The following is a 53,195-nucleotide window of genomic DNA, read 5'->3' on the forward strand; positions in this document are numbered from 1 at the left end:
AGCTCAACCGTATTTCGCGCCAGATGCTGCAAGAGATGGGCCGCGAGCCGACGCCGGAAGAGCTGGCCGAGCGCATGCTGATGCCGGAAGACAAGATCCGCAAAGTGCTGAAGATCGCCAAAGAGCCAATCTCGATGGAAACGCCGATCGGCGACGACGAAGATTCGCATCTGGGCGACTTCATCGAGGATACCACCCTCGAGCTGCCGCTGGATTCCGCGACTTCGGAAAGCCTGCGTTCCGCCACCCACGACGTGCTGGCCGGCCTGACCGCGCGCGAAGCGAAAGTGCTGCGCATGCGTTTCGGCATCGACATGAACACCGACCACACGCTGGAAGAGGTTGGCAAGCAGTTTGACGTTACCCGTGAGCGTATTCGTCAGATCGAAGCCAAGGCGCTGCGCAAGCTGCGTCACCCAAGCCGCTCCGAAGTGCTGCGCAGCTTCCTGGACGACTAAGTCCGGCGGTTGCACTCAAAACAAAAACCCCGGCCTGCCGGGGTTTTTTTATGCCTCAGAACATGCCGTTGCCGCTGGCGGTCTTCTCCGGCACCGGCTGCGTCACGTCCCAGTGCTCGACGATTTTTCCGGCGCTGTCCAGACGGAAGATATCGACGATCGCCGCCGTCTTGCCGGCCTCGCGCCCGCTGACTTCCACATGCAAAATCACATAGTCACCGTCGACGAACGCCTGTTTAATCTCGCTGTGCGAGTTGGGGTAACGCGTTTTCAGCAGCTCGACAAATTGACGAAAACCCGCCACGCCGTCTTGGGCATTGGGGTTATGCTGTTTGTACTGTTCGCCTAAAAACGGTCGCGCCGCCGCAAAATCCTTGTTGTTCAGCCCCTGCCGATAAAACTCCAGCACGTTCTGCTTGTTGCGCGCCTCCTGTGGCGAATGCCCCGCCTGCGCAGCGCCGGTCACCAACAGCAGCGCCATCACACAGCCTTTCATCATCGATGTCATCGCATACTCCCTTATGTCATTGCAGCGCCAGGAACAGCTCGTGATAGCTGGCGGTAAGCTGCTCCAGCGTGGCGCGGTTCAATCCGCTGGGGTTGGGCAATACCCACACCTCGGTTTGCCCCAGCATCATCGCCTGCTTGCCCCAGGGCGCGTTTTTCACCCCGAAGGCGGTGGTGAATGCCTGTTTGCCTAAAATCGCCAGCGCGCGCGGCTGGTAGCGCAGGATCTTCTCTTGCAGCGCCTCACCGCCGCTGCGCAACTCGTCGCGCGACAGCTCGCTGGCCGCCACCGTCGGGCGCGCCACCAGCGCGGTAATGCCGCAGCCGTTGTCCTTCAACTGCTGCCACTGCTCCGGCGCCAGCTGGCGCTCGGTAAAGCCGGCCTGATGGATCACCTTCCAGAAGCGATTGCTGCCGTTGGCGAAAGGGTAGCCCTGATGGGCGGAAGAAAGGCCGGGGTTGATGCCGCAAAACACCACCCGCAGATTGGGCGCCAGAAGTTCCATGAGTGTCGTGAGTCCATTGCAGGGATTTACTGCGGTTATCGCAAAATCCGCCAGCAATTACAACAGGCTAGAACTGCGCAGAAAAGCAACATACGGGCGGGTAACAGTAGACCGATGCTTAAGGATTCCCTATAATCTCGCGGCTTGGCCCCTTAGCTCAGTGGTTAGAGCAGGCGACTCATAATCGCTTGGTCGTTGGTTCAAACCCAACAGGGGCCACCAAATTTTAGCTTTAAAATCATATAGTTAAGCCACCTCTTGAGGTGGCTTTTTTATTATCACAAATCACAGTGGCGATGAAATGGCGATGGGTTTTTGCCGCCACTTTGCTTTAGACATAAAAAAGCCCGCACTAAGCGGGCTATTTTTCTATGGGCTGATTACATCCACATAACCTGTTGCTGTCCTGCCACACTGGCACCGACCGGATGCGGCGGCACTGCATCTACCTGCCCCGGCGTCATGATCGCGCTATCATAGGTTTCCATCGTTTTAAACGTGTGACCGCAGTTAATATTTTGGCACTGATGATAACGCTCTTTCGTGTGTTGGCTCAGGTAACGACTAGTGCGGGCATGTGCCGCTGTTCTGCATAACGGGCAATGAAACATGATTAATTCCTCGTCACTAACACTGTTGCCGCCGATAATACCTCTCAGAACTCGAAACAGAATAAACTTTAAGTGAATTTACAATTCACTTTATGTGACTTCATAATTCACATCCGACAGCAAAACCTCAAACTCCAGCGCCGTCGTAAAACCGCCGTTACTCAAATTGTGCGTAACTTTGCTCACTATCCAGTCTTGCGCATCGATCGCCGCTTTAAACCCGCTGACGCGTACCGGCGTCTCTGGGGTGATGTTAGCCCGCCCCATGGCGAGCGACAGAGAGAACTCAGCCACACCGCGCTGAAGCTTTTCCCACTTGGCCTGTGCGGCGCGCATCGCGGCGGCCTTGGTGGCGTAAATTTTGGTGATCGCAAACACGTTATCGTCAGCCCCCACCAGATAGTCGCCTTTCGCCTCCTCCGCCGGTTTCCCCGGTTTTTTACTGCTGCCCGGCTTCGCCTTCGGGTGTTGCAGCGCACGCAAATGCTGCTCTTTTGGCTTGCGCTGCAGCTTCACTTTCTTCGGCTTCGGCTGTTTTGTGTTAAGCCAGCTCGCCGTCACGCCGGTGTAGGCATCCCGATCGGCAATGCTGAAACTGTGCTGATCGCCATCCTGCCGGGTGATGGTATACACCGGCAACGCCTTCCCGCCTACCGTGGCGCCGTTCCCCGGTCGCAACAACAGCAGAGCGCCATTTTTCACCGCCGCCACCGCGCCGTTGAGCGTTGCGAGTCGGGTAATAAATGCCGCGTCCGTCTCCTGCGTCTGGTCGATATGGCTGATTTTGATGGTGCCCAGACCGGCGGCCAGCGAAGCTTTCAGCTTATTGCGCGCAGCCACCTTCTGCACAATGTCGCCCAGGGTGGTGTCGTGGTAGGACTCATCGCGCCGGGTGTTCAGCGAGCCGCGAAAATCCGCACTACGCGCGCGAATAGTCAACGTGTCCGGCGCGCCCCGGTGTTCGACCTCATCAACCGTAAACTGGCCTTTTGGCGTCAATGGCGAGCCTTGCCAGCCGAGCGCCAGCGACAGCACCGCATTGCGCTGAGGCATCGCCATCAGTCCGTCGCTGTCGTCCAGCTCGATGTCGAGCTGGTCGGCTTCAAAGCCCCGGTTATCCGTCAGCGATAGAGAAATCAGCCGCTTGCGGATGTTCTGCGTGATGTCGTTATCCTGTAGCAACAGCGAGAAATCCGGGGCAACTCGCGCCCCGGCTGGCAGGCTTACACCGGTGATCATGATAACAACCCTCCCATAGCACCGGCGGCCTTCCCGGCCATCTCTCCGACTTTATCGTACAACTCCCCGGCCTGCTGGCGCAGATCGCCAAACATCGCCGACAGGGATTCATCGACCCGCTTCAGGTTGAGCGTGAACTCTGTGCGGCGCGGGCTGCCGTCGGCGAAAAACTCAGAATGCGTTTCAGAAATCGACTCAATCACAAACATGCCGTAAATCGTGCCGGTGCCTTCAATCAGCGGCCACGCCCGGCCCTGCTCGGCCATCAGTTGCAGCGTCAGCAGTGACCAGCGGCCGCCGGTGATTTCCGGCAGCAGCACCCCGGACAGCGTGATTTTTTCCTCATCCATCCCCAGAAATTGCGCCGCCGGGCGCAGGCCAACGCGGCCGTTGCTCGGCCAGCGATATTCCGCGTTGCGGCTCATGGACTGGTAGGGCAGCGTCTGCAGCATAAAAACAAACAGGCCCAGCGTTAACATCATGGTTTTACCCTTCGTAGTTCATGCGGCTGCGCGCGGCCGCCGCGTGTTTGCGTCGTTCGGCCTCAAGCTGGCGCGAAACTTCGCGCGCAATAGATGCCGCGTCTTGGCCGGGGGCGCCGTACACCTGAATCGTGATCGGGGCTGGCGCCGTAGCGGGTGCGGCAGCCGGGGCCGACGCCATCACCGGTGTTGACAGCGATAACATCGCCGCCGACAGCGCCGCCGTTTTCCGGCGCCCGGTGACGTTGGCCGGGCCGTTGACGATCTCCGGGCCACGCTCGCCGACGATGCCGAACTGGCCGCTCGGGATGATGCCGCCCTTGTCGAATGCCCCTGCATAACCCGGCCCCGGCATCAGCTCAGGCGCCGGGCGATTGTATGAAATCGACGGGTTAACCTCCGCCTCATCGTCGCCAAACTTCATCCAGTCAGGCAGCATATCCGTGAGGCCTGCAAACTTGTCTTTCAGCGCCTGCCAGCGCTCGCTAATGCCGTCAATGACCCCGTTAATCATGTTCATCCCGGCTTCTTTGAACTGCCCCGGCAGCGCTTTAGCCCCGTTTACCAGCCCCTCCCATTTGCCATTAAGCCAGCCGGTCAGCCGATCCCATGCCTGAACCGTGGCGGCGCTCAGCGCCAGCCATGCCGCGTTAACACGCTCGCCGATGGTGTCCCAGACGGCGGCGGCACGCTCCGCAATGCCGCTCGCAACGCCCCAGATGCCGGTCAGCAGGCCGGGCAATCCGCCCAACAGCTGCAGCGGCAGGCTCAATCCGGCCGCGATCCATTCACCGAACATGCGCCCATAGCGCGCGGCCGTCTGGAGTTCGGCCTGTGAAGATTTCACCGGCTCGATCAGCTTGCCGAACCACTGCCAGACGTTGCGCACCATGTTCAGCAACGGCGTAAATGCGCCTGCCAGCGGGACAAGCGCGGCGCGCATCGGCGCGAAAGCGGCGCTGAAGCCTTCGCCGATACCCGTTAAAAAGGCGCTGATAGGCTCCCAATATTTACGGATAGTCAACGCCACACCGGCAATCACCGCCGCCGCCGCAACCACCGGCAGGGTGATCACACTGAATACGGCCGCAATCCCGGCGCCAACGGTGGTAAAGACCGTTCCCAGCAGCCCGGCCCCGGCGATCAACATATTGACCCCGGCCATTACCGGCCATGCAATAAGGCCCAGCGCGGCGAGGCCGCCGATCAGGGCCGTAACGCCCGCCGTGACTTTCACCAGTGTGCCGACCAGCTCAGGATTGGCCTTCACCCATGCCCCGGCCTTGGTCAGCCATTCAGTGGCGGAAACCGTGAGCGCGCGCAGCGCTGAGTTCTGACCGTCGAACACCTCAATGCGAACATCTTCCCACGCCGAAAACAGGTTTTTCAGGTCGCCGTCGAGGTTGTCCACCTTCACTCGGGCAATCTGGGCCGTAGCCCCTTTTGACTGGGTGACGGTGTTGTGTTTTTCGCTCAGCTTGCCATTACCGGCGGCGTCAATCAGCTTGATAGCGCCTTTCATCGCCTCTTCGCCAAAAATGACTTTCAGGTATTCGGCCTGCTGCGCGGTGCCGAGCTTGTTGGCTTTAAACGAGCCGTTAATTTTCTTGAGGATGTTCGCGATCGGCAGCATGTTCCCTTTGCCGTCCTTGGTTTTTACGCCCAATTCTGACAACGCATCAGCCGCCTGCCCGACCGGCGCCTGTAACCGCGTAAACATCGCACTGGCCGCCGTACCAGCCATAGACCCTTTGATACCGTTATCGGCCAACACGCCCAGCAAGGCGGTGGTGTCCTCGATACTGGCCCCGGCCGCCTCGGCGATCGGCGCGACGTACTTCATCGCCTCGCCAAAATCCATAAGGTTGCTGTTCGAGCTGGTGAAGCCTTTGGTCATCACATCCGCGACGCGCTGGATCTCGTCTATCGGCATGTTAAACGCTGATTGCATGTTGGTGATGATGTCGGCCGCGTCGGCGATGTCAAGATCGGAGGCCAGCGCCAGATTGACCGTTGATTCGGTCGATTTCAGAATGGCATCGCCGTTAAAGCCGGATTTTGCCAATACGGATTGCGTGCGGGCGACGTCCGTCGGCGAAAACGCAGTGGTGGCGCCAATATCCCGCGCCTGCTGGCGAATGGCGGCCAGTTGCTGGTCATCCTTCGCCAGCCCTAACGTGGCTTGCGTGTCTGACATCTGCCTGTCGAACTGCACCCCCGGCGCAATAAACGCCCCTTCAGCGACCAGCCCGGCGGTAGCGATACCCAGCCCGGCCGCGCTGGTATTACGGACAGCCGCGGTTGCCGATTGCCCGGCACGGTAACGCGCACTGACGCGGTTAACCTGCTCTTGCTTCTTGCTCAGGCGATCCAGCTCGCCGCGCTGGCGGCCCAGCGCTGTCGTGGCTTCGCTGGCGCTGGCCTTCAACCGGCGCTGTTCGGCGCTCAGGTTCCGGGTAGCGATGCCGTCAGCGTTGAGCGCGTCACGCTGGCGCTGCACCGACTGGCGCAGACCGTTGTATTTCGTCTGCAGCTCGGCGGCGGCGCGCTTTGATGCTTCCAGCAAGCGCGCTTGCTGCGCCGTGGGCTTTTCCGTCGCCTTGAACTGGACGGCCAGCGCCGCCGCTTCAGCCTTGGCGTTTTTCAGGGCCCGTCCGGTAACAGCGAGCTGGCCCTGCGCCTTGCGAAACCCGTCAATCCGGGCGCTTTGCGCGTCCAGAGCCTTGAGGGTTTGCTGCGTGGTTTTGATGTCACCGGCAAGCTGTTTGCTTGCCTGTTGGATACTCTTTAGCGGGCGGGTGGCTTGGTCTACGGCCTTCAGCAGCACCTGTAGCTGCAGGCTTTTACTCATCGTGATTAACTCCGCTGCGTTGCAGTGCCAAATGGCGCCAGTTCAACAGCTCCGTGAGCGTCATTCCGGCCATTTCAGACGGCGGCCAGTGGAAGATCACCGCGATGTCCGCCATCAGGTCATCAACGCCCAGCCGGGCGTCGGGGATTACGCCGCCGAGTTCGGCGACAAAAAACCGACCACTTTCCCGGCCAGCGCCACCAAATCCGGCAGCTCAAGGCGCGCGCATTCTTCTTTTGTCAGGTTCGGCACGGTCACACGCGGCAGCACAACCAGCAGCGCGTCAACGTCGGCGTTGGCGATCGCCGCCAGCCCGACGCCGCGCAGCGCGCCCGCGTTAGGTTTAATCACCTGCACCTCGGTGATGGTGGTTTCACCGCGCTGGATCGGGGTTTCGAGGGTAACGGTATTTTCTTTTGCGTCTTTCATGGTGTTCTCTCAAATCAGGGGGAAAAGGGCCAGCCCGGCGGGCTGGCGCAAAAATTACAGGCCGATCGCCTTGCGATGCTCGGCCAGCCGGTCAACGCCGTTGACCTTTTCGACCATGTTCACGGTATCGACTTCGATCAGCTCTTTGCCGTCCACGGTCAGCTTGAAGTAAGTACACTCGGTAGATACCTTGGTTTCGGTATCCTCGCCCTGCTTGTACTCGCCAAAGTCAATTTCCTTGTGGCGGCCGCGCATCACCACTTCCACAGCGGACACCTCGCCGGTGTCGTCACGCTGGAAGGAACCGGCAAAGCGCAGCGGCACAGCATCGACGGCGCCCCACTGCTTCAACACCAGCTCATCAATGCCGCCCATCGACCATTCAACGGCCAGCGCGTCATCGTCCAGCCCCATATCGATGGAGGCCGCACCGTTCATGCCGCCGCCCCGGTATTTCTCCAGCTTGCGGGTGAGCTTCGGCAGCGTCAGCGAGGACACGACGCCCATATAGCTGTAGCCGTCGTTGAACAGGTTCAGGTATTTCAGTTTTTTCGGCAGTGCCATGTTCTAACGTCTCCTTTAGCGGTTCACGGATGCCGCAAACGTCGCAAGATAGCGATCGGTGATGCGCTGGCGCAGGGTTAAATCTTCCAGCGGTGGCACCGGCGTGTAGTCGTAATCGATAAACAGCTTGCCCGCCTTCAGGGTTTCCTTGGTGTTGGCGCTTTCGTCGTACCAACAAGTACCGTCGATAATCAGCCCGGCGGATTTCAGCTCGCGGAATTTCGCGTTGATGCCGTCAATCATGTCGCGCACCAGCGTAGGCGTCACCGGACGGTCAACGGCCCATAGGTGCGCCTCGGCCATTGTGTCGGCCAGCACCTGCGCGGTGCGGGTGTAGTTCTCGAACAGGAACAACGGATCATCGGAGCAGGTGCGGGAACCCCAGAATTTAAAGCCGTCTTTGCGGATCAACGTAGTGACGCACGCTTGGTTTAACAGGTCAGCATCGGTGCCAGGCGCCTGCAAATCCCAGAACACGCTGGCGGTGATGCCGGTCACGCCGTTAACGCCGACGTTTGAAAGCGTCTTATGCCAGCCGGTTTCCGTGTCAATTTTGGCACGCAGGCCCAGCGCGCGGGCGGTGGCGTAGGCGATGTCGCTCTGGTTGGCGGTGGTGTTCCAGCTGACAAAATCCGGCCAGATCAGCATCAGCTCGCGCTGGCTGAAATTGTCGCGGTACTTAATCGCCTCCTGCACGGTTTTGCAGCCGTGGGCGCTGATATAGCCGAACGCGCGCAACTGCTGGCAAATCCCGGCGAGCGCCGTCGCGACCTCCTGATTATCCAGCCCCGGCACGCCGAGGATGCGCGGCTTAACGCCCAGCTCAGCCTGTGCAGATAACAGCGCTTTCATGCCGGTGTAACGGCCTTCAGCGTTCGCGCCGCCGATGATATTGGAGGTGGTTTCCGCCGCGTCTTTGCCGGTGGCAACGCGGACAACTACCGTGACCGGCTTCGCCTGTTCGGCGATCGCCCGCAGCGACGCCGCCAGCGTGCCTTTTTTACCGGCCTTGCCGGAGGCGGCCAGCACGTCAGTGATCAGTACCGGGGTATCAAGCGGGAAAACCGACGTGTCGGCATCCTCCGCCGTGCAGACCATGCCGACGATTGCCGTCGATACGGTGGAAATAACGCGGGTGCCGTCGTTGATTTCGACGACGCGCACGCCGTGATGATAATCGCCCATTAATTTGCTCCGGGTGGTGAGTAGGTGCAGGCATGATGACGCCCGGCGCGCCGGGCCGCACGCGGTGGGTGCTGGAAGGCCGACCAGACAACAGGCCGGGACGGATTGGGGATTTTTGAGGGAATGACGATCGTTTGCGCCGATCAATAACGCCTTATTGATCTATGCAATCAATTGGACGGATTTTAGCCGGGCGGGGTAAGGTCGAAAGGCAAAGACGCGGCAACATCAGGGAAAGCCGCAAACACAAAGCCCGCATCGCTGCGGGCTTTTTTCATGGCGCTAAGGGCATCAGTTCGAAAGTACGGGCTTTCGAATGGCACTTTTCCTAAGATTTCTCACTTCAGCACTTTTTGCTTGTTCCCCCCTCCAAAGTGGTATAGTGTCGCCAATAGACGACACACGCCTCTAGTCGTCACATGCAAATAGTTCATGTAGCTATCATCACGAAATTTCGCCCCGTCGTGGGGCATTTTTTTTAGCATTTATCCTAAATTCGTTCCTTACCGTTCGTAATTACTTGCCATGATTTCAGAACATTCCTAACCTAAAAGCGTTATTCAGGGTTCGCAATCCCTTATAACAACCTTTGTAACGCTTGATACACCAGAGACAAATCTTTGCCCGCTTCGGTGGGCTCTTTCAACCAAACTAAGGATGAGAATGGCTGCTCTAAAGACGACATCAGGATTAACGGCCAAATCCGAAAAATCATTGATTGGAGGGCTTATGAGTATTCATTACCTTACCGATAGTGAAACGCAGAACTTAGAAAAGGTGAGCATTGTTCTGGGCAGATGTGTTATAGATCTTCTTGTCCGCAAAAAAATAGTCAACACCGATAATATTCTTTCTCAAATAGTCGCTGAAATGGAAAAATCATCTGACAGCGATGAATTCCAGTTATATCGCACCACATTAGAGTTTGTAGGTACTCTTTCAAAATAACCGGGGAAACGTAACGATGAAAAATGAAATTGCAACCGCAATTACGATAGGAAGCATACTTCTGTTCGTCATCCTGATTGGCGCTCCCAATGTCGTAACAACCATGGTGCCATGACCATTTTACGTTAACTACAAAGATAAAAGCCCGCATCGCTGCGGGCTTTTATCTTAGGCGGCGGGTGCCACCGGCCAGTCAATTTCCGGGGCCGACGTCATATCAAGACGATTCAGCATTACACGGTATTTTTTCCAGTCCGCCAACATCGTTTTTTCTTCCTCGGTCGCCATGTCCAAGTCAACAGCATCCTGTAATGGCGCGATATGCCGCGCCACTGCCGCAATGCGGGCAACCTGTTCCTTTTTCGCTTGTTCCTGATATTCGTCAGGCGAATAACTGCGTTTGACAATGGCTTTCCCATCAAATACCCAACCGCCTGAAATATCTGCCCGGCGATTGGCGGTTGTGTTTGCCACTTCCGCGACACTTAACCCGACAGGCCACAACGTAGAAATATCGTTGTTGGCGGCAATGCTGCGGATAATCCCTTTTTCATCGTAGGCAACTTTTATCGTATCCTCCGCAAAATCTTTCTGGCAGTAATACCACTCCTGACCATCGTCAGAGAAAAGGAACATGGCATTATGCTGATTGCGTAATTTTAATTGCTCCGGTGTTTTTGGCTCGCCGAGCTGAAAGTTTTTAATATTCTTCATGTTATCGCCCTACTGTGATCCACTGACCATTTTTATAAATTTGGATGTAGCTCCAAAACAGCTCTTCAGCAGAGTAATCGCCGTCTTTGTTATTGAAACCGGTTAGTACGGTATTATCGTGATAGGTATAAATCCCGGTCGCGCCGACATGCATTTCCGCGCTGTATCTGACATTTTGAATAAAGTTCTGATTAACCCAGTCAATTGTCGCTCTGGCGCCAACATGCTGGTTAAAGGAGGGCCAATCAACCCGGCCATTAACCTGCTCAATCACCGCATCCCACAACCATTTATTACCCCAGCGGCTGCCCATGATGTTGCCGTCGCTGGCATGGGTGCTGTTACCGACCTTCAGGGTGCCCGCCACAGTGGCGTTTCGGTCTACCCATAAATCCTCACCCACAGAGATATTCTTGTCGGCGCGAATATATTTATTAACCGTCAGGCTATCGTTAATTCCCACGAAGTGCGCAAACGTGACATTCCCGGTTTTTACATCAACGCTGAAGGGGCGCAGGTTATTCCAGGGGCCGTACTGGTCTTTTGCATTAGTCAGCATCAAATACAACGCGTTGCCGTCATTGCGCCAGAAAGAGCCGTAATCGCCGCCGATCAGCCGGTAGTTATCGGAGCTGGTTGATTGGAACTCCGCATTTGTTTTCACCACGCCGGTAAACGTTCCGCCCCGGCTCATCATCACCGAATCCCAGCCGCTAAACGTCCCGTTAACGTTTACCGCCGCACGCAATCCGGGTTTACCGCCCGCCTCATGTGCAAGTTGCAAGTAATGTTGAAACTTACCGTTACCCGACGCAGTAGACAGATCGCTGGCATTGGTGGTGCACAAAACCGACCCCCACGGCACCGCCGCCCAAGAGCTATTTTCTGCACTCCATACCCCGGCAGATGTCGGCGCATTATTCCCCGTCAATACACGAGAAACCCCCATTCGTGCAGCAAAGTTATTACTGTGATCCGCCGCCTTCACATCGGTAAGCGTTGGTTTAAAGTCGGTGGTGTAAACGCGCGCCCATTTCTTTGCAGTTTCCGGATTATCATCACGCATCGAGCGTAAATAAAAATCTGTATTGCCGGAGCCGATTGCAAACTGCACATTGCGATAACGGTTTAATTTGAAGGTCAGCAGATTGCCGACCGCTCCATTCATCGGATACCCCTTCGATTGGGCCGCCAACTGCTCCAGCGTGAACCCGTTCGGCCGCGTCAGGTCATCGTCGGCGTTTACCGGCGGCGCGGACTCGCTGGGGAATGCCACACGCGGCAGGTTTAGCGTGTTGCTCATCGTGTCGCCGGTGCGCTTCACATAGCGACCATCAGCTTCGGTCTTATTCCATGCGTTGACATCACCGGCCAACAGGTTAACGTCCGTAGAGAGCGGCTTGCCGTTCACCTTGATAGAGCGCAGCGCGTATTTCTGCGCGGCCTGTGCATCCGTCAGGGCGCCCACATCTGCCGCCGTCGGTTTGTAGTCCGTGGTGTATACCTGCGCCCAACGTGTTGAGGCAGGGCTATCTTTTCGCAGGGAGCGCAAATAAAACGCCAGATCGCCGGAGCCAACCGCAAACTGAACGTTGCGGAATTCGTTCACTTTGCCGGTAAATAACACCCCCATGCCGCCCGGCACTGGATAGCCTTTGTTGGTCGTGGCAACCAATGATTCAACGGTAAAACCGTTCTCACGGTTCACATCAGTATCGGCGTTAGCGGTATTTTCGTTCGGGAACACGACACGCGGCAGCGCTAACGGGCCGCTCATTGTGTCGCCGCTCTGTTTTACAAATCGGCCATCGGATTCTTTTTTACTCCATGCGCCAACGTCTGCCGCCGTCGGTTTAAACTTCGTCGTGTAAGCCTGAAACCAAGTCACACCGTTTTCCGCGATATTTGAACGGCCAAAGAATGCGTTTCCGTTGTTTTGTACCGCCATATACGCGCCCGACGGGCCACCGTCGCAGGGCAAACTCAGCACGCCATAAACATCACCGCCCGGTGCATTCTTTGATGAGCCATTAACCCGATAGATTTCCCCCTGATTACAATAAGCATCTTCTCGGTGGCGTGAGCCGCTTCCCAATCCAAACGCACCGACCTCCATCAACTGCCCGCCAGCCACCCCGACGTTTTTCGTCGCGGCCGTACCTAACGCCAGATTGCCACGCGCGGCGGCCTTGTCGGGCAAGTCGGACAGATTGGCGGCCTTTTTCATGCTGGCATCGCTAACCGTTTTAAGCGCCTTCGGCGTGCTGGCTTTCGTTTCGTCGGTGCTGGTCGTCGCGCTGCTCAGTTGCACCAGCCCTTTCGCCGTGGTGCTGGCGTCCGGGTGGTTTCGGGTTTTCTCATGCACGGCGATCGCGTCGGCCACAAAATCCTTGGTCGCCAGTACGGTGTCGCCACCGGCGATCACCTGAATCGCCTCGGTGCTGCTGACAATCAGGATCATGCGCAGCGTCTGCGTGCGGCCGCTGCCCTCTTCAAGCTTCGGCTTGTAACTCTCCGCCATGTTGCTGACGGCAATCAGCGTCCCGGCCTCATCATAGAGGCCCATCTCACGCAGCCAGAAGCCGCCGACGTTTGCCGGAATAATCATCTCGGCCAGAATGTGATTTTTCAGCGCCTTATCGATAGTCAGCCCGTTGAGCGCCGCGCGGCATTTCTCGTTGACGAGTTTTGTTTGCGCCGGATTAGGCGTCGGCAGCGTGCCGTTCCCGTCGCCGACGGCCATAGAGACGATTTTCAACTGCGTGCCGCCCGCGCTGGCGGCGGCAATCTTGGCCGCCCCGGCGGTGGTAATAATCGCTTTGTATTTGCTCATAATTTTCTCTTATCCGGGGTAAACGGTAATAACATCGCCATCAATGGCGGCCGCGCCGGTGTAAATCCGGCCGGGAATGTCCTGCAAAATGTTGAGGCCGATCAGGTGGCGACTCAGGGGCTTGGCGTCGGCGATAAGGCGCTCCATTTCCTGATACATTTCCTCGGTGATGCCGGTTTCCAGCACGCCAATATCCAGCCGGAAGGTGCCGGGAGGATCGGCGCCGTCGGTGTGGAACCACTCAATGACATTAATCAGGTAGCCGAGCGGCTCCACCACGCGGCGCACGGCGCCGATGGTGCCCTTGTGCCGGTGAATGTAGAACGCAGCCGAAACCACGCCCCGCTTGACGTCCTCCGGCCACGCCTCATCCCAGCGATCGACAGAGAACGCCCACGCCAGATAGGGCAGCAGATGCACCGGGCAGGTTTTCGGGTTCCACAAATCACGCAGGGGAACCGGCACGCGCTCCAGCTCGGCACACGCGGCGGCGGCGGCAACTTCCAGCGGTGAGGAGCCGACAGGCAATAGACGGTTAGTCATCGGCGCGCCCTGGGGTAATGTTCACACCGGTGCAGTAACCCGCCTGCGTTTTATCCAGCACGATGTCGGCGGCCGGTTGAGCAACTTCAACACGTTCAACACCTTCCACGGTCAGCGCCGCGATGATGCCGGAACGCCGGATACTGCGGCCTAAGCGGCGCATGGTCAGTACATAATTTTGCAAACGTTGTTTCGCCTCCGTGAGGATCGGCGCAACCTCCGGGCCGGGATAGAGAAACAGCGTGGCATCAATGCCATAGCGGGTTATTTTGGCCGCTTGCACGATGACGCGATCGGCGACCGGGCGCACGTCCTCATCATTCAGCGCATCGCGGACAACCTGCAGCAGTTCGGGGCTGGCGGTGCCGTCGCCGTCCCGTGACAACACAGTGACGGTCACGTTAGCCGGTGATGGGCTGATTGCTGTCACATCGGCCACCCGGCCATCGGCCGAGCGGGCGTGAAAACGATAGGAACCGGCAGATCCCGCCGTGCTCATCCCTTCGAAAGCATCCTGCAGGCGCAGGCGGTAGTCTTCATCCGCTTCCATAACTGCCGGTGTCGGCGGAATGGTGCTCTCATCGGCCGGGGCGATCACCAGTCGCGGCGTGTTGAAGTTGGCGCCGAGCTGGTCGAGGTCTTCGCCGGTGGAATATGCCAGCATCACCGCTTTGGCGGCATCATTGACGCGCTGGCGTAAAATCACCTCGCGGTAGGCATTCTCCTGCAGCAACTTAACGATCGGCTCCGACTCCAGCGCCAGCGTGCGCGCGATGGCCTCCCGCTGTTCCTCCGGATAAAGCGAAATCAGCGTAGCCTTTCGCTCTGCCAAAATGTCTTCATAATCCAGCACCTCAACGACAATCGGCGCGGGCAGCTGTGAAAGGTCAATCGTTGCCATGGTTTCAGCTCACAGGAACAGACAGCGACAGCGCGCCGGGGGCATCGGTGCGGGTGCCGGTGATGTCGATCACCATCTTGCCGTCATAGGTGGTATTAAAAGCGATGCCGGTCAGCTTAACGCGCGGCTCCCATGCCAATATCGCGCTGTAGCAGGCGGCCATAATCTGCAGGCGCAGCGCGTCGTTCTGCGGCTGGTCGAGCAGCTCAGAGAGCAACGAGCCATAAGCCCGGCGCATCGGGCGCGAACCCTGCGGCGTGATCAGGATGTCCGCCACGGACTGGCGAATATGCTCGATGTCCGTCAGCGTGCGGCCGGTGCCTCGGTTCATGCCGATATATTTAGCGCTGTTCATGACAGCAGCAGCCCGATAAACAAGAACCAGCCCCAGCCGGAGACTCCATTAAGTGCCAGCATGACAGCGCCCGATAAGGCAATCGCAGCACCCAATCGAGAAACAAGAGTGGCCAAAATTACTGATAGGGTTTTCATACTGGTGTCCTCATGAGGGTTTATCGGTTCTCCCGCCGCCGGTCTGGACGCCGCCGTGGGTGTGCATATCAACAACAACGCCGTTGGATGAGAACGAGCCGCCGCTGTGCTCAATGTTCCCGTGCATCGCCCCGCCTTTTTTCACTTCCAGCGTGCCGGTGGTGAGTTTGTTGGTGCAGACCACCTCCGGCGCATCGAGCGTGATTTTGTCAGCCGTAACGATCACCACTTTGGTGCTGGCGGTGATGGACTCCGACGCCTGCACGTCGGCGGTTTTAATCCCTGACACGCTCAGCGCGCCGGTTTCCGGTTCGTACTCGATAACCGCGCCATCAGGGAATGCGATATGCAGCGCATCCGCCGACGCAGACGGGGCCGGGAAGTCGTCAGAGAAAATGCCGCACAGCACAAACGCGGTATCGAGTTCGCCACCCAGCGCAAAGATCAGCACCTGCTCACCGACCGAGGGCGCCGACCAGCTGCGAGTACGCCCGGCGCGACAGGTTAGCCAGTTGAGCCAGTCGGTAAGATTGCCGCCGGTTTCGACGCGGCACAGGCCGTTATCAAGGTCAACGGTGCTCACGGTGCCGATGCGGATCAGGTTGCGCAGCAGGCGCAAAATGTCGTGTTGATTGTTCATGCTGGAAGGATGCCGCCCGGCGCGGGCGGCGACAACGCGATGAGGTTGGAAGATCGGAGGCACAACAGGGGGGTTATTCTGCGATGTGTTCTATCACGGCCGTTTCTATGATTTTGACGTCATCCGGGCCAAATCCCAGCAACGGACGGGCCTCATATTTTACCGCCTCGCTGTGCGGCGTCGGCCGATCGCGCAGGCCGTAATGGTGAACGTTTACCATGCGTTTCACACGCCCGACAAACTCAACCACCGCTGCATCGCTGTTGCCCTGGGCTTTCAGATAGCGGGCCGTGCGCAGTTTGGAGAACATCGCCCGATCGCGAAGGCGCTTTTTGTTGCGAAGCCGCGTTTTGCGCGGCGCGTAGGGTGTGCCGTCCGGCGCCTGCTGGCGTTTGATGTGTTGCTGTTGACCGGCGCGCAGGCGCTTTGACACGGCAACAGCCAGCGACTTACGCGACTGCGGCGACAGCTTGGCAATCAGCCCGGCCAGCAGGGTGTCAAAGGGGTTAAGCTCGCTCATTCCATTCACTCACTAATTCGCCGTGAACAAAGAGCTGCATCGGCCGCGTGATGTCCTCCGGTAACGGCGGCTCCGGCAGGTGCTTAACGTGTAGTGCGCCGTTCTGTTCGCTGACCACGACACGCTCGGTCAGCTGCAGCGATACGCTGAAATCGTAAGAGCCGTTGTTGTTGAAGTCGCTCGCGAAGGTGATCCCGGTGCGACGTTTCTCCTCCGTTGCCATGATGTCCGGCTGGTTTTCCCGTAGCCATGCCTGAATCGGCACCATGATTAAATCCAGATCGCCGGTGTAGTCCAAAAACAGCAGGTTCAGCGTATAGCGGTACTCATGGGACAGCGAGACGGCAAGCGTGGCGGCCACATTGCCGCGATCTACCCGAACTTGCAGGTTTTCAGGGTTGCGCTGTAGCCACGGCAGGCAGCGTGTCAGCTCAGCGCGGAGCTGTTGCGGTTTTAACATCGTGGTGTTCCTGACAGTGTTTTATCGTTTCGACCTGCACCGCGCAGGCCGCCAAGGCGTTTTCAAGCTGGCGAATATCGGCGCTCAGATCGCCATTAGTCGCCGGGTGGCTGGCCGGGATTTGGCACGGACTCACTTTCGGACAGCCAACGTAGATAATCCGCGGCGCCGGTGAAGCCGGGGCGCTGGTGCAGCCGGGCAACGTCAGCAGGCAAAGCAGTGTTAAACCAGTCCCGTAATTGCTGATTTTCATTGAGTAACCTCTGTATTTTCTGCTCACGCGTCAGCGCCAGCCGGTGCGCGGCGTTTAGGTCGCCCCTTAACTTTTCCTCTTCCTGCGCCAGCACACCTACCGCCGCCTGCAACGTGTCGATCGCCGCGCGGGTATCGGTCAGCGCCGCCGCAATCCGGCCGTTCTCCTGCCGGGCGCTTTCCAGCCGTTCACCCAACGTGACAACCTGCCATTTCATCCAACCGGCGACGATCAGCGCCAGCACCAGAAACCACCCGATCGCGCGGCTCATGGCGTGGCCCCGATCAGGCAGTGGGCCAGCTCCGCCGCCCGGCGCCGTTCCAGCCCCGGCGATTTGACGCCGTTGACGAACACCCAGCGCGGCAACTGCAGGCAGGCGTTGCGCCAGTCCTGCCGCTTGATGAAACCGGCCAGCGTAGAGCCGCAGGCGGCCGTGACGCCGACGTTAAAGGCAAAGGACACCACCGCGTCATAAACCGGCGGCGGCATCGTGACAGGCATACAGCGCCCTATGCCTCGCTCCACGCGATACACGTCGGCAACGAGGTTAACGGCAGCTTGGCGCTCGCTGATAACCGCGCCGGGCTTTACCCCGGCCGTGTGGCCAATGCCGCTTGTCCAGACGCCCGCCTGACACTGGTACGGCGATAAACGACAGCCCTCGAAATCGGCCAGCAGGCGCAACCCGGCCTCAGAGATCTGCAGCGCGCTGAATTGCGGCAGCAGCACCGCCAGCGCCAGCACGGCGGCCACACTGCAGCGTTTAGCGATTGAGTTCATCGTAAACCCTCCGGCTGACGCCCAATTTGTTCAACAGCTGGTAGCTTTTGCGGCGGTAGTACCAGTTAACGAGGAACGTGCCGACGCCCACGGCGGCGCCGACCATAAAGGCGATGTCCTGCGGACTGTATCGGCCAATCCAAGCGAGAAAGGCCGCTACGGTATAGGCCACCCACGACGTAATTTTCTCCATTGCTAATCCCATAAATTGACGGTTTCACGCTGCGGCGCGGCGGTCACGTCCGGCAGCTCGACCGGGTGGCCGTGGGGCAAAATCGCCCCGGCAGCGGCCAGCCCTTCATTTAGCGAATAGACCTGCTCAACCACGCCCTGCGTGCGCCCGTAGTAGCGCCAACAAATCGCGTCAACGGTGTCGCCCTGCAGGGCGTAGACTCTCATCAGAGCAGCCCGATGATGCAGTGGCTACGCTCGGCCACGTTACTGATCGCGTTGCGGGCGTTGCGCCACAGCTCGCCGATCGAGGCTTCGACCACATCAGCCTTGCGGCCGCCGGTGGCGGTGGTGTCAAAACTGCGGTATTGCTCCGAGAGCGTCGCCATGGTCATCGCGCTAACGGCGTTGCGGTATTCGCTCACCCGCACGCTTTCGCCGTCGAGCTGTTCGCCCGGCACATCCTCAAGCCGCTGATAGCCGTCGGCCATCTGGTCGCGGCGGAAAGTGAACAGCTCGGCGTTGACCTCCGCGATCGCGCTTTTAATTGCCAGCCGCAGGCGCGGGGCGGTGATGGTGCCTTCAATGCGCATCACGTCGCGCACGTCCGCCGGGTCAATGTCCGGCCAGAAAAAGACGTTTTTAACGATCGGCTCATCCTCCGGGCGCGGTGCTGGCGCGTCCGGGCGTGGCCGTTGGATCACAACGGTGCTCATATGACCTCAGAAAGTTAGGGGGCGGTGGACGACGGCGTTGACGAGGTGAAACCTGTCGCGGCCGTCGTGCCGCCCGGCGCGGGGCGCGTTCTGTCAGCGGCTGGCGGCGGTGCGTATTGCCCGCTCCAGCCGTTCAATGTCTTTTTTCACGCCGCAGCCGTTATGCAACTGCAGCGCACGCTTAAGGTGGTTCAATGCCAGTTCAGCCCTGCCCGCCGCGCGCAAGACGTACCCGGTGATTTTGTGCAACTTGGCGCGCACTTGGTCGGGCATGTCTTCTGCGTCGGTGAGTTCCATCGTCTGCGTGAGGTGGTCAATGTTGACCGGCTCCCCGGCCTCAAAGGCGCGGGTGGCAGACTCGGCGACGTCTTCTGCGATGAGGTATGGCGTGGAGCGCGCGAAATTGCCCGGCGGCACCAACTGGTAGCGCAGCGCATAGCGGGCGATGTCCAGCGCGCCGGGAATGTCCCCGGCATCCAGACGCCAGATCATGACCGTCATCAGAATGGCGTCCTGCGCGCCGCGACCTTCGGCCAGCACACCGGCAACCCAGGGGGCATAGTCCGGCAGCAGTTGGCGCTTGAGTTCGGCCTTACGCTCTTGTGAGCGCACCTGTTTGAGCTTTCGCTTATCTTCATTGAGTTTAAGCATCATCCGTTCATAGCCGTTGGCGTGGCGCAGCGGGTCATTCTCCCGCTGCGCGGCCTCGACCGCTGACTGGCGCATAAGGTGACGGCGGGCAGGGCTGGTCATGGTTATTTACCGCCTTTCGCTTTGTCGTCTGCCGGTGCTTCCTCCGGGTCTTTCACTTCGGCGACTGGCTCCGCTGGGGCGGTGGCAACCTTCACCGCTTCAACAATGGCACCGGCCAGCGCCTTAATGTCATCGCCGGAGGTCGGCAGTGCGGCCTTGGTTTTTGGCTCGGTCGGCTTGACGGCCAACAGCTCGATGTTCTCCACCAGACAGCCGCAGGCGTAATCCTCCACCACATAGTCCTCGTTGATGGACTCATAGTTTTCGATTCGGTCACGCTTCGAGTTTTCCACCATATGGCGGCGGTGTGTGTCTTCCTGCCAGTAGATAGACAGATTATCCATACGTGTAATCAGCAGCGCATCCGCCGGGAAGTACGGGACACGCACAGCGGGCAGGTTGCCAATGCGCTTCTGGCTGATAATCAGATCGGCGGCCAGCGCTTCAGTGTTGGGCTGCTCCTGATTGACGAGCGGGAAATACTTGTCCGCCAGCAGCTGGCGCCCGCAGATCACCACCAGTTCAGGGTCTTCCTGATACCACGGCGCAATCAGGGTGTTGGTGGCATCCATCACCAGCGCGTCGAGGTTGGCGTAATCGCCACCGACACCCACGCGGATGTTTTCAGACTCCACATTGCCATCGATACCCACGATTTTATCCAGCACACGGCCCGGCGCGTTCTCGCGGTACTTCTGCAACCAGCCCGGCGCAATGTCCTGCAGCAGCGGGAATTTAACGCGGTTGGAGGTTTTGGCGCGGTGCGTACCGTTAAAGCCGATCATGATGCGGTCGAGCGCCTGACGTTTCACAATCGCATCGCGTAAACGGGTCTGGAAGTCCTGATAACGCGCCCACAGGTCGAGAGTGTTGTAGCGGATGTGGAAATCGTAGTTCACCTGTTGGCAGAAATAGCCGTCGGCGTCCAGCGTGGCGAAGTCGGCCGTTTCGCGCTCATCGCCGCCGGCGGTGTCGGTGGTGCTGGCAATCGTGCCGCTGACATCCAGCCCGATTTTTTCGCCTTTCATCTCCGGCACCGGCACGATATTGATGCGGGTCAGGAACGTGGAGGAATCCTGTACGCGGGTCATAATGGTTTGCGTAACGGACGGCTCAACGCTGAATTTTTTATCCAGATCGCCGGTAGCGACGCCGTTCAGTTCGGCGAGGCGGGACAGAAAAGCATTAAATTTAAAACGAGTTTGCTTGCGCATTTTTCTTCCTGTTTTTGTTCGGTTTTATCGGGTGTGACTGCCTTAGCAGTCGGTCAGCACGTCTTGTGCGCTGTTGCCGCCGGTGGCATCCGGGCGCGCCTGCTGGCTGAAATCTTCCGAGGTGGAAAGCTGGGCTTGCAGCGCGCTGAACGCATCGCTGCCGGTTTTTACCTGTTGCTTGAGGTCGGCAACCTGCTCGCTCAGTGCAGCGAATTTCTCGGTAAAGCGGGTGTCCGCTTCCTGCAACTGCTCGGCCACGGTCATCACGGCGCCTTCCATCTCGCCAAAGCGCGCATCGTCGGTGGCTTGTTTACGGCTAAACATCGCTTTGATGCGGGCAGAGAATGAGGTTTCCGGGTCAGCGTTCGGCCCGAAGTCGAAACAGACTTCGAGCGGCGCGGAAAACTCAACGTTTTCGTGGCGGCGGCTGAACTCCAGCATGTCAGTGCCAAGGCTCGCCGGATCATCGGTGACGGCCAGTCCGACCAGATAAGACTTGCCGGTTTTGGCGAAATCGCGGCGGATCTCCATCGAGGTGAAAACCTTTTGGCCCGCGCCAACCATCGACACCAGATCGTCGGTCGGGGCCAGACTGGCATACAGCGCCCACTTGCCGTGTAACAGCGGTTCGTCCGGCTCGTCGATTTTCTCGGCCTTCAGCTCAACCACGCCGCCGTAACGACGAAAATAGCCGTCCGGCAAAATCCCCTTGATGTGCTCCATATTGATGCGGGCGCCGTACACCTTCGGGCTGTAGGTCGCGGCCATCTGCTGAATATCCGCAGCGCCGATCTCGCGGCCGTCAACGGTGTCGCCTTCAACGCCGATGCGGAAAAACTTAGTAACTTTCTTTGCCATGTAAACGGCTCCGGTTGTGGTGATTGGGTTCGGGGCTAGTTTCGGGGGAATGGCGGCGCGTCTCAACGCGTTGCGGTTGGAAGATCTGAGGCACAACAAGGGCTTAATGCGAGCCGCCCGGCGCTTTCGTAGCCTTGGCGGCATGCATACGACACAAGCAACAACCATCATCAGCGATCCGCGACGCCAAGCTGCCTTGCTCTACTGGCAGGGCTTTTCTGTGCGCCAAATTGCGGAAACGCTGAACCTCAAGGGGCCGACCGTGCAGAGCTGGAAGCTGCGCGATAAATGGGACGACATCGCGCCCATTTCCCGCGTGGAGCAAAGCATGGAAGCACGGTTGATTCAGCTCATCATGAAAGACGTCAAGGAGGGGAAAGACTTCAAAGAAATCGACCTGTTAGGCCGCCAGATTGAACGGCTGGCGCGGGTCAATCGCTATTCGGCGACTGGCAACGAGGCGGACTTAAACCCGAACGTCGCCAACCGCAACAAAGGCGAGCGCAAGCCCGCCGAGCGCAACGTGTTCAGCGAGGCCGCCGTGGAGAAACTGCAATGTATCTTCACGGAAACCACCTTCGAGTATCAAATGGGGTGGTATCGCGCCGGGCTGCAACACCGTATCCGCAACATCCTGAAATCGCGCCAGATCGGCGCCACGTTCTTCTTTGCCCGCGAGGCGTTGCTCGATGCGCTGACCACCGGCCGCAATCAGATTTTCTTGTCGGCCAGTAAGGCGCAGGCGCATGTATTCCGCAATTACATCATTGATTTTGCGCGGCTGGTCGAGGTTGACCTGAAAGGCGATCCGATGGTGCTGCCGAACGGCGCCCGCCTGATGTTCCTCGGCACCAACGTGCGCACCGCGCAGAGCTACACCGGCAATCTGTATCTTGATGAGTATTTCTGGATCCCGAAATTCCAGGAGCTGCGCAAAGTCGCCAGCGGGATGTCGCTGCACAAGCGGTGGCGCACCACCTACTTTTCCACGCCGTCGAGTCTGGCGCACTCCGCTTATCCGTTCTGGTCGGGAGAACTGTTCAACAAAGGCCGCCGCAGTAAAGCCGATCACGTTCAACTCGACCTCAGCCACAGCCACCTGTCAAAAGGCGTGCTGTGCGGTGATGGGCAATGGCGCCAGATTGTCACGGTTGAGGATGCGCTGACCGGCGGCTGTAACCTGTTCGACCTCGATCAGCTTTCGCTCGAATACAGCCCGGCAGAGTATCAGAACCTGCTGATGTGTGAATTTGTGGACGATACCGCGTCGGTATTCCCGTTCGCCGAGCTGCAAGGCTGCATGGTCGATACGCTGGAAGAATGGGAGGACTTCAACCCTTACGCCGTGCGGCCGTTCGGTTATCGCCCGGTGTGGATCGGCTACGACCCATCGGAAGCCAACGGCGGCGACAGCGCCGGGTGTGCGGTGATCGCGCCGCCAATGGTGGCCGGGGGCAAGTTCCGCGTGCTCGAGCGCCACCAGTGGCAGGGCATGAACTTTGCCGATCAGGCCCAGAAGATTAAAGACCTTACCGAAAAATACTGCGTGGAGTACATCGGCATCGATGCGACCACCGTCGGCCAAGGTGTTTTCCAGTTGGTGCGCGAGTTCTTCCCGGCCGCGCGGGAGATCAAATACACCCCGGAAATCAAAACCGCCATGGTGCTGAAGGCAAAAGACACCATCGGGCGCGGCTGTCTGGAATACGACACCAGCCACACCGACATCACCGCCGCCTTTATGGCGATCCGCAAAACCATGACCGCCAGCGGCGCGCGTTCCACCTACACCGCCAGCCGCAGCGAAGAAGCCAGCCACGCCGATGTCGCGTGGGCAATCATGCACGCCCTCTTGAACGAACCGCTGACCGCAGGCAGCGGCCACAGCAGCCCGAACATTTTGGAGTTTTACTGATGAAATACGCATTTACTGCTCAGCAACTTGCTGACCTGAAATCACTACTGAACACCATGGCGACGCCTTACCAGCGCCGCTGGTACGCGGAAGGGCTGGCACATCGCAGCCGCAGCTATACCAAACACCGCCAAGCCGGGGCCGATATGTTCTTTGCACTGGAAGGGCTGATCGACGCTCTGGAAACCGGGCGTAATCAGCACTATTTCGCCCCATTGCTAAAATACTCGCTGGCGTGGTCGCGTAAATACATTTGCCACTTTGCGGCGAAAGTCGGCATTCACATCGCACAAGATGACAGCAAGATTACGCTGACCAATGGCGCCGAAATCGCTTTTCATGGCGGCCTCGGCCTCTCACTGGCCGCATTGCACGGCAACGTCTACTTGAGCGAATACGCATGGGCGAATCACCCTTACGCCATTTTCCAGAGCGCGCTCGCCGTTTCCTGCCATTCACGCTATCGCCTGACGCTGTTCACATCCGTATCACCCAATCCCGAGGCGTTCGCCGTGTGGAAACGCTCGCAGGCCAAGGGATTTTCACAGGTACACACGATCGAGAACACCGCCGCACAGGGCGGACTTTGGGACATGCAGGATGTTGAAAACCTCAAGCGGGAATGCACTGCGGAGGAATTCCGCCAGTTGTATCTTTGTGAGTGGCCACAGGAGGTAGCACTGTGAGCAAGCGCAAAGGCCGTAAGGCACTCACCACCCCGGCGCCAGCCCAGCCAGCAGAGCAGAAGCAGGATTTTGAGGCGTTTACCTTTGGCGAGCCGTCCGCGGTGCTGGATAAGCGGGAAATTCTGGATTACATCGAATGCACGACCAATGGCAAGTGGTACGAGCCGCCGATCTCATTCGACGGGCTGGCGCGCAGCGTGCGCGCCGCCGTGCATCACAGCTCGCCGATGTACGTTAAACGCAACATTTTAGCGTCAACGTTTATCCCGCACCGGCTGTTAAGTCAGCAGGAGTTTAGCCGTTACGCGTTGGATTATCTGGTGTTCGGCAACGCCTATTTAGAAGAGCGCCAAAACCGGCTCGGCGCGCCGCTGCAGCTGAAATCCTCCCCGGCCAAGTACACACGGCGCGGCGTGGATCGCGGCGCTTACTGGTTCGTGCAGGACTGGAAAGAGGCGCACCGCTTCAAGACCGACAGCGTTTTTCACCTGATTGAGCCGGACATCAATCAGGAACTTTACGGCCTGCCGGAGTACCTCAGCGCGCTTAACTCCGCCTGGCTGAATGAGGCGGCGACGCTGTTCCGCCGTAAGTATTACCAGAACGGGGCGCACGCCGGTTACATCCTGTATATGACCGACGCCGCGCAAAGTACAAGCGACGTTGACAGAATGCGCCAAGCCATGCGCGACACGAAAGGCTTAGGGAACTTCCGCAATTTGTTCATGTACGCCCCGAACGGCAAGCCGGACGGCATTAAAATTTTGCCGCTGTCCGAGGTCGCCACCAAGGACGACTTTTTTAACATCAAGAACGCCAGCCGCGACGATCTGCTAAGTGCGCACCGTGTACCACCGCAGATGATGGGGATTATCCCGAACAATACCGGCGGCTTCGGGGACGTGAAAAAGGCCGCTCAGGTGTTTGTGCGCAACGAGCTAACGCCGCTGCAAGAGCGCATGAAGGAGGTGAACGACTGGATCGGTGAAGAGGTGATTAGATTCGCGCCGTATGAGTTGCCGACCGAATAAGCAGAAAGCCGCCAGTGATTGGCGGCTTTTTTGTTGGCGCTGGATCAGGAATGCTTTTCGATAACCAGATCAACACCTTCATTCAGCAGTTCATTAATCGACTGCCCGGTGGCCTGTGCGGCAATGGCTAACGCCTGATGGCGTTCCGGCGACAGGCGGGTGGTTACTTTGCCGCTGTACGACTTGTAAGGCTCGATGCCGTCTTTATGGCACTCATCGAGAAAGACCGCGAGTGAGATCGCGCCTTCTTTCTTCAGCTCGTCCACGCTGTAGGCGTAGAAGTCGGCGCCGCCATTCAGCCCGACAAACTCGCCCCGGAACATTTCAATTTCAGGGTCGAAGTTGATGACGGCCGTATGGCCGTCAATTTTCAGTGTGTTATTCATCATGGTTTTATTCCTAAGCTATCCAACCAGATCCGAATGGAGTTAACCGCCCCCTTGTCAGTGGTAGGTCTGGGGTGTGGCCGGTGAAAGACTCTTTTTTCACCTTTCAACAGCACCGCGATCCTAGAACCTTCCCTTTCGTGAATCTCCGCCCCTAATGCGGTAAAAAGCGCCTCAATATCAGACCACTTTATAGAACCGTTGACAGGCCGGGCAAACACATCTGACAGCGTTTTTTGGTGTCGTTTGTTCATGGGGTTTATAGTATCACTTTATGACACCATTGCAAGAATATTATGGTGTCGTTTTTTGGTGTCACTGATTGGCGATATTATGCAGTGCGCTGTAAGCGCCTGAGAGCGCCATCATGGCGCCACGACATCAAACCCCATTCTCATGCAAGTATTGCGATAAATCGCCGTGACGGGACGCTGGCGGCTCTTTTGGGAGGGGTTCAACACGGCTTGCGCGCAATGCTATCCCCGCCTCGCCTGCGCGCTTTATGTGTCGCTTTTAATGCAGTTGCATGATCCGGCGCGATCCGCGCCAGTGCTGGCGCTGCGGGGGTAAAAATAACACCGGATCATCATGCGATTTCATGCACTCTATGCATGCATGGGCTATCAGCAGAGAAAAAGGTAAGTATTGTGCTGATAACGCCCCTCGTCAATCAGCCTGAAAACGTGGCCGGACTGGTGCTTGATGTAGTAATTCGCCTCTTCAGGCGTTAGGTGTGTGCCGAGCCGGTTTGCGGCGTGAATGAAATCAACGGTCTTTATGCGGCGGCCCTTGCCGTTCTCGTTGAAGTTAAGCGCCTCCATAAACGCCCCGGCTAAGTTTAAATCTCGTCTCATACGTCACCTATGGATTAAGAGATCGCGGCAAGCTGCCTGATCACTTCTGCTTTTTCAGGGGTAATGCTGGTTTTCATCTCCCCCGCCAGTTCTGAAATCCATATCAGTGCAATGTCTTTGTCTTTCGCTTGGCTCTCATAACAAACCCCCAGACGGGCGATGAGTTCAATTCTTTCTAAAACAACCACTTCATCCACTGCTTGCACCCTTTCCCTCCGATGCTTAATTACTGTATGCATATACAGTATATGCCTATCGGATTTAATTGCGCAAGAAATTATTGGAAGCCCGCCGAATCGCTAACCACTGGATAGTGCATTGAAATATCACCAAATTTGACTTTAGCGCCGCGCGCCAGTGCCTCAAGTTCCCAGCGCGTCGGCTCGATGCCATGTAGTGCCAACTCTGAGTAAATTCTGGTTACACGATCGTGCTCGTCGGTGGTCAATCTGGCCGAGGCAGCAGGCTCTATTCGCTTATGTGGGTCAATTCCTCTTTGCTGCCTGTTTATCTGCGGAGCATTTGCCCGTAAACGCGTCATAACAGACCGTGCAACGGTCATGTCATCCCAGTCAATTGGGGTGTCTGGATGGTGTTCCATCACTGCCACGGACTCTACAGGCTCCCCATCCTGCGTATTTTCGGCGCCGCCGCTGCCGACCAACCCACAGTTATTGACAGGACTCCGAGGCGCGCCGGAGGCGCTTTTCAAAGTCAAAGGCTCAACGGCAACAGCTTTCGCGACGATGCGCCATTGCGTGGTGCGGGTTTCATAAACGCGATCGGCGCCGATATGCGGGGCAAAAATCCCCGCGATTTTCTGCACCTCTTCGTCATAAGCGTTGCGCTCGTCGGCAACCCGGCGGGCCACACGCACAGTCTGATCGTCGCGGGCAACGTTGGGGCCACCCTGCGCCAAAATATAATCGGCAAAAAGACCGGCGTCGGCGGCAGCACGCACCGCTTCCACCCTTTCGTCAAACTCCTCGGCCAGACTGACAAAGCGGATCTTGCGACACTCACGCCATGCCCCGCGCGACGGCAGGCCGATAAAGTGAAATTGAGGGATACGCCACGTTGACGCCCACGCGGTGACGGCGGCGGCCGTATCAGTCAACAGCTCGCCGGTTTCATGATCGCGTTCGCCTTCCAGCGCGTAGCCGTCGATGTTTTTTGCAATGTATTTAGCGATATAGCCCGCCGCACCGCCTCTGTTCAGGTGCTTACAGTCAAAACGATTTTTAGCAGCGCCGCGCTCGTCGCCATCTTCAGCCATGGCATAACGGCGCATGATCTCGATCACCTGCTGGCGCTGTTTTTTGGAGGTAAACAGCATCATATGCCAATGCGGCGTCGCATCATGGTGCGGTTCGACAACGCGCACGCCGTAGACCTGCAAGCCCGCATCTTTAAACGCCGTGCGGATCTTGCTAAACAGCTTCACAAGGTAGCGCTGGCCGTCTTTTGGCGTGTACGCCTCTTCATCCCATTTGTGATTAAAATGCACCTTCGGGCTGTTCTTGCCGACGGCGCGCGTCGGGTGATATTTGGATGGGGTGGTGAGGGTGATAAACATCCCTTTATCGCCACGGATAGCGGCGGCCTGCTCAACACCGGCAATCATCGTCATTAACTCCTTGCGACGGATTTCCGGGTTAGAGATGCTTGCCATCACCTTGTCGATAAGGCTGAAGCGTTCGCCGGTTTCGACGTTCTCAAGCTCGCGGCTGTTCAGATAATCAAAATTGGATTGGCGGCGCGCTTTCACATCCCGAATAGCCTGCCTGCTGGCATACGACGACGCCCCGCGGTTCACATTACCCAGGGCGATCAGCAACGCCTCGCGCCATTGCGTGCGCTGGGCCTTAAACAGGCGTTCCCACCACTCGGAATTAACCAACCGTGACAGGCTGGCAATCGCTGACCGGGCATCCAGTTTGCCCTTGCGGTATTTGCGCCAGTGCATCGGGGTGATGTTGAAGGCGCGCGCCATACCGGCAATGCGGCCATAAAATTCTGATTGGGTGGCATCTTCGAAAAGCCCGGCATTATCGCCGCCGTTCTCCGCCACAAACTCATCGCAGTAATCTTCGTAATTCTGCAGAAGTTGACCGGCCACGCGATCGGCAAGGCGGCGTAACTCTTTGTCATCCATGCCGGGCAGTGAAGCGTAATTATCAACTTCAGCAGAAAACCGCATTGACGCGGCGAGGTTCATCGCGTTCTTGGCGCTCACCGTTTGCAGGCGCGGCCAGATGCGGCGATCGAACTGGAATACCAGCCATTTGTTGGCGTCGTGCAGCCCTTTGCTCTTGAGCAAGTTAGTGTAACGCGTCAGGAACATGGCGCTGAGGAAGCGCGGCAGGCGGCGGATATTGGTTAAAACAGCTTGCCCCTGAGCGTGTTCGTCACGGGTAAGCGGTCTCACCGGCCCGGCAACTGCCGGGCGCGGTTCGTTCCATGGGTAAGCGTAGGCGGTAGCCGCTTGGCTCATTGCACTTTCGCGCCGTTGGCGTGGGCGCAGTTGCCGCAGTAACGCTCAAGGCAATTCACGCACAGAGAATCTTGCAGTATTTGGATGCTTAAAACTACATAGTCAGTTTTCCACTCGCTGACATCTGTAATATGAGTGATTTTTGCAATGATGAATTCACCGGTATATCCGTTAGCATCTTCGAGCCACTCACGAAGCTTTAACAAATCCCCCTCTTTGAAGTCTCTATCATTCAAACGAAACTCTGCTTTTTTAACTCCAGCACGAACAAAGTTAAAATAAGAGGGTTTAATTTTTAAATCATGTAGCATTACAAACAACTCCTTAATCGTAATTTTGGCTTTCTGGTCTGCGTGCAAATTCTGAATCACTCAAATCAGCCGCAATAAAATGACCTGCCAGCAACGCCAGCAGGCCGAACAAAATAGAGAACTCCGTCATGCCTTCCCCGCGTAAAGGTGACTTTGCGTCTCGCGGATCTGCTGACAGCTTACGCATGTATCAACGCCGGGAACGGCAGCGCGACGCGCGGCAGGAATCGGAGCGTCACATTCTTCGCAAACGAAAGCAGAAGGCAGCGCGGAGGATTTGCGAGCATTGGTAATCTGCGCCTCCAATACCAGCGCTTGCCGCTCCTGTTCGTAGTCCATCAAGTCGGCCATTAGTGCAGCTCCTGCGCTTGATGCTCGATGGCTTCAGCCTCTTGGCGGAGCAGCTCAACAGCTTCAATAGCCGTTAAACCGTTCTTAGAGATATGTGCAGCCAAACGCACCAGACGAGCAGCGGCGAGATCGGCTTGATTCTTACGCTCATCAAGGCGGGCGTGGTCAAGCAACACAGCCACCTGTGAAATATCGCTACCTTGCTTTGCCGGGTCTAAACCCATAAAAATCACATTCGACATATTTAATCCTTATTTCAGACAAAGCGATGCCCGGCGGGTTAACGCCAGAATTACGCAATGCGGTTAATTAACGTTTAATTCGCAATCATCATCACTGATAAATCGCGGTAAGGTTTTTGATAAATCAATCAGGTCATTCAGCGCCCACACGATTTGTTTACGCTCTGAATAACTCATTTCTGCAAACTTCATTTTTATATGCCGCTCTTTCAGCCCGGCATGAAAACAAACAGTTCTGCGGATATGTTCCGGCGACTTATCAAAAGCCTCTTGCGCCTGATTCCGCTTATGCGGGAACAGCTCACGCTTAATCTGTGAAATGCGCTTAATGCCGATCGCTTTTTGTGTTTCAGTAGCCAACAACATGACAGCCCCAATTAACGGCAAAACAAACGGCGCAGCGGTGAAGCAGGCTTAGCCGTTGACAGGCTACGCAGTAAGTCCGCCTGATCGTGACGTGGGCGCCAGCGCTTGCCGCCCGGCAGTTCAATAAAACCGTGTTCAAAATGCCGCGATGGGCTTTGTTGTTTCAGCAGTGGAGCGATAGAAATAACCACGGTGATCACCTCAGCTTAAACCAGCAACAGCGCTCAGCCCGCTGATCACGTCAACGGTGGAGGCCAGAGCCGGGGTGGATTGGATGCGGTTCTGAACGGTCAAGCCGATCAGCGACAAATGGCGGATCGCCGTGTTGACGCTTTCAAGCAGTGCGCTTTTACGTACCGGCGTTTTGTGGTCGCCCTGAACGGCGGCGGCGGCAACGTTGCCAACTGCGGCCGTAGCCTGCAGTGCATACGTTGGAATATTCCCGGCGCAAGCCTCATTGACAGGCACGGACGGCATGCAGTTGATTTGTGCCAGCAAGGCATCAATCAGGCTGGAATCCTCTGTAGCGTCAGTGATCGCCAGCAGTTCGGCACACGTGAGCTGGTGCGGCTGGCCCGGACTCAATTTGTTGCGCAGCGTCTGGGCGTTCATGCCGAGCTGTTTAGCAAGCGCCGTCACATTGTGGCGAGCGGGAAACTGTCGGCAGGCTTCATCGAAGTGCGGATGTTTAGAAATGGCATAATCAAACATACTTTGCCCCCATGAATTCACTTAAAGTGAATCACGCACCGATGACGAGTTGAAAACGTGAATGGCCTAGCGCTTTACGTAACTGATCTTCTTTCCAGCGGGCGTAGTAGATACGGATCGGGCCACCTGCTTTTGTGCAGCCTTTACGGATAGTGCGGGGTTCGATGGGTAACTGCGGGTTGTCTCCTGTTGTCCAACGATAAACAGTTCGAAGAGAGACACCTTCCAACTCGGCAAATTGCTCGGTAGTTACGATCGGTGCGGGTACTTTGAAGATTGCGATTTCAGAAGCCATATTGCATGATTCCCTATTTGCCAATACTTGCAATTAATGGTCATCCGTTTGCCAACATTTGCCATTAATTACCTTAGGTTTAGCCGCATACTAATGCGCAAAAGCCGCAACAGTCAATACGTGGATACGAATTTTATGGAAATCGATTCAGGAATCAGTAACGAGCATGTCTTAGACAGGATTTGTGATGTCTACGGTTACGCCCAAAAAATACAGCTCGCCCGGCACTTCAACATCGCCGCCAGTTCCCTGCAAAACCGCTACACTCGGGGCAGTATCTCTTATGACTTTATCGTCCATTGCGCCCTCGAAACTGGAGCCGACATTGGATGGTTACTTACCGGGAAAGGAGATAAATTCGCAAATGGCAAAACCGCGGCCGCTTTCAAAACTGAGGATTTATTCATCAAGACATTCACATTAAGTGAAGGAAAACTAGTTGATGAGTCAGAAATGAGAATTTCAAAATCACTCTTTAGTCGTGTTCCCCTTAATCCACAATGCCTCCGTTCAGACAACGTGATTCACTTCCTTGAGCTTGAAGCCTCGCTCTCTGATGGCTCATGGCTTGTAGATATTGAGGGGGCAAAAAGCATCCGTGAGTTAACAGTTCTACCGGGCAAAAAGTTACATGTGGCAGGCGGCAAAGTACCGTTTGAGTGCGGGATTGATGAGATAAAAGCGATTGGTAGGGTAGTAGGAATATACAGCGAGGTTAATTGATGGCTGTCCGTAAAAATCCCGCTGGCGGCTGGGTTTGTGAACTTTATCCAAACGGGGCAAAAGGGCAACGTATAAGAAAGAAATTCGCCACCAAAGGCGAGGCTCTGGCCTTTGAACAGTACACAACGCAAAATCCGTGGCAGGAAGAAAAAGAAGATAGACGTACATTAAAAGATCTAGTTGACGCATGGTATAGCGCTCACGGCATCACCCTAAAAGACGGCTTAAAGCGCCAGCTTGCTATGCATCATGCTTTTGAATGTATGGGCGAACCACTCGCATACGATTTTGATGCGCAAATGTTTTCTCGATACAGAGAGAGAAGATTGAAAGGTGACTATGCCCGCTCAAACAGGGTAAAAGAGGTATCCCCTCGCACCCTTAATCTTGAGCTGGCTTACTTTCGGGCTGTTTTCAATGAGCTGAATCGTCTCGGGGAATGGAAAGGGGAAAACCCGCTAAAAAATATGCGGCCTTTCCGCACGGAAGAGATGGAAATGGCATGGTTAGATCGGGATCAGATTGCGCTCCTGCTCGCAGAATGCAAACGCCATGATCACCAAGATTTAGAGACAGTGGTGAGAATATGCCTCGCAACTGGCGCGCGATGGTCTGAAGCCGAGGGGCTAAAGAAAAGCCAGCTAGCAAAATATAAAATCACCTACACCAATACTAAGGGCAGAAAAAACAGAACTGTTCCCATTAGCCAAGAGCTTTATGACGCACTACCAGTTGATAAAAAAGGTCGGCTCTTTAGTGATTGCTATGGCGCTTTCCGATCAGCTTTGGAAAGAACAGACATTGAGCTACCCGCCGGGCAGCTTACCCATGTTTTGCGCCATACCTTTGCCAGTCACTTTATGATGAATGGTGGTAATATTTTGGTCTTACAGCGCGTACTGGGGCACACCGATATTAAAATGACGATGCGATATGCGCACTTTGCTCCCGATCATTTAGAGGATGCCGTTAAGCTTAACCCACTGGCGACAAGTGGCGATAAAGTGGCGATAGAAATGGCAAATAAAGAGCAATCGCTGGCAAACAGTGGCAATGTATGTCAATGATAAACAACGTAAAGTATTGATTTTCGGTTGTTCTGGTAGGAACTCATAATCGCTTGGTCGTTGGTTCAAACCCAACAGGGGCCACCAAATTATCAAGGGGTTACGTTAACAGCGTAGCCCCTTAGTTTTTTCTGCGGCGCAACCAGGCATTCGCCTCTTTTGCAACAGAACGCAAATTTCATTCGCCCCCCTGCCGCCTCTAGCGTGAATTAACATCCTCACCGGCCTCGCTATTTTGCGCGTCGAATGCGGTTCTCGCCGCATCAATATCGGCAATATGTTCATTCGCCCAGGTTCCCAGCGCGATGACGGGTACGGTCAATGAGCAACCGAGCGGCGTCAATTCATATTCGACGTGCGGCGGCATGACGGCAATAACTGTCCGCTTGACTAACCCATCTCGTTCCATATTGCGCAGGCACAGCGTCAGCATCCGCTGAGATATTCCATTGATTGTACGCTTTATTTCAGTGAATCGGCGTGGCCCGTTCGCCAAGAGCATAATGATCAGGACACTCCACTTCTCACCAACGCGCGCCAATACCTGGCTGATCTTTTGGCAGTCGGCATGTCTTAAATCTCGAGGTTGATCAGTCACATTCATGATACCGGGTTCTCCTAATGTGCCTTATTGTCTGCCATTTTAGGACATGGTTATATTGTTATCCCTGGTTACCATTTTATACCTAAGGATTTCATCATGACACTGCTTCATATCGACTCCAGCATTCTCAACGAACAGTCGGTTAGCCGCCAGCTCACGGCGGCGATCGCCAAACAGCTGTCTGCAGCTAAGCCAGACGCCAGGATCATCCACACCGATCTCGCCGCCGACCCGATTAACCACCTTTCCAGCGCCGAATTTCTGGCTCTGCAAGGCGTGGAGCCGCAAGACGAGCACGTCAAACAGGCCGTTGCCCGCAACGCCAAACTCGTCGACGACTTCCTTGCCGCCGATGTCATTATCGTCGGTGCGCCTATGTATAACTTTACGTTGCCGACTCAGCTGCGCGCCTGGCTTGACCGACTTGCAGTGCCAGGCAGAACTTTCCGCTATACGGAAAACGGCGCTGAAGGCCTCGCCAAGGGGAAACGCGTTATCGTTGCTTCCACCCGCGGTGGCCTGTACGGCGAAGGCACGCCACTGGCCTTCCTGGACCATCAGGAAACCTATCTGCGCAGTTTCTTTGGCTTCCTTGGCATTACGGACATCACCTTCGTTCGAGCAGAGGGACTGGCACTCAGCCCGGAAAACCGCACTGTCGCCATCGATGCGGCGGCGGCTCAGATTGACGGCCTGACCGCTTAATCGAGCCTGTTCGGCACAACGATAACAGGATCGCGGCCAGTCCCTTTTTTGGGCTGGCCACCGGCGATGCAATACCGCTCAATCCTATGGCTGTGCCGCGTACCCCGGAATTCGTTCGCGCCGGATTTGTAAACTGGAGATTCAATCATGAACACCACGTTGACCTCGCCACTCGCGCCCAACCCGCGGCGTATTACACAACGCACCCGAGGCCAAAGCCACGGCCCGATCACCCGGCTGATGAGCCCTTCCGATCTGGGTCAGGTGCTTAAACCCTTCGTATTCCTCGATCTGTTCGATGCGGATCAGCGCACCATGGCAATGCTGGCCAACATGCCGCTGCATCCTCATTCAGGCATAGCCACCGTGACCGTACCGCTCGAAGGCGCTTTTCATTACGAAGATCCCGCCGGCGGCGCTGTCGGTACGCTCGGCTATGGCGCGGTGGAATGGGCGCGGGCGGGCGGCGGCATGTGGCACGGCAAGGAATTGTCCGCCACGGATACGCCGCGCATCCAGGGATTCCAGCTCTGGTTGGCCTTGCCCGCCGAACTGGAAAACGGTGAACAGGAAAGCCGTTATATCGAAGCCCAGAACATGCGCCAAATCGGGCCGGCGCATGTCATCATTGGCAACCATGAAGGCGTGCAAAGCCCGGTGCCCGCGCAGGAAGGCATCAATTACTTGCTCGTCACACTCAAACCGGGCGAACGCTGGACTTATCGGCCGCCAGCGCATCATTCTGTCGGCTGGCTCGCACTGGCCAAAGGCCGTCTCAGCGCCGGCGCTCCTGTCGACGCGGGCGAAATGGTGGTCTTCGAACCGGGGGAAATGCCCATTGCACTTGAAGCATCCGGCAATGAAGATGCCGTATTCGTTCTCGGCTCAGCCGTGCCTCACCCGCACCCGCTGCACCTCGGCGCCTATTCGGTGCATACCTCAGCACCCGCGTTGGAAGCCGGTGAACGCCGCATCGCCGAACTGGGGCGCAGACTTAAAGAGGCCGGCGAGCGACGGACGGCTTCAGGCACGATCCCCGTCTTTCGATGACGTTGACGGTGTGGTCGCCATCTGTGGCGATAAATCCAGGATGCGCCAATCACGCGTGCCGGCATGTCCGGCCGCTCACTGACGATGCAACGTGATATTATTCCCCATCACTTCTCTGCCATCAGATAAGGCCCCTGCATGATCGTCAACTGCGACCACGACAACCTCGACGCCTGGCTGGCGCTGCGCTCGGCGCTGTGGCCCACCTGCCCGTTGGAAGAGCACCGCGCGGAGATGCGCGAAATATTGGCTTCGCCGCACCACACCGCGTTTATGGCGCGGGGGCTGGACGGCGCTTTCGTTGGCTTTGCCGAGGTCGCTCTGCGCCACGATTACGTCAACGGCTGCGAATCGTCGCCGGTGGCGTTTTTGGAAGGGATTTATACCGCCGAACGCGCCCGCCGCCAGGGCTGGGCGGCCCGCCTGATCGCGCAGGTGCAGGAGTGGGCGAAGCAACAGGGGTGCAGCGAGCTGGCGTCGGATACCGATATCGCCAATCTGGACTCCCAACGCCTGCATGCGGCGCTGGGCTTTGCAGAAACGGAACGGGTGGTGTTTTACCGAAAAACGCTGGGCTGATCAGGCACCTTGTGTTGCCGCTGATGCGCCAACTGCTCGGCGCGCAGCAGCCTCTTCCCCACCAATATTAACCAAACCCCATCCCCATCCCCATCCCCATCCAGCGTTTGCCGTGGCACTCTCACCGGCACAGCAACCGAATCGGTCGCCCATCAACATAAGGCTATCAAATACAATCATAATGAGCGTAATTGGTTCTATTTTGATTGGATTTGTCGCCTTACTTTATTTTGAAAAACTTATAATGGGGACATCACATACCCGCAGATACCGCTCAATAGAACAGGAGATTGGCATTTATGAAACTGACCAGCCAAAGCTTTAAAGAAGGAGAGTTCATTCCCGCTGAGTTCGCCTTCGCTATCCCCGATGCCGCCAATCGTGTCGCTTTATCGGGAAATCGCAACCCCCATCTCGCCTGGAGTGAAGTGCCTGCAGGCACGCAGTCTTTCGTGATCGTCTGCCATGATCCCGACGTGCCAAGCCGCGGTGATGATGTGAATCAAGAGGGTCGGGTTGTGCCCGCATCGTTGCCGCGCGTTGATTTCTTTCACTGGCTGCTGCTGGATATTCCGGCCAGTACCGTGGAAATTGCGGCGGGCTCTCAATCGGACGGCGTAACGCCGCGTGGCAAAACCGGGCCAAACGCCCCTTCGGCCTATCGCCACGGCATCAATGACTATACCGGTTGGTTTGCCGCCGACGAGCAGATGAAGGGGGAATATTACGGTTACGATGGCCCATGCCCACCGTGGAACGATACGTTAGTTCATCATTATATTTTCACGGTTTATGCGCTTGCTACCCACGGTTTGGATGTACAAGGGCCGTTGACAGGGGCTAATGTGAATGCCGCCCTGGCGAAGGCGCCAGTGCTGGCCCAGGCAAGCCTGACAGGCCTTTATAGCCTGAACCCTAACGTAGCATCAACGGCGAAATAATCGCATGAAGGAGTCGAATATGAGCCGAACCGGTTCCTTCGGATCAGTGCGAACCAGACGCGAGCCGGGTGTGAAGCTTTTGCATTGGCACTCTCCGTCGGGGGCTCCGGTGTCGAGGCGCCGCTTGTGCGGAGTGTGCCAGCCGACATTGAAACGCCAGCTGTACACGCCGCAGTTCGTCTTCCATGAAGCGACGGTCTTGCTGATCGTGGCGGGCCAACTCGGTATCACATCCGCTTCACAACATTTGTCTCTGGAGACCCCCGGCGAACTGCTCCTGGTTCCCCCCAACACCCGCGCAGATTTAGTCAAAACGCCGGGCGATATCGATCGGCCTTTTCGCTCGATACTCCTGACGCTGTCGGCAGAACTGCTGGATGTCTTTCACCGAACCCGGCAGGCTTCACCCCCTATTCCCCCTAAAGATGACGCGTGGAAAACGCTGCCTCTGGACGAAGACCTGTCGGCGACGTTTTATCACGTGATTGAAAGCGTGGAAAAACAGGAAATCAGTGATATTCGCCTGCAATACCGCCTTCTGGACTTTTTGACCGCGCTGGCCGAACGGGGACATTTTTTTACGCATTTACCATTGGATAGCCCATCACAGCGCCTGCGCACCTTGATTTTTGAGGCTCCGGAACAAAACTGGACAGCAGAAACAGCGGGAAAAACGTTAGCGATGAGCCCGGCAACGTTGCGGCGGCGTCTTGCCGCCGAACAGACACGCTTCGAAGATTTGCTGATAGACGTCCGTATGCATCACGCCATGATGTTGCTTCAAACCACCCGATGGGATATGGCCCGCATTGCAGAGGCCTGCGGTTACAAATCCAGAGCGCGTTTTAGCGAACGCTTTCAAAAGCGCTTTGGCTACGCGCCTTCCGCCATCCGATAAAACGCTGGGCTGATCAGGCAATCTTGCTTTGCCGCTGATGCGCCAGCTGCTCGGCGCGCAGCAGGATCTCCTGCAGATCGTCCTCGTCGATATCGAACAGATCTCCCTCCATCAGCGCCTCGTGCAGATCGGCGCGGGTAATGGAAACGGCATCGATCGGCAGATTGGCCGGCTTGGCCTCCGCCGGCGCCAGCGCGTGCGGGTAGCGCCGCCCGGCCAGGTTATTGAACAGAATGGCCAGCGCCGCCAGCAGCACCGAGTTCAGCAGCACCGGGTACAACACGAAGTGGTAGCCCATCTGGTGAATGCCGGGGCCGCCGAGGATGGCGGTCAGCGCCACCGCGCCGCCGGGTGGATGCAGGCAGCGCAGCTTGAACATCAGGCCGATGGCCACCGCCGCCGCCGCGCCGCAGGCCAGGCCGGGATCGGGGATCAGCAGACCGGCGCTGACGCCCACCGTCGCCGCCAGCGCATTGCCGCCGACGATCGACCAAGGCTGCGCCAACGGGCTGTTGGGCACGCCGAACAGCAGCACCGCCGAAGCGCCCATCGGCGCGATAAACCACAGGTTCACCTCGCCCAAAATAAAGTGGCTGATCCAGCCGGCGAGCATCAGCCCCAAACCGGCGCCGACGCTGGAAATCAGCATCTCTCGTTTGCCCACCGCCAGCGGGTGCGGCCATAGGCGCGCGCATCCCACTTTCACCCGTTCTATCCACTGCGTCTTCATGTTACCCAATACGGCTCAATTCACGTGTTGGCAACAAATATATCACATCATCCTGAAGGAACTCACGGCGCCGTAAACCGCGCCGCCCAAGAACTTTTAGGCTAACAGATTGATTTTTAGCCTCCTCTCAACAATGATGAATGTTCCCCCCTTAACCCCGAGGAACCGCCGATGTCTCAACCGATCACCGAGCTTTATACCGACAGTGAATTTTTCAGCCCGTACGCCATGTCCGCCTTTGTCGTGCTGACGGAAAAAGGCATTCCGTTCACCGTGAAGCCGGTGGATCTGGCGAAAGAAGAGAACAAAGAGGCGGCCTACGCGGCGCTGTCGCTCACCCGCCGGGTGCCGACGCTGGCGATCGGCGAATTCCAGCTCTCAGAGTCTTCGGCGATCGCCGAATACCTGGAAGACATCCACCCGGCCCACGCCGTGTATCCGCGCGACGTGAAGCTGCGCGCCAAGGCGCGCGAGATCCAGGCCTGGCTGCGCAGCGATCTGCTGCCGATCCGCGCCGAGCGTTCGACCGAAGTGGTGTTCAACAACGGCAAGTTCCCGCCGCTGTCCGAAGCCGCGCAGGAGGCCGCGCGCAAGCTGATCGCCGCCGTGGAAAAACTGCTGAGCCACGGGCAGGACAATCTGTTCAGGGAGTGGTGCATCGCCGACACCGATCTGGCGCTGATGCTCAACCGGCTGGTGATGCACGGCGATCCGGTGCCGGAGCGCGTGCGCCACTATGCGCACAAGCAGTGGCAGCGCCCGTCGGTGCAGGCCTGGCTGGCGTTGTCGGAAAAACGGCGTGCCTGAGAAAAAAATCGGCGGCCACGACGCCGCCGTTCTCAATGCCGAGAAACAACATCACTGCTTGAGGGAAGGCAAATCACCATCCAGAGGGCAGATAGCCTAACAATGAAGCGATGGCGTACACCGCGCTGGCCAGGTACAGCAACACAATGCTGACCTGCAGCAGCGGGTGCGTGATCCAGTTGCACTGCCAGCGCGGGGTCTGGTCACCGTGTTTGCGCGCGCCGCGCAAGATCAGCATCGGCATGATCGACAGGATCACCCCGCTGAACACCCCGGCGAAGTAGAGCGCGTTGACGAACGACACCAGCCCGCTGTAAGCCAGCACGAACGGCGGCACCACCACCAGCAGCAGCACGCCGAAACGGCGCAGCGGCAGCTCGTCGTTGCCCAGCCTAAACTTGTCGAAAATATTGGTCAGAAAACTGCCGCCCAACCCCCAGTACGAGGTCAGCATCGCGCACAGCGCGAAGATGTTGGCGGAGAAGAACGCCCACTGCCCCAGCGCCTGGCCCCAGGAAATGGTGGCCACATCGGAGATGTCATCCAGCCCGCTGAGCGCAATCACCGACATCGGCACCGCCGCCAGCAAAATGAAGGTCACCACCATGCCGACGATGATCGCCTTCGGCAGTTGTTCCGGCTTGTCGGCGAAGCCGCGCGCCATCTCCGGCACGATGTACTGCGCCGAGAAGCAGAACACCACCACGTTGAACACCGGCACCATATAGCGCCAGTCGCCGTCCAGCAGGTTGCGCATCTGGGTGGTGTCTTTCAGCAGCGTCGCCGCCACCAGCGCGGTCAACATCACCACCATGCCAATGCTGATGAACTTCTCGCCGCGGCCGATCGCTTTCAAACCGAGGTACAGCACGCCGGCGGCGGGTACGAAGAACAGCAGGCTGCCCAGCGCCGGCGAGATGCCGAACAGCGATTGCAGCAGCTTGCCGCTGCCGGTCATGTAGGCGGTAAGCGCCCCGACGCTGTTGACGCACACCGAAGCGAACATCAGCCAGGCACCAAGTCCGCCGACGTAGCGCTTCGCCAGCCCGCTCAGTTGCAGATGCGCGCGGGTGCGCAACGTAGATTCGGCAACGTACAGCATGGTGATGGTGGTCAGGCTCCCCACCAGCACCAGCCAAAACAGCAGCGGCAGGAAACCGGCCTTGCTGGAGGCGTAGGCGATGGAGAGCACCCCGGCGCCGATGTTGGTGCCGACGATCATCGCCACCCCTTCGAGGAAACTTAACGATTTGGCGGGTGCAGGTGCTCGCACCCCGGCGGCAAGCGCCGGAGAAACAGAGATATTATCAGACATGCATCATCCTTTATCGCCCGGCGACGCTGGCCGCCGGGATGGGTTAACGTCCTGACGCTCAACGGCTCACATCGATACACAGGTATTTCAGCTCCAGATATTCTTCTATCCCGTAGCGCGATCCTTCACGCCCGAGCCCTGATTGTTTCACGCCGCCGAACGGCGCCACTTCGTTGGAAATCAGTCCGGTGTTGATGCCGACCATGCCGTACTCCAGCGCTTCCGGCACCCGCCACTGGCGCGCGGCGTTCTGCGTGAACAGGTAGGCGGCCAGGCCGAATTCGGTGTCGTTGGCCATGGCGATGGCTTCCGCCTCGTCATGGAAGCGGAACAGCGGCGCCACCGGCCCGAAGGTCTCTTCTTTGGCGAAGCGCATCTTCTGCGTCACGCCGGTCACCACCGTCGGCTGGAAGAAGGTGCCGCCCAGCGCGTGCGGCTGGCCGCCGGTGGCGATCTGCGCCCCTTTGATCAGCGCGTCGTCGATATGGCTCTGCACCTTCGCTACCGCATCGCTGTCGATCAGCGGCCCCTGGGTGGTGCCTTCCTGGCTGCCGTCGCCGACTTTCAACTGCTCGACCGCCGCCACCAGTTTCTCCGCCAGCCGCTCGTAGATGCCGTCCTGCACGTAGATGCGGTTGGCGCACACGCAGGTCTGGCCGCTGTTGCGGAACTTGGAGGCCATGATGCCCGCCACCGCCGCGTCCAGATTGGCGTCGTCGAACACGATGACCGGCGCGTTACCGCCCAGCTCCAGCGACAGTTTCTTGATGCTCGGCGCGCACTGCGCCATCAGGATGCGGCCGACCTCGGTCGAGCCGGTAAAGCTCAGCTTGCGCACCACCGGGCTGTCGCACAGCACCTTGCCCACCTGCGCCGCTTCGCCAGTCACCACTTGCAGGACGCCGGCGGGAATACCGGCGTCCTGCGCCAGTTTGGCCAGCGCCAGCGCGGTCAGCGGCGTTTGCTCGGCCGGTTTGACGATGATGGCGCAACCGGCCGCCAGCGCCGGCGCCACCTTGCGGGTGATCATCGCCGCCGGGAAATTCCACGGGGTGATGGCCGCGCACACGCCGATCGGCTGCTTCACCACCACCAGGCGCTGCGAAGCCTGCGGCGCCTGCAATACCGCGCCGTCCACCCGCTTGGCCTCTTCGGCAAACCAGGTGATGAACGACGCGGCGTAGGCCACTTCGCCGCGCGCTTCCGCCAGCGATTTGCCCTGCTCGGCGGTCATCAGCTGCGCCAGATCTTCCTGCGCGGCCAGCACCTGGTCGGCCCAGGCCAACAGCAGCGCAGAACGCTGCTTGGCGGTCAGCTGTTTCCAGTCGTTTTGCGCCCGCTGCGCCGCCGCAATCGCCTGCTGGGTTTCCTCTTCGCTGACCAGCGGAATGCTGGCCAGCTCGGCGCCGGTGGCCGGGTTGATCACCGCTTCGCGCTTGCCGCTCAGGGCATCGCACCATTCACCGTTGATCAGACACTGGCTGCGCAACAGCTCGGGATTGTTCAATTTCATGCCGTTCGCTCCTTAGTGGGCCAGCGCGCGGGACAGGATGCCCATCGCCTTGGTGAACTGATCGTCCGGAATGGTCAGCGGGTAGAGGAAGCGGATCACGTTGCCGTTCACGCCGCAGCTCAGCAGCAGCAGCCCTTCCTCCATCGCCTTCTGCTGCACCTGGCGGGTGATCTCCGCCGAAGGCTTGCCGGTAGCCGGATCGTTGAACTCCACCGCCACCATCGATCCCTGCGCGCGCACATCGGCGATCGCCGGGCTGGTTTTGCGCGCCTGCTGGAGCACTTCCACCAGGTGCTGCCCCAAGCGCTGAGCGCGCTGGCACAGCTGCTCTTCTTCAATCACGTCCAGCACCGCGTGCGCGGCGGCCACCGCCAGCGGGTTACCGGCATAGGTGCCGCCCAGCCCGCCCGGCGCCGGCGCGTCCATCACCTCGGCGCGGCCCGCCACCGCCGACAGCGGCATGCCGCCCGCCAGGCTTTTCGCCATGGTGATCAGATCCGGTTTAACGCTGTAGTGCTCCATGGCGAACAGCTTGCCGGTACGGGCGAAGCCGGTCTGCACTTCGTCGGCGATCAGCAGGATGCCGTGCTGGTCGCACAGCGCGCGCAGCGCCTGCATGAAATCGGCCGGCGCCACGTTGAAACCGCCCTCGCCCTGCACCGGCTCCAGCACAATGGCCGCCACCTGCTTGGGATCGATATCCGCTTTAAACAAGCGATCCAGGCTGTTCATCGCGTCTTCGGTGGTCACGCCGTACAGCGCGTTCGGGTACTGGCCGTGGAACACCGAGCCGGGGAATGGGCCAAAGCCCAGTTTGTAAGGCGCCACTTTGCCGGTCAGCGCCATGGTCATATAGGTGCGGCCGTGGAAGCCGCCGCCGAAGGTGATCAAGCCCGGACGGCCGGTGTAAGCGCGGGCAATCTTCACCGCGTTTTCCACCGCTTCCGCGCCGGTGGTGAAGAAAGCGGTTTTACACGGACCGGCGATCGGCGCGCGTTGGTTGATGCGCTCCGCCAACGAGACATAGCTTTCATAAGGAACGATCTGATAGGCGGTGTGGGTGAAGGCCTGCAGCTGCTTTTCAATTGCGGCGATCACTTTTGGGTGGCGATGGCCGGTGTTCAGCACGGCGATCCCCGAGGCGAAGTCGATCACTTCCTTGCCTTCCACATCCCACAGCGTAGCGTTCTCTGCGCGCTCGGCGTAAAAACCACACATCACGCCCACTCCGCGCGGGGTGGCGTCCTGACGGCGTTGGTTCAATTCTGCGTTTTTCATGCTGTTCTCTCCGGTCGGTGCCAGTTACACGTTTCGTTCACATTCGTGAAACAATGACGTTTATTTACACAGGATGTGGCCCTATAATCGAGTGCCAGTTACGAATAAATGAGGGATCCAATTGCGCTCATTGAGTGGTGATCTGTTGCTGCAGCGCCTCGGCGAACAGCCCGATGACAAGCTGCACAAACGGCTTTACAACGCGATCCGCACCAGCATTCTCGATGGCAGCCTGCCGCCCTCCAGCCGCCTGCCCGCCTCGCGCGATCTGGCACAGGAGCTCAGCCTGTCACGCAACACCGTGTTAACCGTTTATGAACAACTGCTGGCGGAGGGCTACGTGTCGGCGCGCGCCGGCAGCGGCACCTTCGTCGCCGACACGGTGCCGGACAGTTGCCTGTCCACCGGCGGCGCTCCGGCGGACGGCAGCGGGCAACCGCGGCGCGTCGAACTGTCGGAGCGCGGCGCCACGCTGCTGCACCACGCCAGCGCCAGCCCCAAACAGTGGGGGGCGTTCATTCCCGGCGTCCCCGACGTCAACGCCTTTCCTCATCAGCTGTTCAGCAAGATCCAGGCGCGCCTCAGCCGCCGCCCGACGCCGCAGCGGCTGACCTACAGCAATCAGGGCGGCAGCCCGGAGCTGCAGCATGCGTTGGTGGAGTATTTACGGGTGGCGCGCTCGGTGCGCTGCTCGCCGGAACAGATCCTGATCACTGAAGGCATCCATCAGGCGATCGATCTGGTGACGCGCATGTTGTGCAATCCGGGGGATGACGCCTGGATCGAAGAGCCGGGCTATTGGGGGATCCGCAATATCCTGCGCATCAATGCGCTGAACATCTGCCCGCTGGCGGTGGACGAGGCCGGGCTGGTGCCGCCGGAGCAGCCAACTACGCCGCCCCGCCTGATTTTCGTCACCCCGTCGCACCAATATCCGCTCGGCTCGGTGATGAGCCTGGCGCGCCGCCAACGGCTGCTGGCGCTGGCGCGGAACGCCGGCGGCTGGATCGTCGAAGACGATTACGACAGCGAATTCCGCTTTTCCGGCCAACCGATCCCGGCGCTGCAGGGGCTGGAAGCCGATGCGCCGGTGATCTACATCGGCACCTTCAGCAAAACGCTCTACCCGGCGCTGCGTCTCGGCTATGTGGTATTGCCGCCGCCGCTGGTGCAGGCGCTGAAAACCGCCCACGCCGAGCTGTACCGCGGCGGGCACCTGCTGATCCAGAGCGCGCTGGCGGAGTTTATTCAGGCGGGGCACTACACGGCGCATATCCGCCGCATGCGGTTGCTGTATGCCCGGCGGCGCGCCTTCCTGACCGGGTTGATCGAACAACATCTCGGCAAGCAGGCGCTCAGCGAATTCAACAGCAACGCCGGCTTGCACCTGATCCTCAACCTGCCGGACGAGGCCGACGACGTGGCGATCGCCGCCGCCGCCGGCGCGCGCGGGGTGCTGGTGCGGCCGCTGTCGCGCTACTATATGCAGCCCAACCGCCGGCGCGGCCTGCTGATGGGCTTTGCCTGCGTGCCGGAAGAGCAAATGGCCGCCGCCTTCACCCAACTGCTGGCGTGCATCAACGCCCCGCACTAAGTCAGAGCGCCGCCCGCCTGCCTCACCAGGCCTGAAACCGCCAGCCGTCCGCCTGTCGGTACAGGCGGTGCGTCGGCCGCAGCGCCTGCAGGAAGTCTTCGTCGTGCGACACCACCAGCATCGCGCCGGGGAAATCCGCCAGCGCGGTTTCGATCGCCAGCGACGACGCCAGATCCAGGTGGTTGGTCGGCTCGTCGAGCAACAGCAGCTGCGCCGGTTGTCGCCGCCACAGCGCACAGGCCAGCGCCGCCTTCAGCCGTTCTCCGCCGCTCAGCGAGCCCAGCGGCAACGCGATGCGATCCGCGCCAAGCTGCAGCTGCGCCAGCCGGGTGCGCAACGCCCCTTCCGCCAACGGCGAATCCTGCAGCCCCAGATGTTCCATTACCGACAGGCCCGGATCGAGCTGCGACAGGGTTTGATCGAGGTAGGCCGTCGACAGCGGGCAATGACAATGGCCGGAAAGCGCCGCCAACTGACCGAGAACGGTCTTCAGCAAGGTGGATTTGCCGCAGCCGTTGGGGCCGGTCAACGCCACGCGCATCGGACCGTCGATCCGCAAATCCAGCGGCGGCGCGCTGACGAACGGCAGCTGCAGCCGCTCGAGCACCAGCACCTGCTTGTTTGCGTTCACTTCACTGCCGGGCAGCGCCAGCAACACCGGCTGTTCCTCTTCCACCCGCTGATAGGCTTCGCGCACTGCCGCATCGAGGCTGTCGCGCCGATCCTGATGCTGTTTGCGCAGCGTGCCGAGGCTCTCCTTCGCCGCCGACTTGTAGGCCACCCGTTCGAAAGAGGCGATATTCAGCGTATCGACGACGCGCAGCGTTTGCGCCGAGCGCCGCTGGCTCATGTCGTGCTCTTTCTGTTGGCGGGCGCGGGTGCGGCGGCGCTCCTCGCGCGCATGTTCCAGATCGGCGCGCGCCGCCTGCTGCTCCGTATCGCGCTGGCGCCGGTAGTCATCATAGTTGCCGCCGTAGCTGCGCAGCGCGCCGGGCGTCAGTTCGACGATGCGCTCCATGCACGCCAGCAGCTGCCGGTCATGGCTGGCGATCAGCAACCCGCCCCGCCACTGATCCAGCTGTTGATACAGCCAGGCGCGCCCGGCGTTGTCGAGGTGGTTGGTCGGTTCATCCAGCAGCAGAAAATCCGCCTCGCCCAGCAAGGCGCCGCACAGGGCCGCGCGCATCCGCTCGCCGCCGCTCAGCGAACTGGCGGATCGCAACGGATCGAAGGCCGGCAGCCCGGCGGCGGCGAAGGCGTTTTGCAGGCGATCGTGGAGATCCCAGCGCCCTTCCAGACGATCGATATCGTCCGCCAGCGGCCGCCCCTGCTCGAGACGCGCCAGCGCGGCGAACGCCTCGCCATAACCCAGCAGCTGGGCCAGCGTGGTGTCCGCGGCGATCTCCGGTTGCTGTGCAACGTAAGCTACTGTGGCATGAGATTCGACGTGCCCGTTGCCCGGTTGATCCAGCCCGGCGATCAGGCGCAGCAGCTGGGTTTTGCCGACGCCGTTGCGCCCCACCAGGCCGCAGCGCTGCCGATCAAAAGCGAGATCCAGCGGACCGAACAGCGTTTCGCCGTCAGCAAATTGGCAGATCAGTTGATGTAAAACGAAATAAGGGGACTGCGCTGAATGAGCCATAAGCACTCCTGAATGAGATCAAAACATCCCCACAGGGCGCGAGAGCGCACAGCGTGGGACACGATATCAACAGGTGTGGGTGTTCATTTTCGGTAATGGCTCCGCAGAGAGAAGGATTTTGCAACGCGTAAAGGCTAACCGATCTTTTGTTCGTTATGCAAACAGAGTCTGAGATTCATGACATCTATCACATTCGGCGCAACGCAGATTTCCAAGCGGCGCGACAACGGCTAGATTTATCTCATCCGACCACTTGTGTTCACATAATAATAACAGATGCTCATCCCCAATCGCTTTCAACCTGCAGCCAGGCGGCAAGTTCGGGCGTTCCCAGGAGCTTACTCAAGTAAGTGACTGGGGCGAGCGAACGCAGGCAACAACGCTGCAGGTTGAAAGAGGCGGGGGATGAACGATGGAGAGTGCAATGAGCAATTACCCTCACCTGCTGGCGCCGCTGGATCTCGGCTTCACCACCCTGAAAAACCGGGTGCTGATGGGATCGATGCATACCGGCCTAGAAGAGCTGCCCGACGGCCCGCAGCGCCTGGCCGCGTTCTATGCCGAGCGCGCCGCCGCCGGCGTGGCGCTGATCGTCACCGGCGGCATTGCCCCGAACGAACAGGGCGTGGTGTTTCGCGGCGGTTCGATCCTCAACAGCGAGGCGCAATTGCCCCACCACCGCCCGGTAACCGAGGCCGTCCACCGGGCGGGCGGCAAAATTGCGCTGCAGATCCTGCACACCGGCCGCTACAGCTATCAACCCAAGCTGGTAGCCCCTTCCGCGCTGCAGGCACCAATCAACCCGTTTACGCCGAGCGCCCTGAGTGAAGCGGAGATCGCGCAGACCATCGCCGACTTCGCCCGCTGCGCGGCGCTGGCGCAGCAGGCCGGCTACGACGGCGTTGAGGTGATGGGATCCGAGGGCTATCTGATCAACCAATTCTTGACGACGCGCACCAACCAGCGCGACGACCAATGGGGCGGCAGCTTCACCAACCGCATGCGGTTCGCCGTCGAGACCGTCAGGGCGGTACGCCAGGCCGTGGGCCCGGAATTCATTCTGATCTACCGGCTGTCGATGCTTGATCTGGTGGAAGACGGCTCCAGTTGGGAGGAGATCGAGCAGCTGGCGCTGGCGATCGAACAGGCGGGCGCCACGATCATCAATACCGGCATCGGCTGGCACGAAGCGCGTATTCCGACCATCGCCACCATGGTGCCGCGCGCCGGATTCAGCTGGGTGACCCGCAAGCTAATGGGCAAGGTCAGCATCCCGCTGATCACCACCAACCGCATCAACGATCCGGCGGTGGCCGAGCAGGTGCTGGCGGACGGCTGCGCCGACATGGTGTCGATGGCGCGTCCGTTTCTCGCCGACGCCGCCTTTGTGCAGAAAGCCGCCGAGGGGCGCGCCGACGAGATCAATACCTGCATCGGTTGCAACCAGGCCTGCCTCGATCAGATCTTTGAAGGCAAGCTGACTTCCTGTCTGGTCAACCCGCGCGCCTGCCGTGAAACCGAAATGCCGCTGACGATGGCGGAAAAGCCGAAAAAACTGGCGGTGGTCGGCGCCGGCCCCGCCGGGCTGGCGTTTGCCACCACCGCCGCCAGCCGCGGCCATCGGGTGACGCTGTTCGACGCCGCCGAGCAGATCGGCGGCCAGTTCAACATCGCCAAGCAGATCCCCGGCAAGGAAGAATTCCATGAAACCCTGCGTTACTTCCGCCGCCAGCTGGCGCTGCGTGAAGTGACGGTCAGGCTGGGCGTCAAGGTCGAAGCGGCGGATTTAAGCGAATTCGATGAGGTGATCCTCGCCTGCGGCATCGTGCCGCGCACCCCGGATATTCCCGGCATCGGGCACGCCAAGGTGCTGAGCTATCTGGACGTGCTGCGCGATAAAAAACCGGTCGGCCAGCGGGTGGCGATCGTCGGCGCCGGCGGCATCGGCTTCGATACCGCCGAGTACCTCAGCCAGCACGGCGTGTCCAGCAGCCTGGATCAGGCGGAATTCAACCGCGAATGGGGCATCGACGGGCGCCTTGAGCAGCGCGGCGGGCTGGCGGAGCAAGGGCCGCAGGCGCCGCGCGCCGCCCGGCAGATCTACCTGTTGCAACGCAAAACCAGCAAAGTGGGCGAAGGCCTGGGGAAAACCACCGGTTGGATCCACCGCGCCAGCCTGGCGATGCGCGGCGTGAAGATGCTCAACAGCGTCAGCTATCGGCTGATCGACGACGAAGGGCTGCACATCACCCGCGCCGAGCAAGACAGCTGCCTGCCGGTGGACACGGTGGTCATTTGCGCCGGGCAGGAACCGCGCCGCGAACTGCAGCAGCCGCTGCTGGCGATGGGGAAAACCGTGCACCTGATCGGCGGCGCCGACGTGGCCGCCGAGCTGGACGCCCGCCGCGCGATCGATCAGGGCACGCGGTTGGCGATGACGCTGTAAAAAAAGGGCGCACCGCGCCCCTTGTTATTCACGCTCAGCGACGCGCGCCGGATTTCACCGCTCGAAGGATCACGAACTTCTTGTTCGAGGCCACCAGCGTGCAGTTGCCGAACAGGCGCTTGAGTTTCTGATGGTAGTCGAGGTGACGGTTGCCGACGATGCGCAATTCGCCGCCCACCTGCAGGCAGCGCTTGGCGTCGCAGAACATCTGCCAGGCGGTGTGATCGGTAATGGCGTGTTGCTGGTGGAACGGCGGGTTGCAGAGCACCGCCTGCACGCTTTCGCGCTCGATGCCCGCCAGCGCGTTGTTCACCTCAAACTGACAGCGATCCAGCTCTTGCGGCAGGTTGTGCTCCACGTTCAGCTCGCTGGAGGCCACCGCCATGTATGATTCATCGACGAAGGTCACCTGCGCTTCCGGGTTTTGCGCCAGCGCCGTCAAACCAATCACGCCGTTGCCGCAGCCCAGATCGACGATATGGCCGTTCAGGCCACGCGGCAGATGCTCAATAAACAGGCGCGCGCCGATATCCAGGCTGCCGCGCGAGAAGACGTTGGCGTGGTTGTGGATCAGCCAATCGGTGCCGTCCAGCGCCCAGTTGGTGGTTTCCGCCGCCGCCGGCGGAACGATGTCCGCCGCCTGGCAGAAGATCAGGCGCGCCTTCTTCCATGCCAGGCTGGTGCGCGTTGGGCCCAGCACTTTTTCAAACAGCTGCATCGTCGAGGTGTGCACGTCGCGCGCTTTGGCGCCGGCAACGATCAGCGTGTCTTCGGTCACGACGTGGCGCAGCGCGCGCAGCTGCTGTTCCAGCAGCGCCAGCGCTTTCGGCACGCGAATCAGCACCACCGCCGGCGCCGCCGGCAGCTCGGCCAGGCTGTCCAGCAGCGTGACCTGCTCGGGATCCAGACCGTTGAGCTTGAGGTTGTGGCGCGTCGCCAGCTGGCTCATGTACGAATCGCTGACGCTGTAAGGGCGATGCGCGTGCAACGCACAGGCCAGGGTGCCGAAGTTATCGTTGAAAATCAGCACCGGGCGGCCGCCGATATCTACGTTTTCAAGCTGTTGCAGCAGATATTCGTCCGCCGCTTCCCACGCCTGCAGTTGGGTGGATTCTTCCTGTTGGGGATAACGCTCCAGCTCAAGTTGCTGTGTTCCCAGATCGAGTTGGCTCATTGCCCCTCCTGACTGATAAAATTTGGGCTGTTTATCCCCTAAAAACGCCCGTCAGTAAAATGTTTTTTCGGATAAATTGCGTATGTCAGGATTTGAGCGAAAAAACAGCATAGAATGACCGGCTGAATGGCCGTTGATACGGAACAAGAATGTCTGAATTGACCTACCTGCAAGGCTACCCAACGCATCTGCAAAGCCAGGTGCAGCAACTGATCCATCAGAATCGGCTGGGGGACGTGCTGCTGCAGCGCTATCCGCAGGTGCACGACTGCACCACCGACAAATCGCTGTATCAGTTTACCGTCGATCTGAAAAACCAGTATCTGCGCAACGCCCAGCCGCTGAGCAAGGTGGCCTACGACAGCAAGATCCACGTCATGAAACATGCGCTGGGCCTGCACACCGCCATCTCGCGCGTGCAGGGCGGCAAGCTGAAGGCCAAGGCGGAAATTCGCGTGGCGACGGTGTTCAAGGTCGCGCCCGAGCCGTTCCTGCGCATGATCGTGGTGCATGAGCTGGCGCATCTGAAAGAGAAAGATCACAACAAGGCGTTCTACAGCCTGTGCTGCCATATGGAACCGGATTACCACCAGTTGGAGTTCGATACCCGGCTGTATCTGACGCACCTTTCGCTGTTCGGCGAGCTGTATGCATAGCGCGTGAGGGCGTGATAATCTGCGGTTTTAGGCTGGACCGGAGCTCGCCATGATTCGCTTTGCCGTTGTCGGCACCAACTGGATTACGGAACGTTTTATCGATGCCGCCCATGAAAGCGGCAAACTCAAGTTGAGCGCCGTGTATTCACGCTCGCTGGAACAGGCGCAGGCGTTTGGCGCCAACTATCAGGTCACGCAGTTTTTCGACTCGCTCGAGGCGATGGCCCAGTCCGATACCATAGACGCGGTGTATATCGCCAGCCCCAACTCCCTGCACTGCCCGCAATCGCTGCTGTTCCTGCGCCATAAAAAGCATGTGATCTGCGAAAAACCGCTGGCCTCCAACCAGAGCGAAGCGGAACAGCTGGTAGCCTGCGCGCGGGAAAACCAGGTGGTGCTGTTCGAGGCGTTCAAAAGCGCCTATCTGCCGAATTTTCTGGCGCTGCAACAGGCATTGCCGAAAATCGGCCGACTGCGCAAAGCCTTCATCAACTATTGCCAATACTCTTCGCGCTACCCGCGCTACCTGGCCGGCGAGAACCCCAACACGTTTAATCCGCAGTTCTCCAACGGCTCGATCATGGACATCGGCTACTACTGCCTGGCCAGCGCGGTGGCGCTGTTCGGCGCGCCGCAGTCGGTGCTCGCCAGCGCCACGCTGCTCGATACCGGTGTGGACGCCCACGGCACCGTCTGCCTGAACTACGGCGATTTCGACGTCACGCTTTCCCATTCCAAGGTCAGCGACTCGGCGATCCCCAGCGAGATCCAGGGAGAAGAAGGCACGCTGATTATCGACAAAATCTCCGAGTGCCAGGGCGTGGCGCTGACGCCGCGCGGCGGCAACCGCCAGGATCTGAGCCAGCCGCAGCACATCAACACCATGCTGTATGAGGCGCTGGCCTTCGCCGAGTTGGTTGAGAAGCGTCAGGTGGAACATCCGGGGCTGGAGAATTCGCTGATCGTCGCCCGCCTGCTGACCGATATCCGCCGCCAGACCGGCGTCGTCTTCCCCGCCGACGGAGAATGAGATGAAACCGCTGCTCGTGATGCAAACCGGCGACGCGCCGCAGGCCATTCGTCAGGAATTGGCAAACTTTGAAGGCATGTTCCTGCAACAGGGCAATATCGACGCCGAACGCGCGCACATCGTGCATCTGCCCGCCGGCGAACGGCCGTTGCCGCCGGCCGCCTATTGCGGCGTGGTCATCACCGGCTCGCCGGCGATGGTGACCGAACGGCTGCCGTGGAGCGAGGAGGCCGCCGAGTGGCTGCGCCAGGCGATGGCGATCAAACTGCCGCTGTTCGGCGTCTGCTACGGCCATCAGCTGTTGGCCTACGCGCTCGGCGGCGAAGTGGGTTACCACCCGCAGGGCATGGAAGTCGGCACGCTGGAGATCGAACTGCTGCCCGCCGCGGCCGACGATCGGCGGCTCACCCTGCTGCCGCCGCGCTTCAAAGCCAACCTGATCCACTCGCAGAGCGTGCTCACGCCGCCCGCCGGCGCGCAGACGCTGGCGCGTTCGCAGCAGGACGCGCACCAGATCCTGCGCTATGGCGATCATGCCCTGACCACCCAGTTCCACCCGGAATTCAACGGCGCGGTGATGAGCCAGTATCTGCAGTGGCTCGGCGAGCTGCATCCCGAGCAGCAAGCCCGCTACCACCAGCAACAACAACAGGTTAGCGACACGCCGTTCAGCCGCCTGCTGCTGCAGGGATTCGTCGTCAGCCTGGGCGCGCAAAAAGCGTTGGCCGGCTAACGCGATTCACGTTGACCGCCGACACATTTTGCATTACTTTCTGCTCTGCAAAGGGGAGTAACTTCATTGCCGGTCAATCGTCATTACGATGCGCAAGCATCCGGTTACCGGGCAACCTGATGTCAAAGGTGTAACCACCTTCATCAACGTTGTAAGTGAGACCTTGCCGGAAGGCGAGGTTTGCTTGCAGCGTTCACAGAGCGGCTGGCGTCTTCCGACGTTGGCCGTTTTTGTTTTTGAAGGATACCTCTGATGATGAATTCCGTTGGCACACCGTGGTTATGGGGCAGCTTCGCCGCCGTCATAGTCGTGATGCTCGCAATCGATCTCCTGTTGCAGGGCCGTAAAGGCGCGCACACCATGACTATGAAGCAGGCCGCCAGTTGGTCGCTGGTGTGGGTCAGCCTCTCCCTGCTGTTCAACTTCGGTTTCTGGTACTA

Annotated in this window: 67 protein-coding genes and 1 tRNA gene (2 of these 68 running past the window's edge); 20 read left to right on the plus strand and 48 right to left on the minus strand. The window is 58.8% G+C overall.

Translation table 11 applies throughout. From position 1 onward, the window contains the following. Positions 1–458, plus strand: the 3' portion of a protein-coding gene (rpoD, locus tag J0F90_RS21080) for an RNA polymerase sigma factor RpoD (protein ID WP_004937194.1). The gene continues 1,384 nt to the left of window position 1, outside the view; the window shows 458 of its 1,842 coding nt (coding positions 1,385–1,842); the start codon falls outside the window, past its left edge; it ends in the stop codon at positions 456–458. Positions 459–513: 55 nt separating this feature from the next. On the opposite strand, the gene J0F90_RS21085 is transcribed toward rpoD, so the two are convergent. Next, positions 514–966 carry a nuclear transport factor 2 family protein gene (locus J0F90_RS21085; protein WP_080286907.1) on the minus strand — a complete coding sequence of 151 codons (453 nt, stop codon included), beginning with the start codon at positions 964–966 and terminating at the stop codon, positions 514–516. 16 nt (positions 967–982) lie between these two features. Further along, positions 983–1,471: a G/U mismatch-specific DNA glycosylase gene (gene mug, locus J0F90_RS21090; protein ID WP_033639354.1), complete on the minus strand. Its 489-nt coding sequence runs from the start codon at positions 1,469–1,471 to the stop codon at positions 983–985. Between the two features lie 146 nt (positions 1,472–1,617). On the opposite strand from mug, the gene J0F90_RS21095 reads away from it, so the two are divergent. Next, positions 1,618–1,693 (plus strand) — tRNA-Ile (locus tag J0F90_RS21095). A gap of 158 nt (positions 1,694–1,851) precedes the next feature. Here the strand turns inward: J0F90_RS21095 and J0F90_RS21100 are convergent. The 8 genes from J0F90_RS21100 to J0F90_RS21135 all read right to left on the minus strand — a co-directional run bounded on the left by J0F90_RS21100 (position 1,852) and on the right by J0F90_RS21135 (position 8,832). Further along, complete coding sequence (locus tag J0F90_RS21100; RefSeq protein ID WP_071998163.1) at positions 1,852–2,082, minus strand: DNA-binding transcriptional regulator; 231 nt, start codon at positions 2,080–2,082, stop codon at positions 1,852–1,854. Between the two features lie 90 nt (positions 2,083–2,172). Beyond that, positions 2,173–3,321: a phage late control D family protein gene (locus tag J0F90_RS21105; protein ID WP_033639353.1), complete on the minus strand. Its 1,149-nt coding sequence runs from the start codon at positions 3,319–3,321 to the stop codon at positions 2,173–2,175. Continuing rightward, the gene (locus J0F90_RS21110; RefSeq protein WP_033639352.1) at positions 3,318–3,803 is read right to left on the minus strand and encodes a phage tail protein; all 486 of its coding nucleotides are present in this window, start codon (positions 3,801–3,803) and stop codon (positions 3,318–3,320) included. The genes J0F90_RS21105 and J0F90_RS21110 overlap by 4 nt, the downstream gene beginning before the upstream one ends. A gap of 4 nt (positions 3,804–3,807) precedes the next feature. After that, complete coding sequence (locus J0F90_RS21115; protein ID WP_033639351.1) at positions 3,808–6,654, minus strand: phage tail tape measure protein; 2,847 nt, start codon at positions 6,652–6,654, stop codon at positions 3,808–3,810. Then, positions 6,647–6,769 (minus strand): GpE family phage tail protein, encoded by a 123-nt coding sequence (locus J0F90_RS21120; RefSeq protein WP_023456045.1) that lies wholly within the window; start codon positions 6,767–6,769, stop codon positions 6,647–6,649. Before J0F90_RS21120 ends, J0F90_RS21115 begins: the two co-directional genes overlap by 8 nt. A gap of 32 nt (positions 6,770–6,801) precedes the next feature. Further along, positions 6,802–7,083: a phage tail assembly protein gene (locus J0F90_RS21125; RefSeq protein WP_033639350.1), complete on the minus strand. Its 282-nt coding sequence runs from the start codon at positions 7,081–7,083 to the stop codon at positions 6,802–6,804. A 54-nt stretch (positions 7,084–7,137) separates the two neighbouring features. After that, positions 7,138–7,647, minus strand: a complete 510-nt coding sequence (locus J0F90_RS21130; RefSeq protein ID WP_023447563.1) for a phage major tail tube protein — start codon at positions 7,645–7,647, stop codon at positions 7,138–7,140. A gap of 15 nt (positions 7,648–7,662) precedes the next feature. Beyond that, positions 7,663–8,832: a phage tail sheath protein gene (locus J0F90_RS21135; protein WP_033639349.1), complete on the minus strand. Its 1,170-nt coding sequence runs from the start codon at positions 8,830–8,832 to the stop codon at positions 7,663–7,665. A gap of 663 nt (positions 8,833–9,495) precedes the next feature. Here J0F90_RS21135 and J0F90_RS21140 point away from each other — a divergent pair. Next, on the plus strand, positions 9,496–9,780 hold the full coding sequence (locus J0F90_RS21140) for a biofilm development regulator YmgB/AriR family protein (RefSeq protein ID WP_161781916.1): 285 nt from the start codon (positions 9,496–9,498) through the stop codon (positions 9,778–9,780). 168 nt (positions 9,781–9,948) lie between these two features. Here J0F90_RS21140 and J0F90_RS21145 read toward each other — a convergent pair whose 3' ends face one another. From J0F90_RS21145 to J0F90_RS21225, 18 genes are all read right to left on the minus strand, one after another. Beyond that, positions 9,949–10,494 carry a tail fiber assembly protein gene (locus tag J0F90_RS21145; protein WP_033639348.1) on the minus strand — a complete coding sequence of 182 codons (546 nt, stop codon included), beginning with the start codon at positions 10,492–10,494 and terminating at the stop codon, positions 9,949–9,951. 1 nt (position 10,495) lies between these two features. Beyond that, positions 10,496–13,327, minus strand: coding sequence for a phage tail-collar fiber domain-containing protein (locus J0F90_RS21150; protein ID WP_050072200.1), 2,832 nt, complete (start codon positions 13,325–13,327; stop codon positions 10,496–10,498). Positions 13,328–13,336: 9 nt separating this feature from the next. Beyond that, positions 13,337–13,870 (minus strand): phage tail protein I, encoded by a 534-nt coding sequence (locus tag J0F90_RS21155; protein ID WP_015379109.1) that lies wholly within the window; start codon positions 13,868–13,870, stop codon positions 13,337–13,339. Beyond that, positions 13,863–14,771, minus strand: a complete 909-nt coding sequence (locus tag J0F90_RS21160) for a baseplate assembly protein (protein WP_033639347.1) — start codon at positions 14,769–14,771, stop codon at positions 13,863–13,865. Before J0F90_RS21160 ends, J0F90_RS21155 begins: the two co-directional genes overlap by 8 nt. A 4-nt stretch (positions 14,772–14,775) precedes the next feature. Next, complete coding sequence (locus J0F90_RS21165) at positions 14,776–15,126, minus strand: GPW/gp25 family protein (RefSeq protein ID WP_033639346.1); 351 nt, start codon at positions 15,124–15,126, stop codon at positions 14,776–14,778. Next, the gene (locus J0F90_RS21170) at positions 15,123–15,263 is read right to left on the minus strand and encodes a hypothetical protein (RefSeq protein ID WP_023447556.1); all 141 of its coding nucleotides are present in this window, start codon (positions 15,261–15,263) and stop codon (positions 15,123–15,125) included. Before J0F90_RS21170 ends, J0F90_RS21165 begins: the two co-directional genes overlap by 4 nt. A 10-nt stretch (positions 15,264–15,273) precedes the next feature. After that, positions 15,274–15,903 (minus strand): phage baseplate assembly protein V, encoded by a 630-nt coding sequence (locus tag J0F90_RS21175; protein ID WP_033639345.1) that lies wholly within the window; start codon positions 15,901–15,903, stop codon positions 15,274–15,276. Between the two features lie 73 nt (positions 15,904–15,976). Continuing rightward, on the minus strand, positions 15,977–16,423 hold the full coding sequence (locus J0F90_RS21180; protein WP_033639344.1) for a phage virion morphogenesis protein: 447 nt from the start codon (positions 16,421–16,423) through the stop codon (positions 15,977–15,979). Beyond that, positions 16,410–16,883, minus strand: a complete 474-nt coding sequence (locus J0F90_RS21185) for a phage tail protein (RefSeq protein WP_033639343.1) — start codon at positions 16,881–16,883, stop codon at positions 16,410–16,412. Before J0F90_RS21185 ends, J0F90_RS21180 begins: the two co-directional genes overlap by 14 nt. Then, complete coding sequence (gene lysC / locus J0F90_RS24760) at positions 16,855–17,085, minus strand: Rz1-like lysis system protein LysC (protein ID WP_229601625.1); 231 nt, start codon at positions 17,083–17,085, stop codon at positions 16,855–16,857. The genes J0F90_RS21185 and lysC overlap by 29 nt, the downstream gene beginning before the upstream one ends. Beyond that, positions 16,979–17,407, minus strand: coding sequence for an Rz-like lysis system protein LysB (gene lysB, locus J0F90_RS21190; RefSeq protein ID WP_033639342.1), 429 nt, complete (start codon positions 17,405–17,407; stop codon positions 16,979–16,981). The genes lysC and lysB overlap by 107 nt, the downstream gene beginning before the upstream one ends. Next, a complete protein-coding gene (locus tag J0F90_RS21195) occupies positions 17,404–17,916 on the minus strand; it encodes a lysozyme (protein ID WP_033639341.1) in 513 nt (170 codons plus the stop codon). The genes lysB and J0F90_RS21195 overlap by 4 nt, the downstream gene beginning before the upstream one ends. Next, a complete protein-coding gene (locus tag J0F90_RS21200) occupies positions 17,900–18,109 on the minus strand; it encodes an HP1 family phage holin (protein ID WP_015379117.1) in 210 nt (69 codons plus the stop codon). The genes J0F90_RS21195 and J0F90_RS21200 overlap by 17 nt, the downstream gene beginning before the upstream one ends. A gap of 2 nt (positions 18,110–18,111) precedes the next feature. Continuing rightward, positions 18,112–18,315 carry a tail protein X gene (locus tag J0F90_RS21205; protein ID WP_015379118.1) on the minus strand — a complete coding sequence of 68 codons (204 nt, stop codon included), beginning with the start codon at positions 18,313–18,315 and terminating at the stop codon, positions 18,112–18,114. Continuing rightward, positions 18,315–18,803, minus strand: coding sequence for a head completion/stabilization protein (locus J0F90_RS21210; RefSeq protein ID WP_033639340.1), 489 nt, complete (start codon positions 18,801–18,803; stop codon positions 18,315–18,317). Before J0F90_RS21210 ends, J0F90_RS21205 begins: the two co-directional genes overlap by 1 nt. Positions 18,804–18,896: 93 nt before the next feature. Next, positions 18,897–19,556 carry a phage terminase small subunit gene (locus J0F90_RS21215; protein WP_033639339.1) on the minus strand — a complete coding sequence of 220 codons (660 nt, stop codon included), beginning with the start codon at positions 19,554–19,556 and terminating at the stop codon, positions 18,897–18,899. A gap of 2 nt (positions 19,557–19,558) precedes the next feature. Then, positions 19,559–20,770 carry a phage major capsid protein, P2 family gene (locus J0F90_RS21220; RefSeq protein WP_033639338.1) on the minus strand — a complete coding sequence of 404 codons (1,212 nt, stop codon included), beginning with the start codon at positions 20,768–20,770 and terminating at the stop codon, positions 19,559–19,561. A gap of 42 nt (positions 20,771–20,812) precedes the next feature. Next, positions 20,813–21,628 (minus strand): GPO family capsid scaffolding protein, encoded by an 816-nt coding sequence (locus J0F90_RS21225; protein WP_033639337.1) that lies wholly within the window; start codon positions 21,626–21,628, stop codon positions 20,813–20,815. A gap of 142 nt (positions 21,629–21,770) precedes the next feature. On the opposite strand from J0F90_RS21225, the gene J0F90_RS21230 reads away from it, so the two are divergent. Genes J0F90_RS21230 through J0F90_RS21240 form a run of 3 tightly spaced genes read left to right on the plus strand, consistent with a single transcriptional unit; the run spans position 21,771 to position 25,260 of the window. Next, entirely contained in the window at positions 21,771–23,543 is a 1,773-nt protein-coding gene (locus tag J0F90_RS21230) for a terminase ATPase subunit family protein (RefSeq protein ID WP_033639336.1), read from the plus strand. Beyond that, positions 23,543–24,229 carry a terminase large subunit domain-containing protein gene (locus J0F90_RS21235; RefSeq protein WP_060445964.1) on the plus strand — a complete coding sequence of 229 codons (687 nt, stop codon included), beginning with the start codon at positions 23,543–23,545 and terminating at the stop codon, positions 24,227–24,229. The genes J0F90_RS21230 and J0F90_RS21235 overlap by 1 nt, the downstream gene beginning before the upstream one ends. Further along, entirely contained in the window at positions 24,226–25,260 is a 1,035-nt protein-coding gene (locus tag J0F90_RS21240; RefSeq protein WP_033639335.1) for a phage portal protein, read from the plus strand. Before J0F90_RS21235 ends, J0F90_RS21240 begins: the two co-directional genes overlap by 4 nt. Before the next feature lie 44 nt (positions 25,261–25,304). On the opposite strand, the gene J0F90_RS21245 is transcribed toward J0F90_RS21240, so the two are convergent. From J0F90_RS21245 to J0F90_RS21305, 13 genes are all read right to left on the minus strand, one after another. Continuing rightward, positions 25,305–25,649, minus strand: coding sequence for a type II toxin-antitoxin system HicB family antitoxin (locus J0F90_RS21245; RefSeq protein ID WP_223294898.1), 345 nt, complete (start codon positions 25,647–25,649; stop codon positions 25,305–25,307). After that, positions 25,646–25,900, minus strand: coding sequence for a type II toxin-antitoxin system HicA family toxin (locus tag J0F90_RS21250; RefSeq protein ID WP_071605322.1), 255 nt, complete (start codon positions 25,898–25,900; stop codon positions 25,646–25,648). Before J0F90_RS21250 ends, J0F90_RS21245 begins: the two co-directional genes overlap by 4 nt. A 369-nt stretch (positions 25,901–26,269) precedes the next feature. After that, entirely contained in the window at positions 26,270–26,467 is a 198-nt protein-coding gene (locus tag J0F90_RS21255) for a hypothetical protein (protein ID WP_126186641.1), read from the minus strand. Positions 26,468–26,514: 47 nt separating this feature from the next. Continuing rightward, a complete protein-coding gene (locus tag J0F90_RS21260; protein WP_227944620.1) occupies positions 26,515–26,697 on the minus strand; it encodes a hypothetical protein in 183 nt (60 codons plus the stop codon). Positions 26,698–26,777: 80 nt separating this feature from the next. Further along, a complete protein-coding gene (locus tag J0F90_RS21265) occupies positions 26,778–28,994 on the minus strand; it encodes a replication endonuclease (protein ID WP_033639332.1) in 2,217 nt (738 codons plus the stop codon). Further along, on the minus strand, positions 28,991–29,305 hold the full coding sequence (locus J0F90_RS21270) for a DUF3850 domain-containing protein (protein ID WP_033639331.1): 315 nt from the start codon (positions 29,303–29,305) through the stop codon (positions 28,991–28,993). Before J0F90_RS21270 ends, J0F90_RS21265 begins: the two co-directional genes overlap by 4 nt. Positions 29,306–29,318: 13 nt before the next feature. Beyond that, positions 29,319–29,492, minus strand: coding sequence for a hypothetical protein (locus tag J0F90_RS21275; protein ID WP_162531492.1), 174 nt, complete (start codon positions 29,490–29,492; stop codon positions 29,319–29,321). Then, positions 29,432–29,656, minus strand: coding sequence for a TraR/DksA C4-type zinc finger protein (locus J0F90_RS21280; protein ID WP_033639330.1), 225 nt, complete (start codon positions 29,654–29,656; stop codon positions 29,432–29,434). The genes J0F90_RS21275 and J0F90_RS21280 overlap by 61 nt, the downstream gene beginning before the upstream one ends. Next, positions 29,656–29,898 (minus strand): DUF2732 family protein, encoded by a 243-nt coding sequence (locus tag J0F90_RS21285; protein WP_023447523.1) that lies wholly within the window; start codon positions 29,896–29,898, stop codon positions 29,656–29,658. The genes J0F90_RS21280 and J0F90_RS21285 overlap by 1 nt, the downstream gene beginning before the upstream one ends. 63 nt (positions 29,899–29,961) lie before the next feature. Then, positions 29,962–30,264 (minus strand): hypothetical protein, encoded by a 303-nt coding sequence (locus J0F90_RS21290; RefSeq protein ID WP_031221632.1) that lies wholly within the window; start codon positions 30,262–30,264, stop codon positions 29,962–29,964. Between the two features lie 11 nt (positions 30,265–30,275). Then, positions 30,276–30,455 carry a phage filamentation protein Fil family protein gene (locus J0F90_RS21295; RefSeq protein WP_072009648.1) on the minus strand — a complete coding sequence of 60 codons (180 nt, stop codon included), beginning with the start codon at positions 30,453–30,455 and terminating at the stop codon, positions 30,276–30,278. A gap of 10 nt (positions 30,456–30,465) precedes the next feature. Next, positions 30,466–30,975, minus strand: coding sequence for a phage regulatory CII family protein (locus tag J0F90_RS21300; RefSeq protein WP_033639329.1), 510 nt, complete (start codon positions 30,973–30,975; stop codon positions 30,466–30,468). A 31-nt stretch (positions 30,976–31,006) separates the two neighbouring features. Then, entirely contained in the window at positions 31,007–31,270 is a 264-nt protein-coding gene (locus J0F90_RS21305) for a hypothetical protein (protein WP_072009646.1), read from the minus strand. Between the two features lie 135 nt (positions 31,271–31,405). On the opposite strand from J0F90_RS21305, the gene J0F90_RS21310 reads away from it, so the two are divergent. Together J0F90_RS21310 and J0F90_RS21315 are read left to right on the plus strand one after the other, a co-directional pair. Next, positions 31,406–31,993, plus strand: a complete 588-nt coding sequence (locus tag J0F90_RS21310) for a phage repressor protein CI (protein ID WP_033641347.1) — start codon at positions 31,406–31,408, stop codon at positions 31,991–31,993. After that, positions 31,993–33,060 (plus strand): phage integrase, encoded by a 1,068-nt coding sequence (locus tag J0F90_RS21315; protein ID WP_042706790.1) that lies wholly within the window; start codon positions 31,993–31,995, stop codon positions 33,058–33,060. The genes J0F90_RS21310 and J0F90_RS21315 overlap by 1 nt, the downstream gene beginning before the upstream one ends. Positions 33,061–33,259: 199 nt before the next feature. Here the strand turns inward: J0F90_RS21315 and J0F90_RS21320 are convergent, their stop codons facing one another. Further along, entirely contained in the window at positions 33,260–33,664 is a 405-nt protein-coding gene (locus J0F90_RS21320) for a winged helix-turn-helix transcriptional regulator (protein WP_016930161.1), read from the minus strand. Positions 33,665–33,760: 96 nt separating this feature from the next. Between J0F90_RS21320 and J0F90_RS21325 the strand changes: the two genes are divergently transcribed. The 5 genes from J0F90_RS21325 (at position 33,761) to J0F90_RS21345 (ending at position 37,837) form a co-directional block, all read left to right on the plus strand. Next, the gene (locus J0F90_RS21325) at positions 33,761–34,369 is read left to right on the plus strand and encodes an FMN-dependent NADH-azoreductase (RefSeq protein WP_033639328.1); all 609 of its coding nucleotides are present in this window, start codon (positions 33,761–33,763) and stop codon (positions 34,367–34,369) included. A 147-nt stretch (positions 34,370–34,516) separates the two neighbouring features. Beyond that, complete coding sequence (locus J0F90_RS21330) at positions 34,517–35,419, plus strand: pirin family protein (RefSeq protein ID WP_033639327.1); 903 nt, start codon at positions 34,517–34,519, stop codon at positions 35,417–35,419. Between the two features lie 138 nt (positions 35,420–35,557). Beyond that, the gene (gene aac(6') / locus J0F90_RS21335; protein WP_033639326.1) at positions 35,558–35,998 is read left to right on the plus strand and encodes an aminoglycoside 6'-N-acetyltransferase; all 441 of its coding nucleotides are present in this window, start codon (positions 35,558–35,560) and stop codon (positions 35,996–35,998) included. 299 nt (positions 35,999–36,297) lie between these two features. Further along, on the plus strand, positions 36,298–36,939 hold the full coding sequence (locus J0F90_RS21340; RefSeq protein ID WP_033639325.1) for a YbhB/YbcL family Raf kinase inhibitor-like protein: 642 nt from the start codon (positions 36,298–36,300) through the stop codon (positions 36,937–36,939). Between the two features lie 148 nt (positions 36,940–37,087). Beyond that, a complete protein-coding gene (locus tag J0F90_RS21345; RefSeq protein ID WP_206640384.1) occupies positions 37,088–37,837 on the plus strand; it encodes a helix-turn-helix transcriptional regulator in 750 nt (249 codons plus the stop codon). 13 nt (positions 37,838–37,850) lie between these two features. Here the strand turns inward: J0F90_RS21345 and J0F90_RS21350 are convergent, their stop codons facing one another. Further along, positions 37,851–38,567, minus strand: a complete 717-nt coding sequence (locus J0F90_RS21350; protein WP_016930165.1) for an HPP family protein — start codon at positions 38,565–38,567, stop codon at positions 37,851–37,853. Positions 38,568–38,738: 171 nt separating this feature from the next. On the opposite strand from J0F90_RS21350, the gene yfcF reads away from it, so the two are divergent. After that, the gene (gene yfcF, locus J0F90_RS21355) at positions 38,739–39,374 is read left to right on the plus strand and encodes a glutathione transferase (RefSeq protein ID WP_004937171.1); all 636 of its coding nucleotides are present in this window, start codon (positions 38,739–38,741) and stop codon (positions 39,372–39,374) included. A gap of 73 nt (positions 39,375–39,447) precedes the next feature. Here the strand turns inward: yfcF and J0F90_RS21360 are convergent, their stop codons facing one another. Genes J0F90_RS21360 through J0F90_RS21370 form a run of 3 tightly spaced genes read right to left on the minus strand, consistent with a single transcriptional unit; the run spans position 39,448 to position 43,480 of the window. Continuing rightward, on the minus strand, positions 39,448–40,689 hold the full coding sequence (locus J0F90_RS21360; RefSeq protein ID WP_033639324.1) for an aromatic amino acid transport family protein: 1,242 nt from the start codon (positions 40,687–40,689) through the stop codon (positions 39,448–39,450). Between the two features lie 58 nt (positions 40,690–40,747). Beyond that, on the minus strand, positions 40,748–42,202 hold the full coding sequence (locus J0F90_RS21365; RefSeq protein WP_033639323.1) for an NAD-dependent succinate-semialdehyde dehydrogenase: 1,455 nt from the start codon (positions 42,200–42,202) through the stop codon (positions 40,748–40,750). A 12-nt stretch (positions 42,203–42,214) separates the two neighbouring features. Further along, positions 42,215–43,480, minus strand: a complete 1,266-nt coding sequence (locus J0F90_RS21370; RefSeq protein WP_016930169.1) for a 4-aminobutyrate--2-oxoglutarate transaminase — start codon at positions 43,478–43,480, stop codon at positions 42,215–42,217. Positions 43,481–43,601: 121 nt separating this feature from the next. Between J0F90_RS21370 and pdxR the strand changes: the two genes are divergently transcribed. Further along, positions 43,602–45,074, plus strand: a complete 1,473-nt coding sequence (gene pdxR, locus J0F90_RS21375) for a MocR-like pyridoxine biosynthesis transcription factor PdxR (protein WP_033639322.1) — start codon at positions 43,602–43,604, stop codon at positions 45,072–45,074. A gap of 22 nt (positions 45,075–45,096) precedes the next feature. On the opposite strand, the gene J0F90_RS21380 is transcribed toward pdxR, so the two are convergent. Next, entirely contained in the window at positions 45,097–46,716 is a 1,620-nt protein-coding gene (locus J0F90_RS21380; protein WP_033639321.1) for an ABC-F family ATP-binding cassette domain-containing protein, read from the minus strand. A gap of 424 nt (positions 46,717–47,140) precedes the next feature. On the opposite strand from J0F90_RS21380, the gene J0F90_RS21385 reads away from it, so the two are divergent. Then, complete coding sequence (locus J0F90_RS21385) at positions 47,141–49,162, plus strand: oxidoreductase (RefSeq protein ID WP_033639320.1); 2,022 nt, start codon at positions 47,141–47,143, stop codon at positions 49,160–49,162. A gap of 34 nt (positions 49,163–49,196) precedes the next feature. On the opposite strand, the gene rlmG is transcribed toward J0F90_RS21385, so the two are convergent. Beyond that, positions 49,197–50,336, minus strand: a complete 1,140-nt coding sequence (rlmG, locus tag J0F90_RS21390) for a 23S rRNA (guanine(1835)-N(2))-methyltransferase RlmG (RefSeq protein ID WP_033639319.1) — start codon at positions 50,334–50,336, stop codon at positions 49,197–49,199. Between the two features lie 149 nt (positions 50,337–50,485). Between rlmG and J0F90_RS21395 the strand changes: the two genes are divergently transcribed. The 4 genes from J0F90_RS21395 to J0F90_RS21410 form a co-directional block, all read left to right on the plus strand. Beyond that, positions 50,486–50,992, plus strand: coding sequence for a M48 metallopeptidase family protein (locus J0F90_RS21395; protein WP_004937154.1), 507 nt, complete (start codon positions 50,486–50,488; stop codon positions 50,990–50,992). Positions 50,993–51,041: 49 nt separating this feature from the next. Further along, positions 51,042–52,022: a Gfo/Idh/MocA family protein gene (locus tag J0F90_RS21400; protein ID WP_033639318.1), complete on the plus strand. Its 981-nt coding sequence runs from the start codon at positions 51,042–51,044 to the stop codon at positions 52,020–52,022. Position 52,023: 1 nt separating this feature from the next. After that, entirely contained in the window at positions 52,024–52,755 is a 732-nt protein-coding gene (locus tag J0F90_RS21405) for a glutamine amidotransferase (protein ID WP_033639317.1), read from the plus strand. 252 nt (positions 52,756–53,007) lie between these two features. Next, positions 53,008–53,195: the beginning of a TerC family protein gene (locus J0F90_RS21410; protein WP_033639316.1), read on the plus strand. Its footprint extends 781 nt past the window's final position; only the first 188 of its 969 coding nucleotides appear in the window; the start codon lies at positions 53,008–53,010; its stop codon lies off the right edge, out of view.

The organism is Serratia marcescens subsp. marcescens ATCC 13880 (genome assembly GCF_017299535.1).
GTDB classification, from domain to species: Bacteria; Pseudomonadota; Gammaproteobacteria; order Enterobacterales; family Enterobacteriaceae; genus Serratia; species Serratia marcescens.

Excerpts from the sequence above, each read along its gene's own strand:
- J0F90_RS21185 (WP_033639343.1), bottom strand. The coding sequence starts at position 16,883 with ATGTTAAAACCGCAACAGCTCCGCGCTGAGCTGACACGCTGCCTGCCG.
- J0F90_RS21305 (WP_072009646.1), bottom strand. The coding sequence starts at position 31,270 with ATGGCTTCTGAAATCGCAATCTTCAAAGTACCCGCACCGATCGTAACT.
- J0F90_RS21215 (WP_033639339.1), bottom strand. The coding sequence starts at position 19,556 with ATGACCAGCCCTGCCCGCCGTCACCTTATGCGCCAGTCAGCGGTCGAG.
- J0F90_RS21150 (WP_050072200.1), bottom strand. The coding sequence starts at position 13,327 with ATGAGCAAATACAAAGCGATTATTACCACCGCCGGGGCGGCCAAGATT.
- J0F90_RS21380 (WP_033639321.1), bottom strand. The coding sequence starts at position 46,716 with ATGGCTCATTCAGCGCAGTCCCCTTATTTCGTTTTACATCAACTGATC.
- J0F90_RS21385 (WP_033639320.1), top strand. The coding sequence starts at position 47,141 with ATGAGCAATTACCCTCACCTGCTGGCGCCGCTGGATCTCGGCTTCACC.
- J0F90_RS21285 (WP_023447523.1), bottom strand. The coding sequence starts at position 29,898 with ATGTCGAATGTGATTTTTATGGGTTTAGACCCGGCAAAGCAAGGTAGC.
- yfcF (WP_004937171.1), top strand. The coding sequence starts at position 38,739 with ATGTCTCAACCGATCACCGAGCTTTATACCGACAGTGAATTTTTCAGC.
- lysB (WP_033639342.1), bottom strand. The coding sequence starts at position 17,407 with ATGAGCCGCGCGATCGGGTGGTTTCTGGTGCTGGCGCTGATCGTCGCC.
- J0F90_RS21330 (WP_033639327.1), top strand. The coding sequence starts at position 34,517 with ATGAACACCACGTTGACCTCGCCACTCGCGCCCAACCCGCGGCGTATT.
- J0F90_RS21395 (WP_004937154.1), top strand. The coding sequence starts at position 50,486 with ATGTCTGAATTGACCTACCTGCAAGGCTACCCAACGCATCTGCAAAGC.
- J0F90_RS21125 (WP_033639350.1), bottom strand. The coding sequence starts at position 7,083 with ATGAAAGACGCAAAAGAAAATACCGTTACCCTCGAAACCCCGATCCAG.
- J0F90_RS21155 (WP_015379109.1), bottom strand. The coding sequence starts at position 13,870 with ATGACTAACCGTCTATTGCCTGTCGGCTCCTCACCGCTGGAAGTTGCC.
- J0F90_RS21315 (WP_042706790.1), top strand. The coding sequence starts at position 31,993 with ATGGCTGTCCGTAAAAATCCCGCTGGCGGCTGGGTTTGTGAACTTTAT.
- J0F90_RS21105 (WP_033639353.1), bottom strand. The coding sequence starts at position 3,321 with ATGATCACCGGTGTAAGCCTGCCAGCCGGGGCGCGAGTTGCCCCGGAT.
- J0F90_RS21200 (WP_015379117.1), bottom strand. The coding sequence starts at position 18,109 with ATGGAGAAAATTACGTCGTGGGTGGCCTATACCGTAGCGGCCTTTCTC.
- J0F90_RS21130 (WP_023447563.1), bottom strand. The coding sequence starts at position 7,647 with ATGGCACTGCCGAAAAAACTGAAATACCTGAACCTGTTCAACGACGGC.
- J0F90_RS21290 (WP_031221632.1), bottom strand. The coding sequence starts at position 30,264 with ATGTTGTTGGCTACTGAAACACAAAAAGCGATCGGCATTAAGCGCATT.
- J0F90_RS21310 (WP_033641347.1), top strand. The coding sequence starts at position 31,406 with ATGGAAATCGATTCAGGAATCAGTAACGAGCATGTCTTAGACAGGATT.
- J0F90_RS21365 (WP_033639323.1), bottom strand. The coding sequence starts at position 42,202 with ATGAAATTGAACAATCCCGAGCTGTTGCGCAGCCAGTGTCTGATCAAC.
- J0F90_RS21165 (WP_033639346.1), bottom strand. The coding sequence starts at position 15,126 with ATGAACAGCGCTAAATATATCGGCATGAACCGAGGCACCGGCCGCACG.
- J0F90_RS21280 (WP_033639330.1), bottom strand. The coding sequence starts at position 29,656 with ATGGCCGACTTGATGGACTACGAACAGGAGCGGCAAGCGCTGGTATTG.
- J0F90_RS21225 (WP_033639337.1), bottom strand. The coding sequence starts at position 21,628 with ATGGCAAAGAAAGTTACTAAGTTTTTCCGCATCGGCGTTGAAGGCGAC.
- J0F90_RS21100 (WP_071998163.1), bottom strand. The coding sequence starts at position 2,082 with ATGTTTCATTGCCCGTTATGCAGAACAGCGGCACATGCCCGCACTAGT.
- J0F90_RS21320 (WP_016930161.1), bottom strand. The coding sequence starts at position 33,664 with ATGAATGTGACTGATCAACCTCGAGATTTAAGACATGCCGACTGCCAA.
- rlmG (WP_033639319.1), bottom strand. The coding sequence starts at position 50,336 with ATGAGCCAACTCGATCTGGGAACACAGCAACTTGAGCTGGAGCGTTAT.
- J0F90_RS21195 (WP_033639341.1), bottom strand. The coding sequence starts at position 17,916 with ATGAACTCAATCGCTAAACGCTGCAGTGTGGCCGCCGTGCTGGCGCTG.
- J0F90_RS21180 (WP_033639344.1), bottom strand. The coding sequence starts at position 16,423 with ATGAGCGAGCTTAACCCCTTTGACACCCTGCTGGCCGGGCTGATTGCC.
- J0F90_RS21115 (WP_033639351.1), bottom strand. The coding sequence starts at position 6,654 with ATGAGTAAAAGCCTGCAGCTACAGGTGCTGCTGAAGGCCGTAGACCAA.
- J0F90_RS21140 (WP_161781916.1), top strand. The coding sequence starts at position 9,496 with ATGGCTGCTCTAAAGACGACATCAGGATTAACGGCCAAATCCGAAAAA.
- J0F90_RS21400 (WP_033639318.1), top strand. The coding sequence starts at position 51,042 with ATGATTCGCTTTGCCGTTGTCGGCACCAACTGGATTACGGAACGTTTT.
- J0F90_RS21325 (WP_033639328.1), top strand. The coding sequence starts at position 33,761 with ATGACACTGCTTCATATCGACTCCAGCATTCTCAACGAACAGTCGGTT.
- J0F90_RS21145 (WP_033639348.1), bottom strand. The coding sequence starts at position 10,494 with ATGAAGAATATTAAAAACTTTCAGCTCGGCGAGCCAAAAACACCGGAG.
- J0F90_RS21350 (WP_016930165.1), bottom strand. The coding sequence starts at position 38,567 with ATGAAGACGCAGTGGATAGAACGGGTGAAAGTGGGATGCGCGCGCCTA.
- J0F90_RS21250 (WP_071605322.1), bottom strand. The coding sequence starts at position 25,900 with ATGAACAAACGACACCAAAAAACGCTGTCAGATGTGTTTGCCCGGCCT.
- J0F90_RS21220 (WP_033639338.1), bottom strand. The coding sequence starts at position 20,770 with ATGCGCAAGCAAACTCGTTTTAAATTTAATGCTTTTCTGTCCCGCCTC.
- mug (WP_033639354.1), bottom strand. The coding sequence starts at position 1,471 with ATGGAACTTCTGGCGCCCAATCTGCGGGTGGTGTTTTGCGGCATCAAC.
- J0F90_RS21120 (WP_023456045.1), bottom strand. The coding sequence starts at position 6,769 with ATGGCGGACATCGCGGTGATCTTCCACTGGCCGCCGTCTGAAATGGCC.
- J0F90_RS21255 (WP_126186641.1), bottom strand. The coding sequence starts at position 26,467 with ATGGAGGCGCTTAACTTCAACGAGAACGGCAAGGGCCGCCGCATAAAG.
- J0F90_RS21370 (WP_016930169.1), bottom strand. The coding sequence starts at position 43,480 with ATGAAAAACGCAGAATTGAACCAACGCCGTCAGGACGCCACCCCGCGC.
- J0F90_RS21085 (WP_080286907.1), bottom strand. The coding sequence starts at position 966 with ATGACATCGATGATGAAAGGCTGTGTGATGGCGCTGCTGTTGGTGACC.
- J0F90_RS21210 (WP_033639340.1), bottom strand. The coding sequence starts at position 18,803 with ATGAGCACCGTTGTGATCCAACGGCCACGCCCGGACGCGCCAGCACCG.
- J0F90_RS21270 (WP_033639331.1), bottom strand. The coding sequence starts at position 29,305 with ATGCTACATGATTTAAAAATTAAACCCTCTTATTTTAACTTTGTTCGT.
- J0F90_RS21265 (WP_033639332.1), bottom strand. The coding sequence starts at position 28,994 with ATGAGCCAAGCGGCTACCGCCTACGCTTACCCATGGAACGAACCGCGC.
- J0F90_RS21110 (WP_033639352.1), bottom strand. The coding sequence starts at position 3,803 with ATGATGTTAACGCTGGGCCTGTTTGTTTTTATGCTGCAGACGCTGCCC.
- J0F90_RS21170 (WP_023447556.1), bottom strand. The coding sequence starts at position 15,263 with ATGAAAACCCTATCAGTAATTTTGGCCACTCTTGTTTCTCGATTGGGT.
- J0F90_RS21135 (WP_033639349.1), bottom strand. The coding sequence starts at position 8,832 with ATGGGCGATTATCATCACGGCGTGCGCGTCGTCGAAATCAACGACGGC.
- J0F90_RS21230 (WP_033639336.1), top strand. The coding sequence starts at position 21,771 with ATGCATACGACACAAGCAACAACCATCATCAGCGATCCGCGACGCCAA.
- J0F90_RS21340 (WP_033639325.1), top strand. The coding sequence starts at position 36,298 with ATGAAACTGACCAGCCAAAGCTTTAAAGAAGGAGAGTTCATTCCCGCT.
- J0F90_RS21235 (WP_060445964.1), top strand. The coding sequence starts at position 23,543 with ATGAAATACGCATTTACTGCTCAGCAACTTGCTGACCTGAAATCACTA.
- J0F90_RS21360 (WP_033639324.1), bottom strand. The coding sequence starts at position 40,689 with ATGTCTGATAATATCTCTGTTTCTCCGGCGCTTGCCGCCGGGGTGCGA.
- J0F90_RS21160 (WP_033639347.1), bottom strand. The coding sequence starts at position 14,771 with ATGGCAACGATTGACCTTTCACAGCTGCCCGCGCCGATTGTCGTTGAG.
- J0F90_RS21245 (WP_223294898.1), bottom strand. The coding sequence starts at position 25,649 with ATGATGAATAACACACTGAAAATTGACGGCCATACGGCCGTCATCAAC.
- J0F90_RS21300 (WP_033639329.1), bottom strand. The coding sequence starts at position 30,975 with ATGTTTGATTATGCCATTTCTAAACATCCGCACTTCGATGAAGCCTGC.
- J0F90_RS21175 (WP_033639345.1), bottom strand. The coding sequence starts at position 15,903 with ATGAACAATCAACACGACATTTTGCGCCTGCTGCGCAACCTGATCCGC.
- J0F90_RS21275 (WP_162531492.1), bottom strand. The coding sequence starts at position 29,492 with ATGCGTAAGCTGTCAGCAGATCCGCGAGACGCAAAGTCACCTTTACGC.
- J0F90_RS21205 (WP_015379118.1), bottom strand. The coding sequence starts at position 18,315 with ATGAGAGTCTACGCCCTGCAGGGCGACACCGTTGACGCGATTTGTTGG.
- J0F90_RS21405 (WP_033639317.1), top strand. The coding sequence starts at position 52,024 with ATGAAACCGCTGCTCGTGATGCAAACCGGCGACGCGCCGCAGGCCATT.